The sequence below is a fragment of the Kocuria sp. UCD-OTCP genome, from assembly GCF_000349605.1.
Lineage (GTDB): Bacteria > Actinomycetota > Actinomycetes > Actinomycetales > Micrococcaceae > Kocuria > Kocuria rosea.
The window spans coordinates 1-47,599 of the sequence record NZ_AOSQ01000035.1; the positions used below are offsets into that span (position 1 = coordinate 1).

The following is a 47,599-nucleotide window of genomic DNA, read 5'->3' on the forward strand; positions in this document are numbered from 1 at the left end:
CCCCCGCCGGCTCCGGGGCCGTCACCGGGGGCCCCCGGCGCCGGGGAGGGCGGTCCTGATCGACGTTCGCACAGCAGCGCTCCGTCCGTCCTGCGGTTGACATGTGGACCAGCTCACAGAGATCATGATCACACAGTAGCAGTGACTTCCACAATATGAGAACCAGATCGCGTTGTGGACCGACCCGAAGGACCTCCATGAGCTCAGCAGCGACGACCGCCGGGACCACTGCCCCGCCGCCCTCCGGCCGGACGCCCCGCAAGGCCGCGCTGGCCAGCTGGATCGGCAGCGCCCTCGAGTACTACGACTTCGCGGTCTACGGCACCGCCGCCGCCCTGGTGCTCAACCACCTCTTCTTCCCCGCCGAGACGTCCCCCGGCGTGGCCATGCTCTTCGCCATGGGCACCGTGGGCGTGGCGTACGTCGTCCGCCCGCTGGGGGCCCTCGTCATGGGTCCGCTGGCCGACCGGTTCGGCCGCAAGTTCGTGCTCATGCTGACCCTGTTCATGATCGGCGGGGCGACCTTCGCCGTCGGCTGCCTCCCGACCTACGACCAGGTGGGGATGCTGGCCCCGGTGCTGCTCGTGCTGTGCCGCGTGGTCCAGGGGCTGTCCGCCGCGGGCGAGCAGGCCAGCGCCATCTCCATGTCGCTCGAGCACTCCGACGAGGACCGCCGCGCGTACACCACCAGCTGGACCCTGCAGGGCACCCAGTTCGGGACCCTGCTCGCCACCGCCGTGTTCATCCCGTTCACCCTCCTGCCGGAGGAGGCGCTGTTCAGCTGGGGCTGGCGCGTGCCGTTCTGGCTCTCCGCCGTCGTCGTGGTGGTGGCCTACCTGATCCGCCGCCACCTGGAGGAGCCCCCGGCCTTCCGGGAGGCCCGCGCCGAGACCCCCGCCGAGCAGCCGGAGTCCCCGCTGCGCGTGCTCCTGCGGCACCACCGGGCCGCCGTGGTCCGGATCGCCGCTGCCGCCATGATCAACACCGTCAACGTGGTGTTCACGGTGTGGTCGCTCTCCTTCGCCACCTCCGTGGTCGGCCTCGAGCGCTCCACCATGCTGTGGGTCTCCGTGCTGGCCAACGCCGTCGCCCTGTTCGTGATCCCGGTCGTGGCCGTGCTCGCCGACCGCATCGGCCGCAAGCCCGTCTTCCTCGCGGGGGTCCTCGGCCCCGCCGTGCTGATGTACCCGTACCTCTCGGCGGTCCACGCCGGGAACTGGCCGCTCATCTTCGTGCTCGGCGCCGTCATGTCCGGGTGCTTCTACTCGATGGCCAACAGCATCTGGCCCTCGTTCTACGCCGAGATGCTGCCGCTGCGGGTCCGGGTCACCGGCCTGGCCCTGGGCACCCAGATCGGCTTCGCCGTCTCGGGCGGCTTCGCGCCCGTCCTCGCCTCCGCCGTGGCCGGTCCCGCCGGCGACAACTGGCTGGGCGTGGCCGTGTTCGTCACGGTCGCGTGCCTGATCTCCGGCGGCGCCGCGCTCACCGCGAAGGAGACGGCGCGGAAGTCCCTCGACGAGATCGACGCGCTGCACACCTCGCGCACCGAGGCCGCCGAGCTGCGCGCCCTCGAGGCCCGGGGCCGGGGCGCCGAGAACGAGGGCGCCGCGGAGGAGGGCGCCGCGGAGCCGGCCGCCGCCGGGGCGGCACGCTGATGCGCACCTCGATCGCCACGGTCTGCCTCTCGGGCACCCTCGAGGAGAAGATGCACGCCGCCGCGGCCGCCGGGTTCGACGGGATCGAGGTCTTCGAGCAGGACCTGGTCGTCTCCCCCTCCTCCCCCGAGCAGATCCGGGAGCTCGCCGGGCAGCTGGGCCTGAGCCTGGACCTCTACCAGCCCTTCCGGGACTTCGAGGCCGTGGGCCCCGAGCTGTTGGCCGCCAACCTGCGGCGCGCCGAAGCGAAGTTCCGGCTGATGAACCGGCTGGGCATCACCACCCTGCTCGTGTGCTCCAACGTGGCCACGGCCGAGATCGACGACGACGAGGTCATGGCGGGGCAGCTGCGCCGGCTCGGCGAGCTCGCCGCGCGCCACGGCGTGCGCCTGGCCTACGAGGCGCTGGCCTGGGGGAGGTTCGTCAACGACTTCGAGCGCGCCCAGCGGATCGTGGACCTCGCCGACCACCCGAGCGTGGGGACCTGCCTCGACAGCTTCCACATCCTCTCCCGCGCCTGGGACCCGGCCCCGATCGAGGACATCGCGGCGGAGAAGATCTTCTTCGTGCAGCTGGCCGACGCCCCGCTGCTGAGCCTGGACGTCCTGTCCTGGTCCCGCCACCACCGGGTGTTCCCCGGGGAGGGCGACTTCGACATGGTCGGCTTCATGTCCCACCTGGTCCGCGCCGGCTACGACGGCCCCGTGTCCCTGGAGATCTTCAACGACGCCTTCCGCCAGGCCGACGTCAACCGCACGGCGGTGGACGGGCTGCGCTCCCTGCGCTGGCTCGAGGACCAGACCCGGCGGGCCCTGGCCGGGGAGCGGACCCGGGACACGCTCGAGCTCCAGCCGCTGCCCGCGGTCGAGGAGCCGGCCGGCCACGACTTCGTGGAGATCCGCACCGGGCGGCTCGGCGAGACCACCCGGCTCCTGCACCAGCTCGGCTTCGCCCTGGGCGGGCACCACCAGTCCAAGGAGAACGTGCAGGTGTGGGTGCAGGGACCGGTGCGGGTCGTCGTCAACGACGCGGTCCCGGACGGCTCCCCCACCGAGGTCGCCGCGCTCGGCTTCGACGTCGCCGACCCGGACGCCGCCGTCGACCGGGCCGCCCGGCTCAAGGCCCTGCCCGTGCCCCGCTCCCAGCGCGACGACGAGCAGGTCCTGCGCGGGGTGTTCGCTCCGGACGGCACGGAGATCTTCTTCTGCGAGCGCACGGCGGACGGGGTCCCGGCCTGGCTGGGCGAGTTCGGCGCGGACGACGAGCTGGACACGGGGGCCCTGGTCACCGGGGTGGACCACGTCAACATGGCCCAGCCGTGGCAGCACTACGACGAGGCCGTGCTGTTCTACACCTCGGTGCTGGCGCTGGAGGCGCAGGCCGCCCAGGACGTCCCCGGCCCCTCGGGGCTGGTGCGCAGCCAGGTGATGCGCTCGGCCAACGGGGCGGTGCGGATGCCGCTCAACGTGGCCCCGGCCGCCGCGGAGCAGGGCTCCTTCGTGGGCGCGGCCTACCCCGAGCACGTGGCGCTGTCCTGCACGGACGTCTTCGCCGTGGCCCGGCGCGCCCGCCGGCGCGGGCTGCGGTTCCTGCCCGTGCCGCAGAACTACTACGAGGACCTCGACGCCCGCTTCGACCTCGACGCCGGGTTCCTGGCGTCCCTGCAGGAGCTGCACCTGCTCTACGACCGGGACGCCGAGGGCGAGTTCCTGCACTTCTACACGGAGACCCTGGGCACGGTGTTCTTCGAGGTGGTCGAGCGCCGCAACGGGTACTCCGGCTTCGGCGCGCCCAACGCCCCGGTCCGGCTCGCGGCGCAGTACCGGCGCTCGCAGGCGGCCCACCGGGCGCGCACGGAGGCCTGAGCACCCCGCCGCGGGGCGCGCGGGTCAGCGGAAGACGCGCGGGCCCGCGTGCGGGGCGAGGAGCTCCTGCTGCTCCGCCGAGATGCGCAGCACCGTCCCCGTGGCGGGCACGAAGAACGCCAGCTGGGTCTCGGCCCGCACGCACGCCCGGCGCGAGACCACGTCGGTGATCTCGAAGCCCAGCGTCAGCGCCCCGCCGCGGGCGGAGACGACCCACACCCGGACCTCCACCGGCGTGTTGCGGTACTCGAGGGGGCGGAGGTACCTGATCCGGTTCTCGGTGATCAGCGCCTGGGTGCCCTCCGGCAGCGCGGAGAAGAACGGGATCAGCGGGGGCTCCACCTGGTCGCCGGTGCCCACGGGCACGCCCAGGGCCGCGATCCGCGACTCCTCGAGCAGCCGCACGACCTCCACGTTGTTCACGTGCCCGTACGGGTCCATGTCGCCCCAGCGCATGGGCACCCGGCACAGCACCCCGGTCTCGTCCTCCACCGTCATGCGGTCCGTCCTCCTCGGTCCTCGACCTGCCGTGCGCACGGCACGTCCGCGCGGCACGCCCGCGCGCACCGCACCGGCGTGCTACATCGTAGGCCCGCACCGGCCCGCCCGGGCGGTCTCGGCCCGTCACACGGCGGCCGCGCCCAGCGGCGGGTGCGACAATGTCGGCTGATCCGGACTCCGTCCCCACGACCGGCGAGGAGCGGCCCCGATGCCCCGCAGTGCCCGCACCACCCGCCGCCCCGTCCACTGCTCTGCCCGGGCGACCTGGGTGCTCGTCCCGGTGCTCGCGCTGCTCCTGGTCTGGCTGGTCGCCGGCTGGACGGCGTTCCAGCACCCCCGGACCGACGTCCCGGCGCGCTCGGACGCCCTGCTCGTGCTGGGCCCGCCGGACCGGACCCGCATGGCCGAGGCGCTGCGGCTCATGGACGCCGGGGTGGCGCCCGTGCTGGTCGTGGCGAACCCCGGCACCGGCGACCTCGGCGACGCCTCGGGCCGGGTGTACTACACGCGGGCCGCGCAGACCTGCGCGGGGGGCGGCGAGCAGGACTACGAGGTGATCTGCTTCCGCCCCGACCCCTCGACCACCCAGGGCGAGGCCATGGAGCTGCGCGCACTCAGCGAGCAGCGAGGGTGGGAGCACGTCAGCGCCCTCACCTACCGTCAGCACGTCGCCCGCTCCCGCCTGCTGCTGGAACGCTGCTACGCCGGGGAGCTGGACGTGCTCTCCTTCGACTACCCGGCCGTGCCGCGGGGTCACCTGCGGGAGTTCGTCTACCAGTCCGGCGGCTTCGTGAAGGCCTGGCTCACCCCCGGCTGCGACCAGCAGCTGCCGTGGCGGCCCAAGTCCCTGGACTGAGCGGTCGGCCGGGACCGGTGGCCGTGCTCTGCGGCTCCCGCCTTCCCCCGCCGCGGCGCGAGGGGAAGACTGGGGTCATGACCGACCTGCAGTGCCCGGCCACGGCCGTCCTCCTCGACGACGCCGTCCCTCCCCCGCCGTGGACCGCGCGCCTGCGCGTGGCCGAGCAGTTCACGGCCCGCGGCGCCGAGGAGCTGGTCTCGCTCGTCGAGGACTCGGCCGACCTGTTCCGCGGCGAGACCTTCGTGGTCGCCGCCCCCGCGGGTGACATCGAGGCGGCGCTGCGGCGGCGGAGCGTGCGCGGCCGGGCACCCGTCGTCGTCGAGGTGGACTCCGCGGGGTGGCGGTCCGTGGCAGCCCCCTGACGCCCCGCTCCCCGACGAGGCCCGCTCAGGCAGAGCGCTCGAGCTCGTCGGCCACCCAGCCGTGCACGATGCCCGCGAAGGTGTGCGGGTCGGTGAGCACGCCCATGTGCGCGGTGTCCGTGACGATCCGCGTGACATGGCCCTCCTCCGGGTCGAGCGCGTCGATCGCGGGGTCGTCGTCCCCCTGGATGAGCAGCACCGGCAGCTCGGTGTGCTCGAGCAGCAGGGGTGTGCGGTCCGGCCGGTCCCGCATGGCCTCCAGGGCCCGGACCACGACGTCCTCCGGCCAGTCCCGGGCCTGCCGGAGCGCGGCCTCGACGTCCTCCTCGCGGGCGTCCTCCCGGAACGTCCGGGGCATCTGCCGGTCCGCGTAGGCGGCGACGCCGTGCTCCCGCACGGCGTCGAGCACCTCGCACACCCGGTCCGCGTACGCCTCCAGGTCGGCGGCTCCCTCCGGGAGGTCGCCGCCGCCGACGCCCGGCAGGTCCACCGTGAGCACGTCGTGGAAGGCCTCGAGCAGCGGCCGCGCCCGGTCCCACAGCCGCTGGGTGCACAGCAGGGTGGGCGCCCCCGAACCGGAGCGATCGGATCGGAGCACGGCGCTGTCCTTCCGTCGGCGGAGTCCTGGCCGTCAGCCTACGGACCCGGGGGATCCGGTGTCACCGGGCGCCCGTCGGGCAGTCCCGGCGCTGTGCTGTCCGGCCGGGACCCTAGTGTTTCCGCTGGTGAGGTCGCCCTGACCCCACCGCACCGAAAATCCGAGGAGGACATCACTCTCATGATGGGACCGAGCCATGCGGCCTGCGGGGCGGCCGCATGGGTGGCGCTGACCGCCGACTACCAGCTGCACCTCCAGGACCTCACCGTCCCGATCGGCTGGGGCGTCCTGGACGTCGGCGACGCCGGTGTGCTCACCGGGGCGCTCGTCACCGCCGGGGCGGCCCTGCTGCCGGACCTCGACCACCCGGACGGGACCGTGGCCCGGTCCCTGCGCCCGCTGTCCACCTGGCTGGCCCGCGGGATCTGCCGGCTCTCCGGCGGGCACCGGCGCGGCACCCACTCCGTGCTGGGCGTGGCGGTGTTCACCGGCCTGGCCGCCGCGGCGCAGAAGATCGGGATCCCGGTGGAGGGCCTCGGCTGGGTGTGGCCGCTCGCCGCGGTGATGTCCGTGCTCCTCATCGCCTTCGCGGTGCAGGTGCTCGCCTTCGTGCCGGACCGGGTCGCGAAGCTCAACTGGGTCGTGGGGATCGGGCTGGGCGTCCTGGTGGGGCTGCACCCGCCCGCCCACGAGTGGTGGTTCGCCGCGGCCGTGGCCACGGGGGTGGTCGCCCACCTGGCCGGGGACCTGGTGACCACGCGCGGGATCCACCTGCTCTACCCGCTGCGGATGCCGCTGCCCCTGCCCCGGTCGGTGTACAAGAACCGGTCCTTCCTCACGGTGCCGCTGATCGGCAACGCCGGCTCGGCCGCTGAGATCGCGCTGCTCGCCCCGATCACCCTCTTCGCCCTGACGGGCCTGTGGGGGGCCTTCGCCCTGACCACCGGGCTCGTGGTCGCCTGAGCCTCAGACCACCCGCCCGTCGGCGGCGTGCTCGCGCACCTGCTGCCCGCGCTCCTTCTTGATCAGCTCGAGCGTGCGGATGAGCCGCGGCATCGTGATGATGACGAGCCCGCCCACCATGTTCAGCGGGATGACCCACAGCATCCACACCAGCCACTCCGTGTAGGAGATGTCGGCGCCCGCGTGCATCGCCCCGAAGATCACCGCCGAGTTCAGTGCGCCGTGCAGCATGCCCAGCCCGACGACCAGCAGGCCGTCGATGAGCGCGATGGCGGTGTGCACCACCTCGTTGCTGGATCCCTGGCTCATCCGCGTCCCGAGCGTGATGGTGCTGCCGGCCAGCAGCGCCAGAGCGGCCGACTCCACGGTGAGGCCCCCCTCGAGGTACGTGGCCGCCGACTCCTCCAGGACGTCGTGGAACTGCGGGAACCCCGCCACGATCAACCAGGTGAACAGCCATCCGCCCAGGAGGTTGGTCAGCAGGGTCACCGTCCAGAAGCGCGCCAGCTGCCACCAGGTGCTGTGCCGGGAGACGACGGCGTAGATGGGCACCAGGAAGTTCTCCGTGAACAGCTCCGAGTGGGCGAGCTGGAGCGCGAGCAGCCCGAAGCCGAACGCCGCGCCGGCCAGCAGGTCCGATCCGGTGGCCTCCTTGACCGCCAGGTAGGCGAGGATGCCCACCCCCACGTCGATGCCCCCGAAGAGTCCGGTGATGGTCATCGCCCGCCACGTGCGGGTCAGGCGTTCCGCGCCCTCGGTGACCGTGTTCTCGAACTCCTCGACCAGCTCGTCCTCGAGCGGCTCGTCCGTCCTGCCCAGCTCCTTGCGCTTCTCCTCGAGATTCTCCCTGTCGGGTTCCATCCGTGCCCCCTGTGTGCCCTCGTCGACCCCTGACCGGGGTGCGGCAAGCCTACTGACAGCAGGCCGGAGACCACGATTGGCCAACGGGGGCGACTGTGGGTAGGATTGTCGTCGTTGCCCACAGCGGTCCGCCGCTGTGATCCACGAGCGCGAGTGGCGGAATAGGCAGACGCGCACGGTTCAGGTCCGTGTGCCCGAAAGGGCGTGGGGGTTCAACTCCCCCCTCGCGCACCACACAGGCGAAGCGGGACATCCGAGGGATGTCCCGCTTCGCCTTTTGTGATACCCCCGGACCGGTCGGCGCCTCCGGGCCCGGCGGCCGGGCTCAGCCGACCGGGATCACCCCGGCGTAGTCGGTCTGGTAGCCGGTGACCGGGGCGTGCGGGATCTCGTCCCAGCGCTCCGGGTCCTCCTGCTGGACCTCCCCGGTGGCCAGGCCGAGCAGCAGCTCCTTCACGGCGAGCACGTTCTGCCGCACGCTCTTGCCGCGGGCCTTCTGGCCGAGGCTGCCGTCCGAGGAGTTGCCCGAGGTCTCGAAGAACACCACCGGGTGGGAGTGCCCCTCGGGGTTGAGCCCGCCGTGGTCCAGGCCGAGCATCATCGCCGAGACGACACCGCCCTTGATGTCGATCTCGTAGCTGCCGCCCACCTGGTAGCGGTCGATGTTGATGGAGCCGTACTTCGAGAGCTCGTCGTAGACGTGCACGTTCATCTGCCGGGTGAGCCGGTCGTAGGCGCCGCCCTCGAGCCCCGGCAGGGTCGGTCCGCCGGGAGCGAGGGAGATGCCCAGGGACAGGGTGACGTCGTCGCCGGTCCCGTACTGCGTCTTGAGGCCCTGGTGGTGGATGTCCACGCCCCAGGCCGGGTCGACCGTCGTCCAGTACTCGTAGAAGGCGCGGGACTCGTCGGCCGCGAAGCCCTCGGCCGTCCAGTCGCGGTTGAGGTCGATGCGCTGCGGCGTCCCGCCCTCCGGCGCGCCGGAGACCTGGTCCCACAGGACGGTGTGCCGGATGTTGGCCTCGGCGCCGTCCGGGTTGTACATGGGGATGATGTGGAAGGTGAACCTCGAGCGCAGCAGCTCGTACTCGGACGAGCCGTTGGTGCCGAGCTCCTTGAGCAGGCTCAGCAGGGCGTCGGTGCCGTAGGGCTCGTTGCCGTGGATCCGGCCCTGGAGCCACACGTGCTCCGGCCCCGAGCCGACGGTCGCGACCCACAGGTCCCGGCCCTGCTCGGAGGTGCTCACCTCCATGCCGGCCTCGGCCAGGGTGAAGGCGTCGACACCGTGGCGGCTGGTCCGCTCCAGCTTCTGCAGCTCCCGCTCCACGTCGTCGGGGGTCAGGATGCTCGAGATGCTGGTCCTCCCCTCCGTGGCGGGGAAGTTCGCGTCCGCGGCGGCAGGTGCGGCCGCACCGAGGGGAAGGGCGACGGCGAGCGCGAGCGCCGCCGCGGTCCGGCGCCGGCGGCGCGGGCGGCCCGAGGAGCGTGCGGTCGCGGGGTCTCGGTGCTGAGGGATCATGTGCTGGTCCTCCTGGGGGATGGGGCTGCCGGTGCGGCCCGGGGCCGCGCCTGAGGGGGTGCTCGCGATGCTATTCGCGATGGCACACGTCCGTCACCGGCCGGCCCGCAACAGTGGAAGTACTGCTCGGTAGACCCGCGTCCGCCGGCGGAACGTCCACGGGCTCCGCGCGGGACGGCCCCCCGCGGAGCCCGGTGATCCGGACCACATCGGCCGCGGGGTGACGCCCGGCGTCGCGATCCCCTGCGCCGTAGCCATAGACTGGGCGACTGTGAAAGCACTGCTCCTGGAGAACGTCCACCCCGAGGCCGAACGCATCCTGTCCGAGAAGGGCATCGAGGTCGAGACCCGCAAGGGCGCCCTCGACACCGGAGAGCTCGTCGACGCCCTCGAGGGCGTCGAGCTGCTCGGCATCCGGTCGAAGACCCACGTGACCCGGGAGGTGTTCGAGGCCCACCCGCAGCTGCTGTCCGTGGGCGCCTTCTGCATCGGCACGAACCAGATCGACCTGGCGGCCGCCACCGAGCACGCCGTGACGTGCTTCAACGCCCCCTACTCCAACACCCGGTCCGTGGTGGAGCTCGCGATCGCCGAGATCATCTCGATGGCCCGGCACCTCACGGACAAGAACAAGGGCATGCACGAGGGCGTGTGGGACAAGTCCGCCGAGGGCGCCCACGAGGTCCGCGGCCGCACCCTCGGCATCGTGGGCTACGGCAACATCGGCTCCCAGCTGTCCGTGCTCGCCGAGACCCTCGGCATGCGGGTCTACTACTACGACGTGGTGGACCGCCTGCCCCTGGGCAACGCCCAGCGCTGCGACACGCTGGAGGAGCTGCTGGAACGGGTCGAGACCGTCTCGCTGCACGTGGACGGGCGCACCAGCAACAACAACCTCTTCGGCCGGGAGCAGTTCGAGCGGATGCGCCCCCGGTCCCTGTTCCTGAACCTGTGCCGCGGCATGGTGGTCGACTACAACGCGCTGCGCGACGCCCTGGTCAGCGGGCACATCGCCGGCGCCTCGGTGGACGTCTTCCCCAACGAGCCCAAGGTGGCCGGGGACCCGTTCACCTCGGTGCTGCAGGGCCTGCCCAACGTGATCCTCACCCCGCACATCGGCGGCTCCACGCAGGAGGCGCAGGTGGACATCGGGCGGTTCGTGGCCGGGAAGCTCTCGTCCTTCGCGACCTCGGGCTCCACGACCCTGTCGGTGAACATGCCGCAGGTCCAGCTGGACACCGCCGTCAACGGCACCCGCATCCTGCACCTGCACCGCAACGTCCCGGGCGTGCTGGCGACCGTCAACAGCGTGCTCGGCGACCACGGCATCAACATCGACCGTCAGCAGCTGTCCACCCGCGGGGACACCGGCTACCTCGTCACGGACGCCGGCAACGGCGTGACCCGGGAGGTCATCGAGCAGATCCTGGGGCTGCCCGAGACCATCCGCCTCAGCACCATCAACTGACGCACCGCCCGCCTCCGGCTCCTGACGGAGGCAGGTGGCACAATGACCGCATGAGCGGCGTCCTGGAGCAGCCTGCCGTCCACGGCAGGAGCACCTACGGAGCGGTGGTGCTCGCCCTCGCACCGGCGGGGGCCGCACCGGGCCCCGACGACACCGCCCGCGCCGGCGACGACGCCGCCCCGGTCCCGATACGCCCCGCCGGCGGAGTCCTGCACCCGCGCCACGAGGCGGGGGCCGCCGAGCTCTTCGCCCGCCTGCGCGCCGAGGGCGTGCTCACGGCCCTGGTCACCACCCACCCGGAGCTGGGCGCGGGACCGCCGGCGGACATCGTGGTCGCGGCCGATCCGCCGCGGGACGGCACCGCGGGGCGGGACGGGCCGGACCCGCACCCGCCGGCCGCCTCCCTGCTGCTCGCCTCCCGCCGGCTGGCGGTGGAGCCCGAGCACATCGTGGTGGTCAGCGACAGCGACCGCCTGGTGCGGACCGCCGTGACCCACGGCTTCGGGCTCGTCGTGGGGCTCGACGGCGCGGGCCGGCGGGGCCGGCTGCTCGCCGCCGGCGCCCACCTCGTGGTGGACGACCTCACGGACCTCGACATCCCGGTCGCCACCGCCCCGGGGGACTCCGACTGGGCCGGCGGCTGCGGCGGGGGCAGCCCGTGGAACCTGACCTACGCCGACCTCGACCCGCCGCGCGAGGGGATGCGGGAGTCGCTGTGCACCCTCGGCAACGGGTACATGGCCGTGCGCGGCGCCGCGAGCGAGTCCCGGGCCGACGGCACGCACTACCCCGGCACCTACCTCGCGGGCGTCTACAACCGGCTGCGCTCCGAGGCCGCCGGTCTCGTCCTGGAGCACGAGGACCTCGTGAACGCCCCCAACTGGCTGCTGGTGCAGTACCGCGTCCAGGACGGCTACTGGTTCGAGCCCACCCCGGACAACGTGCTGGAGCACCACCAGGACCTCGACCTGCGCACCGGGGTGCTGACCCGCACCCTGCGCTTCCGGGACGAGGCCGGGCGCACCACCCGCGTGACCACCCGCCGGTTCGTCTCCCAGGACCAGCGCCATCTGGCGGGGCAGGAGACGGTCTTCGAGGCCGAGGACTGGAGCGGGACCCTGACCGTGCGCAGCCTCGTGGACGCCGACGTCCGCAACCGCAACGTCGCGGAGCACGCCGCCCTGGCCGGCCGGCACCTGGCCGACGCCCGGCTCGAGGACCTGGGCCACGGGACCGCACGGGTCGAGGTGGCCACGTCCTGGTCCGGCGTCCGGATCGCCGTGGCCGCCCGCACCCGGGTGCTCCGCAGCGGCACGGAGGACCGGCTGCTCTCCCGGGTCCCGTCCCGGCCCGCGCCCGGCGTGGTGGGCCACGAGCTGCGGCTGCGGATGGACCCGGGGCGGGCCGTGCGGGTCGAGAAGGTCGTCGCCCTCGTGACCTCGCAGGACCGGGCGATCGCCACGCCCGCGCACGCCGCGTCCACGCTGCTGGAGCGGGCGGGCGGCTTCGACGAGCTGCTCTCCGCCCACGTGGTCGCGTGGCAGGCCCTGTGGTCCGCCTTCGCCGTGGCCACCGACGCCGGCGGCCAGCAGGGCCTGGCCGTGAACCTCAACACCTTCCACGTCCTGCAGTCGGTGGCGGCCGCGCACCCGGACCTGGACGCCGGCGTCCCGCCCCGCGGGCTGCACGGCGAGGGCTACCGCGGCCACGTGTTCTGGGACGAGATGTTCGTCTACCCCATGCTCACCCTCCGCCGGCCCGAGTGGACCCGGGCGCTGCTGGCCTACCGGTACCGGCGCCTGCCCGAGGCGCGGGCGGCGGCCCGCGCGGCCGGCCACGAGGGAGCCATGTTCCCGTGGCAGAGCGGCAGCGACGGCCGCGAGGAGACCCCGCGGGCGCTGTTCAACCCCCGCACCGGCCGGTGGATCCCGGACCACTCGCGGCTGCAGCGCCACGTGGGGCTGGCGGTCGCGCACAGCGTGTGGCAGTACTACCAGGCCACGGGCGACACCCGCTTCCTGATCGAGCAGGGCGCCGAGCTCGTGGTGGAGATCGCCCGGTTCTTCTCGAGCCTCGCGGTGCACGACCCCGAGGACGACCGGTACGTGATCACGGGGGTGATGGGCCCGGACGAGTTCCACGACGGCGCCCCGGGCGCGCCGGGCTCGGGGCTGCGCAACAACGCCTACACCAACGTCATGACGGCGTGGCTGCTCGCGCGGGCGGTCGAGATGGTCGAGCGTCTCGGCCAGGACTACGGCGGGCCCCTGTGGCGGCGCCTGGGCCTGCGGGAGGACGAGGTGGCCCGCTGGGAGCGGGTCCGCACCCGGCTGCGGGTGCCGTTCCTGGCCGGCGGCGTCCTCGCCCAGTTCGAGGGCTACGAGGAGCTGCCGGAGCTCGCCTGGGAGGACTACCGGACCCGCTACGGCTACATCGGGCGCCTCGACCTCATCCTCGACGCCGAGGGGCGCTCCACGAACGACTACCGGCTGGCCAAGCAGGCCGACGTCCTGATGCTGCTGTACCTGTTCTCCGCGGAGGAGCTGCGGGAGCTGCTGGGGCAGATGGGCTACGACTTCCCGGCGGAGGCGGTCCGGGCCACCGTCGCCTTCTACTGCGACCGCTCCTCGCACGGGTCCACGCTCTCCAACGTGGTGCACTCCTGGGTCGAGGCCCGCCGGGACCGCCCCAGCTCCTGGTCCTTCCTCACCCGGGCGCTCAACAGCGACCTCGTGGATGCCCAGGGGGACACGGTCCGCGAAGGGGTGCACCTGGGGGCCATGGCCGGCTCCGTGGACATCCTCACCCGCTGCTACACGGGCCTGGAGGTCCGGGACGACATGCTGTGGCTGCACCCGGCGATCCCCCCGCAGCTGCCCAAGGTGTCCTTCTCGATCAGCTACCGGGACCAGCCCATCCAGGTCGAGGTCACCCGCGCCGGGCTGCGGCTCTACCTCGCCCCCGGCCCCGCCGAGCCCGTGCGCGTGAACGTCGACGGCGAGGTCCACGAGCTCGCCGCCGGGCAGATCCGGCACTTCCCCGTGGCGGTGACCGATGCCTGAGCCGTGCACCGCCGGCCACGGGGCCGCGGTCCCCGTGGAGGACCCCACGAGTTCACCGGATGATCACCGGGGGTTCCCCCTCGGTGGCACCGTGGTCGGGCCGCCCGGTCCACCATGGGACGACGACGCCCCCGCACTCCCCCACCCTGGAGCAGTGATGTCCTCAGACACCGTCCTTCTCGACCGTTCCACGACCCCCGGCGTCGCCGATCCCGCGGTGCCGCTCATCGGTCCCGCCACGGGCCGCGCCCTGCACGTGATGAGCTACAACATCCGCTTCCACCACAGCGGCACGCACGCCGGGAACCCGGACCACTGGCCCGACCGCGCGCCCCGGCTGGCGCGGCTGCTGCAGCTCGAGCAGCCCACGCTGCTCGGGGTGCAGGAGGCCCTCCACCACCAGCTGCCGGCGGTGGAGCGGGCGCTGCCCGCCGGCTACCGGATGGTCGGCTACGGGCGCGCCGGGGGCAGCAAGGGCGAGTACTCCGCGATCTTCTACGACGCCCGGCGCCTGGAGCTGGTGGAGTGGGACCAGTTCTGGCTCTCCGGCACCCCGGAGCTCATCGGCTCCACCACCTGGGGCAACGACATCCCGCGCATCGTCACCTGGGGCCGCTTCCTGGACCGTGGCACCGGCACCGACCTCGTGCTCGTCAACACCCACTTCGACCACGACTCCGAGACCGCCCGGGACCGCAGCGCGGAGGCCCTGGTCGAGCTCGTGCACAGCTTCCACCCGCACACCCCCACCCTGGTCACCGGGGACTTCAACGCGGAGGCGGGGGACTCCGGGGCTTACGAGACGCTCGTGGGCTCCGGGGTGCTCGCCGACACCTGGACGGCCGCCGAGGAACGGCTCACCCCCGCGTGGGGCACCTTCCCGGACTACGGCGAGGCCGTGGAGGGCGAGGAGCGGATCGACTGGGTGCTGGCCGGCCCCGGCGTCCGGGTGCGCCGCGCCGCGATCAACACCGCCCGCTTCGCGGGGGGCCACCCCAGCGACCACGCCCCGGTGCAGGCGCTCGTCACCCTCGACCGGGACTGAGCGCTACTCCCCTGCGGGACCGAGGGCGAGCGGGCGCCACGGGCGGGCGCCGTCGGCCTCCGCCCCCATCGACCCCACGGTCCGCGCGGTGCGCGCCAGGGACGCCGCGTCCTCCTCGCGGGAGCGGCAGACGTCCTCGGCCGGCAGCGCGCACCACCGGATCGGGTCCAGGGTGAGGATGTGCGGGGTCCACACCGGGTCCCCGGCCACCCACTCCCCGTCCTCGCGCGCGAAGGACATGCTGACCGTCAGGCCCTCGTTGTTGACCGGCACCCGGGTGGCGTGCTCCGAGACGCTGTTGCCCAGGCCGTGCACGATCCAGGTGTCCCCGCGCTTCTCGATCGGCAGCACCGAGTGCGTGTGGTGGCCGTAGACGAAGTCGAACTCCCCGCTGTCGGCGAGCGCGTGCGTGACCTCGAACTGCTGCCGGTCGGGCGCCGAGGAGTACTCCTCGCCGGCGTGCACCGCGGCCAGCACGATCTCCGCCCCCGCCGCCCGGGCCGCGCGCGCCTTGCGGACCATCTCGGGGACGTCCAGCAGGTCCACGCGCCACGCGGCGTCCGGGACGTTGCCGTTGAGCCCGTAGGTGCCGGTCACCAGGCCCACCCGCACGCCGTCCGCGTCCAGGACCAGCGGCTCCCGCGCGTCCTCGGCGGCGCGGTACGTGCCGGTGGTCGCGATCCCGGCGTCGGCCAGGACGTCGAGGGTCCGTTCGAGGCCCTCCGGGCCGGCGTCCACCGCATGGTTCGAGGCCGTGGTGCACGCGTCGTAGCCGAGGTCCGCCAGCGCCGGGACGATCTGCGGCGGCACCTCGAACGAGGGGTACCCGGAGAAGGGGCCCTCGGCCGCGGCGAGCGGGGTCTCCATGTTGCAGACGGCGAGGCCGGCGTCCTCCGTGAACGGGCGCAGGCCCTCCACGAGCGGGCCGAAGTCCAGCTCCCCGTCCCCGTCCGCCTCGGCCTGCGCCCACAGCCCCGGGTGGAGCAGGACGTCGCCGGTGACCACGACCTCCAGCCGGTCCGGGGCCGCCTCCGGCGTCGCGGGGGCCGACGACGCCGCCCCGGTCCCGTCCGGAGCGCTCGCCGGCGGCCCGGCCGGCTCCGGGGAGCAGCCGGCGAGGACCGTCGCCCCCGCCAGGAGGACCGCGGTCAGGCCCGCCGCGGGGCCGTAGCGCACCGGCGGGAGGACACGACGAGAACTCATGGACCGAGGGTAGGCCACCCCGGCGGGGGCCGCCCACCCGAGGGAGGTCAGGACAGGACCGTCGACCAGAGCCCCTCGTCCTCGGGACGGTGCGGGACCTCGGTGCTGGGCACCACCTCGGCCGGCGCCGGGTGGGCCCTGCCCTTCAGCGCGAGCATCTCCTCCAGGTCCTCCAGCGGGGTGGGCGAGTTGTCGGCCCGCAGGTCGACGTCGAGCAGCACGGGGTACTGGAAGCCCGCGAGCGTGTCGGCCACGAGCACCGCGGCGCTCTGCTGCCCCCGGCTGTCCCCACCCGCGTCCCGGCCCGCGCGCAGGCAGGCCAGGAGCGCGCCGGCCATCTCGGTGCTGGTCGGCCCGGACCCCGTGAGCGCCTCGTCCATCGCGGCGCGCATCGACTCGACGACCTCCGGGCCGGTCAGGTAGTTGCCGATCACCACGAAGTCGGCCCCGGCCACGCCCCCCGCCCAGGGCGTGCACAGGCTGCCGGTGAGGTGGGCGCCGGGCCCCGCCACGGGCAGGACGGCCACCTGGCGCAGCGCCAGGTCCGGGTCGGCGTCGGTCAGGGCCGCGATCGCCTCCTCGGCCGTGCCCCCGTGGTGCAGGGTGCGGAGCATCTCGAAGCGCAGCCGCCGGTTGGTCCACGCCTGGGAGGCGACCACCCCGGCGGTGGGCACGAGGGCCGGCACGGCGTTGCCCACGGCGAGCGAGCAGCTCGCCGTGGCGGCGCCGAGCAGGCGGGAGTCCGCGCTCCGGGCGATCACGGTGTAGGTCACGAGCACCTCCTGGCCGGCACGTCCGTGCCGGCCGGTTCGTTGTCGATGGATGCCCCGCGCGGACCGGGGCGGGACGTCCTCCACCCCGGCACGCCGGGCCCGCGGTGCTGGTGGCGGGCCGTCCCGGGTGCACAGGGTGGGACGACACCCACGACCGGGTGCGCACCGGCAGGGCGGCCGCACGGAGCACCTGCCGGGTGCTCCCGGGCGGACGGCTCATTCCTACCACCGGGAGGCGGCGGATGGCACGCGGAGCACGGATCGCCGCCCTGGGGAGCGCCGCGTGCCGGGCACGGCGGTCCCGGCCTCAGGAGGCGGGGCCGCCGTCGTGCTCGAGCTCGGCCCGCACCGGGAAGTGGTCCGAGGCCCACACCCCGCGCGGACGCTCGGCCAGGACCCGGGCGTCGAGCACGCGGACCGGGCCGCCGTACAGGATCCAGTCCAGGCGCGGCGTCCTGGCCCCGGGCTCCCGGTAGCGGGGGAAGGTCCCCGCGGCGTCCGGGGGCAGGGTGTCCCGCAGCCCGCCGGCGAGCGCGGCGTCCCAGGTGCGGGAGCGGCCGGCAGCCGCGTTCATGTCCCCGAGGAGCACCAGGGGGCCGTCCCACCCGAGGAGGAGGCCCTGGAGCGCGGCCAGCTGGCGCAGCCGCGCCCGCTCCGGCCACGGGTCGAGGTGGGTGGCGCCCACCCGCCAGGCCACTCCCGTGCGCCGGTCCGTGAGGTCGGCCAGCACCAGGGTGCGGGGGAAGAGGTCCCCCGGCACCTTCGACCCCGGGACCTCCGGCAGCGCGGACAGCCACCGCTGCTGCCAGCGCTCGATCCGGAAGCGGGCGGTGTCCACGGCCAGCAGGCACCGCTCGCCGCCGCCGTCGGCGTCCCGGCCCCCGCCCAGGAGGACGTGGTCCGGCCCCAGGGCCTGCCGGACGTGGTGCAGCTGCTCCGGGAGGACCTCCTGGAGGGCGACCAGCTCCGGCCGGTGGGCCCGGAGCACGGCCTGCACGGCGGGGGCCCGGGTGAACCACGCGTCCGGCGCCATCCGGCCGTACTTCGGCAGGGGACGCCGGACGTTGAAGGTCATGGCCGTGAACGCGCCCCGGCCCCGCGGACCACGGGGGTCGGCGGGGCCGGGGCGGGCGTGGGCTGCCACGGTCGCGGGGCGGACTACTGGGCGGCGGACTCCGCCGCGCCCTGCTCCGTGCGGGCGCCGCCGTGCTGGAGGTCGCCGCCGCTGTTCTCGAGGTGGGCGCGCATGAACCACTGGAAGAGCTCGAGCTCCTTGACGTGGCCGATGAGCATGTCCTCCGTGACGGGGTCGAGCTCGCCGACCTTCTGGATCGCGTCGCGGTGGTCCTCGATCACGCCGTTGTAGACGATGTCGAGGGCGGCGAGGTGCTCCACGCCGGTGGCGCGGTGGACCGAGTAGTCGTCCCAGGTGCGGGCCTGGACGAGATCGCTCGGCAGCCCGGAGGGGCCCACGCCCAGGGTGGCCATGCGCTCGGCGAGCTCGTCGACGAAGCCGCGCACGAGCTCGATCTGCGGGTCCAGCATCTCGTGGACCGAGATGAAGTTGGGGCCCACCACGTTCCAGTGGGCGTGCTTGAGCGTGAGCTGGAGGTCGTTGAGGGCGTGCAGGCGCTGCTGGAGCGTCTGGGCGACCTCGTGACCGTTCTCGGTGGACAGGCCGGGCACGGTGTAGGGGGCGGTGCGCTGGTTCGAGGTGGCCATGAGTTCGTCTCCGTGTTTCCGGCCGCCGCGGGGCGGCGGCCTGGCTCGACAACTGCGGGCGGCCCGCGGGACGGGCCTCTGCCCCCACTATGGCACGCCTCCCACCCACTGTCAGCACCCTGTCCATTCGCTTCGCTGTCCGCGATATCCAGGGGATGCGCGCCCGCCGCAGGACGCCTGATCGGGGCCTTGCCAGGACGCGGAGCCACTGATTGGCTGGGGCCCATGGACACGACTCCCGCCTCCGGCGACCAGCTCCCCGACGACCCGCACCTGGCCGACGACGTCGGCGTCCCCGACACCCCGGCGCGCGACCTCGAGACGGCCCCGGACCCCCTGGGCCAGACCAACGCCGGCCAGCGCGTGCCGAGCGCGGGGGACGCCGCGGACCCCGCCGACCCGGACTTCGGCGCGGGGGCAGGCGGCCCCGGCCCCACGGCCGGGGACTGACCCGGCGCGCCGCCGCTGCCCTGGGTCCCATGAGCACCCGCAGCACCAGCACCGCCGGGATCGCGCGGGCCACCGGCGTCCCGTGGGAGACCTGGACGGCCCGGCTCGACGAGCTCGGCGCCCGGACGATGGGCCACGCCGAGCTCGCCCGCCGAGTGGCCGAGCAGCTCGAGGGCGCCGTCGACAACCACGAGTGGTGGGCGCAGGCCGTCGCGGTGGCCTACGAGCAGCACACGGGCGCCCGCCGGCCCGGTCAGGCCGGGGACGGCACCTTCGGGGCGAGCGCGAGCCGCACCGTGACCGGCACCCCGGAGGAGGCGCTCGCCCGGTGGAGCGCGCTCATGGCCGGCCGCACGGAGGTCGGCGGCGTCCCGTTCCAGCAGCCGCCCACCACCGCCGCCACCGCGAAGTGGCGCTACTGGCGGGCTCGCCTCGCCGACGGGTCCAGGGTCTCCGCGAACATCGGCGCCAAGGCCGGTGGCCGCGCCACGGTGGCCCTCGCGCACACCGGCCTGGCCTCCGCGGAGGACGTCGTGCGGTGGCGCGCGGCCTGGAAGGACCTGCTGGCCGCGCTCTGAGCCCGTGCCGCGCTTGTGAGGCGGCTCACTCCTCGCCTACGGTGACCAAGTACCTGAGACGAGGAGTATCAGATGACCGTGCCCTATCCGCGCCTGCTCGCACCCCTGGACCTGGGCTTCACCACCCTGCCCAACCGGGTGCTCATGGGATCGATGCACACCGGTCTCGAGGAGCTGCCCGGAGGGTTCGAGCGGCTCGCGGAGTTCTACGCGGAGCGGGTGCGGGGCGGGGTGGGACTCATCGTCACGGGCGGCGTGGGGCCGAACCCCGAGGGCGCCACCCGGGCCGGGGGTGCTCTCCTGCGCACCCCCGAGGAGGTGGCCCGGCACCGCCTGGTGACCGGCGCCGTGCACGCCGAGGGCGGCAGGATCGCCCTGCAGATCCTGCACTCCGGCCGCTACGCCAAGGCCCCGGCCGCCGTGGCCCCGAGCTCCCTGCGTGCCCCCATCAGCCCCGTGGTGCCGCACGAGCTCACCGCGGAGGAGATCGAGCGGACCATCGAGGACTTCGCCCGCACCGCCGCGCTCGCCCGGGAGGCCGGCTACGACGGCGTGGAGATCATGGGCTCCGAGGGCTACCTCATCAACGAGTTCGTCGCCGCCGAGACCAACCACCGCACCGACGAGTGGGGAGGGTGCTACCCGAACCGGATGCGCCTGCCCGTGGAGATCGTCCGCCGCGTCCGCGAGCGCACCGGCCCGGACTTCGTCCTCATCTACCGGCTCTCCATGCTGGACCTGGTCCCCGGCGGCTCCACGCTCGAGGAGGTCGTGGCACTGGCCCGGGCGGTCGAGGCCGCCGGCGCCACCCTGCTCAACACCGGCATCGGCTGGCACGAGGCGCGCATCCCCACGATCGCCACGGTCGTCCCCCGCGGCGGCTTCTCCTGGGTGACGCGCCGGCTCAAGGGCGAGGTCGGGATCCCGCTGGTCGCCGTGAACCGGATCAACACCCCGGAGACCGCGGAGCGGATCCTGGCGGACGGGGACGCCGACATGGTGTCCCTGGCCCGGCCCCTGCTCGCGGACCCGGACTTCGTGGTCAAGGCCGCGCGCGGCCGGGCGGACACCATCAACACGTGCATCGCGTGCAACCAGGCGTGCCTGGACCACACCTTCGCGGGCCGCACGGCGTCCTGCCTGGTCAACCCGCGGGCCGGGCACGAGACCCTGCTGCGCCTCGGCCCCACCCGCCGGGCCGAGCGGATCGGCGTGGTCGGCGCGGGCCCCGCGGGGCTGGCCTTCGCCGTCGGCGCCGCGGAGGCCGGGCACGCCGTCACCCTCTTCGAGGCGGCGGACCGGATCGGCGGGCAGTTCCTGATGGCGCTGCGCATCCCCGGCAAGGAGGAGTACGCGGAGACGCTGCGCTACTACGGGGTGCGGCTCGCCGAACTGGGGGTGGAGGTGCGGCTCGGGACGGAGGCCGGGCCCGGGCACCTGCGCGGCTTCGACCGGCTCGTGCTCGCCACCGGCGTGGAACCGCGCGTGCCCGCGATCGAGGGGGTGGAGCACCCCTCGGTCGTGGGCTACCGGGACGTCCTGCAGCACGGGGCGCCCGTGGGACGCCGGGTCGCGGTCCTGGGCGCCGGGGGCATCGGCTTCGACGTCGCCGAGTTCCTCCTGCACTCCGCCGGCACGGACTTCTACCGCGCGTGGGGCGTCGACACGACGCTGTCCGCCCGGGGCGGGCTGGTCGAGCCCCGGCCCGGGCGCCCGGCGCGCGAGGTGACGCTGCTGCAGCGCTCCCCCGGCAAGCTCGGGGCCGGCCTGGGCCGCACGACCGGCTGGATCCACCGGACCTCGCTCCGGGCCGGCGGCGTCCGCACCCTGAGCGGGGTCGTGTACCGGCGGATCGACGACGACGGGCTGCACCTCACCGCGCCGGGACCCGACGGCACGGAGCCGGTCGAGCAGGTGCTGCCGGTCGACACCGTGGTGCTGTGCACGGGCCAGGAGCCGCTGCGGCGGCTGCACGACACGCTGCTGGGGACCGGCCACGACACCGGCGCCGTACCGGTGCACCTCATCGGCGGGGCGGACGTGGCGGCCGAGCTGGACGCCAAGCGGGCGATCCGGCAGGCCACGGAGCTCGTCGCCGCCCTGGGCTGACCGCTCCCGGCCCGGGCCCGGCCTGGCGGGGCAGGGCCGGGCCAGGAGCGGGCCGCGCCGTGCGGCGATGTGCGGGACCGGGCCCCGGGTGCCACGATGGGGTCACTCCCGCGGAAAGGATCCCCATGCAGCTCGACCTCCTGCTCGTCAACGCCACGGTCCTGACCATGGACCCGGACCGCCCGACGGCGTCGAGCCTCGGCGTGCACGGCGGGCGGATCGTGGTCCTCGACGACCCGGACGTGCCGGCGGCCGAGACCGTGGACCTCGGCGGGGCCACCGTGCTGCCGGGGTTCGTGGACGCGCACTGCCACACCGCGTGGTTCGGGCTCGGCCTGGCGGAGGTGGACCTCTCCGGCTGCACATCCCTGGACGAGCTGTACGCGGCCCTGGAGCGCGGCATGGCCGCGAAGCCGCGGGACGAGGAGTGGCTCATGGCCACCGGCTTCCTCCCCGCCACCGTGGGCGGGTCGCTGCCCGACATCGACGTCCTCGACCGCATCACGGGCCGCACGCCGCTGTTCGTCCGGCACACGTCCGGCCACGCGGCGGTGGTGAACTCCGAGGCGCTGCGGCGGGCGGAGATCTTCACCCCGGGGACCCCGGACCCGGTGGGCGGGCGGGTGGTGCGGGACGACACCGGCCGCGCCACGGGCCTGGTCGAGGAGACCGCCCAGGCCGTGGTGCAGGAGCTGTTCCGCCCCTACCCGGTGGACCGGATCGTGGCGGCGCTCGACCGCGCCACCGCCCGCTACGCCGCCGAGGGCATCACCACGTTCGCCGAGGCGGGGGTGGGCGCCGGGTGGATCGGGCACAACCCCTCCGAGCTGCAGGCCTACCAGCAGGCCCGGGACGCCGGCGTCCTGCACGCCCGGGCCCAGGTGATGCCCGTGCTGGACGTCCTGCACGGGATCAGCGGCCTCGGGGACGGCTCCGAGCGCGGGCTCGACCTCGGGCTGCGCACCGGCTTCGGCGACGACGAGCTCAGGCTCGGACCGGTCAAGGTGTTCGTGGACGGCTCGCTGCTCGGGGAGACCGCCGCCGTGACCGAGGCGTTCTGCGGAGGCCACTCGACGGGCTACTTCCAGGAGAACCCCGAGCAGATGGCCGAGGCGATCCACGCGGCGTACCGCGCGGGCTGGTCGGTGGCCGCCCACGCGATCGGGGACCGGGCCATCGACTTCGCGATCGATGTGATCACCCGCTGCCAGGACCAGCACGGGCGCCACCGGCTGCCCAACCGGATCGAGCACGCGAGCATCACCCGCCCGGACCAGCTGCCGCGGCTCGCGGCCGCGGGGATCGTGGTGACCCCGCAGATCGGCTTCCTGCGCCCCATGGCCGCCCAGTTCCGCCGGCTCCTGGGCCCCGAGCGCACGGACTGGACCTACCGGGGCCGCAGCTTCCTGGACGCCGGGGTGCGGCTGGCGGGCAGCTCCGACCGGCCGGTCGCCGACGGCGACGTGCTGCGCTCGGTCCAGGCCTGGACCGACCGCCTCGACGGTGACGGACGGCGCTTCGGGCCCGCCGGGGAACGGCTCGACGTGCTGCAGGCCCTCGCCGCCTACACGTCCGAGGCCGCGAAGGCGCTGGGGATGTTCGACCGGATCGGCTCGCTCGCCCCGGGCAAGCTCGCGGACCTGGTGGTGCTGGAGGAGAACCCCCTCGAGGTGCACCGGCGGGGCGGGTCGGTGGAGCACATCGGCGTGCGCGCGACCTACCGCGGCGGCCGGCTCACCCACCGCGCCGGCTGAACGGCGCCGGACGGAGCGGACAGCGCTCAGCCCTCCACGAGGATCCCGTCCTCGTCGGCCCACACCGTCCGGCCCGGGCGGAAGGTCACGCCCTCGATGACGACCGGCACGTCCTGCTCCCCGACGCCGTCCTTGGCGGACTTGCGCGGGTTGGAGCCCAGGGCCTTGACCCCGAGGGGCAGCCCGGCCAGGGCGACCCGGTCCCGCACGGGGCCGTTGATGATGACCCCGGCCCACCCGTTGCGCACCGCGGACTCGGCGATCATGTCCCCCATGAGCGCGGTGCCCATGGAGCCGTGGCCGTCCACGACGAGGACCGCGCCCTCCCCCGGGGAGTTGAGCACGGCCTTCACCAGGCCGTTGTCCTGGAAGCAGCGGACCGTGCGCACCGGCCCGGTGAACGCGGCCGTCCCGCCCAGGTCGAGGAACTGGCGCGGGCAGGACATCAGCTGCTCCCCGCGCTCGTCGTAGAGGTCGGCGGTGGTGAACGGGCGCGGATCGGTCATGAGCTGCTCCTGAGGCATCCGGTGGTGGTTCCGGCACCAGCCTAGCCAGCGGAACCGCCGCGCTCGGCCCCGGCGGGCGCCGCGGCCGGCCCCGGCGCCTCCTCCCGCGCGGCGGGCACGGTCGTGCCCAGCGGGATCTCCTCGATGAGCAGGGACAGCACGAGGCACGCCGCCGCGACCGGGAGACCCCACAGGAAGATCGGCGGCAGCGCCTGGGCGAAGGCCTGCGCGACGGCCTCCTGCACCGGGGCGGGCAGTCCCGCGAGCACCTGGGGGCTCAGGGCGTCGAGGTCGAGGGCGGGCACGGCGCGGCCCCCGAGCGCGTCGTCGAGCCGGGCGACGAAGACGGAGCCGAACACGGCGATCCCGAAGGACGCCCCGATCTGGCGGAAGAAGTTCGACGACGACGTCGCGGCCCCCAGCTCCGCGGGCGGCACCGCGTTCTGCACGATCAGGACGAGGTTCTGCATGAGGCAGCCGATGCCGAGACCGGTGACGGCCATCCCCGCGGCCGTCAGGGCGTACGGGGTGGACTCGTCGATCAGCGAGAGCAGCGCGAGCCCGGCGGCCATCACCGCGGAGCCCAGCACGGGCCAGTGCTTGTAGCGCCCCGTGCGTGCGATGCGGCGGCCGGTGCCGATCGTGCCGACGAGCATCCCGGCCGTCACGGGGATCATCATCAGGCCGGCGGTGGTGGCCGAGGCGCCGTCGACCATCTGCAGGTAGGTGGGCAGGTAGGTGATGGTCGCGAACATGATCACGCCCATGCCGACGGCCGCCGCGGTGGGCACCACGAAGTTGCGCACGCGGAACAGGTGCAGCGGGATGATCGGCTCCGCGGCGCGGCGCTCCACCAGCACGAACAGCACGCCGAGCACCAGGACCGCCCCGGCGAGGCCGAGGATCCGCGGGCTCGACCACGCGTACGCCGTGCCGGCCCACGTGGTGAGGAGCACGAACGCCACGCTGCCCAGCGCCAGCAGCGCCGTGCCCAGCACGTCGAGGCGCACCCGTCCCCGGGGGACGTGCGGCAGGTGCAGGAAGCGGGGGATGAACAGGAGCGTCACCAGGCCCAGCGGCAGGTTGATGTAGAACACCCACCGCCAGCTCACGAGGTCCGTGAGGAACCCGCCGACCAGCGGCCCGCTCACCGAGGCGAGACCGAAGGCCGCCCCGATCACGCCCATGTACCGGCCGCGCTCGCGGGCCGGCACGAGGTCCGCGATGATCGCCTGCGCCCCGATCAGGAGGCCGCCGCCGCCCAGGCCCTGCAGCGCGCGGAGGACGATGAGCTGCGTCATGTCCTGGGCGGCGCCCGAGAGCACGGAGCCGAGCAGGAAGACCACGACGGCCAGCAGGAAGATCCGCTTGCGCCCGTAGAGGTCGCCCAGCTTCCCGTAGACCGGCAGGCCCACGGTGGCGGCGAGCACGTACGCCGTGACCACCCAGGAGATCCGGTCGAGCCCGTCCAGGTCCCCGACGATCGAGGGCAGCGCCGTGGCCACGATCGTCTGGTCGAGGGCGGCCAGCAGGACCGCCATGAGCAGGCCCAGGAACGTCAGCCGCAGCCGGCGGCGCTCCGTGCGGCTGGGGTCCGCGACCACGGGGTCAGCGGTCGATCTTCAGCACGGAGCCGTCCTCGACGTTGACGAACACGTCCACGGAGTTGCCGTCCGGCTCGTCGATCTCGACCTCCCACACGGTCGTGCCGTCCTCCGTCTCGAGCTGCGCCTCGTCGACCGTGCCGTTGACCGTCTCCAGCGCCGTGGCCAGCCCCTCGTCGAGGGGCACCCGGACCTGGGCGAGCTTCTCGCCGTCGTCGCTGTCGAGGCCGCCCTCCTCCTCCTGGCTGATCACGTCCTCGCCGTCCTGCGAGACGTACACCTGGTGCTCGCGGTCGTCGGCGGCGACGGTGATCTCCCAGCTGGCCGGGCTGTCCTCCCGTCCGATCTCGAAGGCCTGGGCGTCACCGCCCACCGCGTCCTCGGCCGCGGCGACCGCGGAGGCCACGACGGCCGCCTCGCCGCCGGACCCGCCGGTGGCGTCGTCGCCGGGGCTCTCCGAGGGCGAGGCCGAGCCGGAGGCCGTGGCGGTGCCGTCGTCGTCGGGGCTCGCGCTGTCGTCGGGGCTCGCGCTGTCGTCCGGGGTGGCGGTGTCGTCCGGGCTCGCGCTGTCGTCGGGGGTGGCGGTGTCGGCCGGGGCGCCGGTCTCCGCCGGGGCGGTGGTGCCGTCCCCTCCGGCGCCGCCGTCACCCCCGTCGCCGCCGCAGCCCGTGAGGAGCAGGGCGGAGAGGGCGAGCGCCGCCAGGGACAGGTGCCTTCGGTCAGTGTGCTTCATACCCGGGATTCTTCTCCCCTGCGGACCCCCTGGCAAGGACGTGACCGGGGCGCTGACCCGCCCGGCGCGGACACCCCACCGGGCTCACAGGCGTCGCGTCTACTATCCTGGAGAACGCCTGACCCGGGACCGGGTGCATGCGCACCGTGATCGACGCCAGGAAGGAGGCGGCATGGGATTCCTCGAGAGCCTCGAGAAGAACATCGAGAAGGCCGTCCGCGCCACCTTCTCCACCGGCTCCCGGAAGCGGGTGGAGGCCGTCGAGATCGCCAGTGCCCTCCGGCGGGAGCTCGACCAGGAGGCGTTCACGATCTCCGCCGGCCGCACCATGGCCCCCAACGTCTTCGTCGTGGAGTTCTCGGACGAGGACTTCCCGCGCGCCCAGGACTGGGGCACGCCGCTCGCGGAGGAGCTGTGCGACGTCGTCATCAAGCACGCCCGCAGCCAGGCCTACACGCTCCAGGGGGCGGTGAAGGTGTCCTTCACCCGCAACCCGGAGGTGGAGGCCGGCGAGTTCCGCGTCCACTCCTCGGCCCAGCGCACCGCCGAGTCCCCCAACACCCCCGCCACCCCGAGCGGGCAGCGGATCGCCCGCGGCCACCGCCGGGAGGAGGACGAGGGGGAGCCGACGCGCTCCGTGCCCGCGCAGCACTGGATCCCGGTGCTCGACGTCGACGGCGCGCGCTACTCCATCAACGCGGACTCGATCGTGCTGGGCCGCTCCGCCGAGGCGGACATCACCGTGGAGGACACCGGCGTGTCCCGCAAGCACCTCGAGATCCGGCGGCAGGGCGAGCACTTCGTGGCCGTGGACCTCGGCTCCACCAACGGTTCCTACGTGGACGGGGAGCGGGTGATCGGCCGCACCGAGCTGGTCAACGGCTCCGTGATCACCATGGGTCGGACCAGGATCACGTTCCGCCTCCTGACCCCGAAGGGGAACCGCTGAATGTCCGAACTCACCGTCACCCTGCTCCGCTTCGGCTTCCTGGCGCTGCTCTGGATCTTCATCTTCAGCATCGTCGCCAGCCAGGGTCGTGACCTGGCGGTCGGCGGGAAGCTCCCGGCGGTGCTCACGAGGTCCCGCGCCGAGCGCCGGGGCGCCGTGGAGGACCCGGTGCCGCCCGCCGCGGGCCCCAGCACCGGGCAGCGCTCCCGCCCTCAGACCCTGGTCGTCCTCGACGGCCCGCTCCGCGGCCGCAGCTACCCGCTGGGCAACGCCCCGGTGCTGCTGGGCCGCTCCCCCGAGGCCACCGTGCCCCTCGGGGACGACTACGCCTCGGGGCGCCACGCCCGGCTGTTCCCGCAGGGCTCCCGCTGGTTCCTCGAGGACCTCGGTTCCACCAACGGCACCTTCGTCGGCCAGCAGCGCCTCTCCCGGGCCGTGCCGCTCGACCCCGGGACCCCGTTCCGGGTGGGCAAGACCGTCCTGGAACTGAGGTCCTGACGCATGGCGATCGCCTTCCGCTACGCGGCGCGCTCCGACGTGGGCCGGGTCCGCTCGAAGAACGACGACTCCGCCTACGCGGGCCGTCACCTCGCCGTGGTCGCCGACGGCATGGGCGGGCACGTGGGCGGGGACGTCGCCTCGGCCTCCGCGGTCATGGACCTCACGAGCCTCGACCGCCCGGACCACCACGGCGACGGCGCCACCGTGCTCACGGACGAGATCCAGAACGCCAACCAGAACCTCGCCAAGCTGGTCCTGGGCAACGCACGCCTGGGCGGCATGGGCACCACCGTCACGGCCCTGCTCGCGGACCAGGACGAGCTCGTCGTGGCCCACATCGGGGACTCCCGCGCGTACCGGCTGCGGGGCGACGAGTTCCGCCAGGTCACCAAGGACCACACCTTCGTCCAGCGGCTCATCGACGAGGGCCGGCTGCGCCCGGACGAGGCCGAGTCCCACCCGCACAAGAACGTCCTCATGCGCGTGCTCGGGGACGTCGACGCCTCCCCCGAGATCGACGTGGAGACCCTCCGCCCGGAGCGCGGCGAGCGCTGGCTGCTGTGCTCCGACGGGCTCAACGCCGTGGTCCGCCCGGAGACCATCCACTCGGTGCTGGGCTCCACCGACGACCTCAACCAGATTGTGGACACGCTCGTGGAGCTGACCCTGGACCGCGGGGCCCCCGACAACGTGACCGTGGTGGTCGTCCAGGTCTTCGAGACCGACGACACCGCCCCCGTGCCGCAGGCCGGCGAGGCCCGCGGCGCCGTCCCGGACCCGGAGTTCGCCCGCACCTCGGACGAGATCACCGGGGACGCCGGGACGCAGGGGACCGCCGAGGCCGAGTCCTCGGCGGCCGCGCTGCGCCGCGACCTCGCCGCGCGCCCGCACCTGCTGGTGGGCGCCGCCGCCAACGCCACCCAGACCGGGCGCATCCCCACCGTGAGCGACAGCGTCCTGGAGCGCCGCGCGACCCTCCTGCAGACCTCCGCCCCGGACACGCTGGCCGATCCGCGGGACGTCGAGTCGGCGCTGCACCGGGCCGACGCCACCGTCCCGTCCCCGCGCCGGCGCCGCCACCGGCGCGCCGTGGCCGTGCTCGCGCTGGCCACGGCAGGGCTGCTGCTCGTGGCCGGGGGCTGGCTGACGAGCGGCTGGATCAGCTCGCAGTACTACGTCGGCGAGCAGCAGGGCAACGTGGCGATCTACAACGGCGTCTCCCAGTCGTTGGGGCCCGTGAGCCTCAGCGACCTCGAGCGCGCCACGGATCTGCGGGTCGAGGACCTCCCGGGCTTCGCCCAGGAACGGGTCCGCAACGCCATCCCCGCCGGCAGCCTCGAGGAGGCGGAGCGGATCGTGGGCGAGCTGCGCGAGTCCGTGCCCGAGGAGACGCCCGGCCCGGAGCCGCGCCCGACGGGCACCGTCCAGCGGGCCACCGCCTCCCCCACCGCCTCGCCCACCCCCTCGCCCGCGGCCTCTCCCGGTGGTGACGGATGAGCGCCCCCGCCGCGACCTCCCCCCGGGAGGAGCAGGCCGAGCCCCGCCAGAAGCCGCGGCGGCTCACCGAGCTGCTCCTGCTCGTGCTCGCCGTGGGCATCGGCGTGGGCGCGAACGTCCTCGTGGACCCCGACCAGGTGGGCTCGGGGGACCCGCACCTCCTCGTCTCCGGGCTGGTCCTGGGCATCGGCGCGCTGGTCCTGCACGTGGTGCTGCGGCTGCGGGCCAAGTACGCGGACCCCTATGTCCTGCCGATCGTGGTGGCCCTCAACGGGCTGGGCATCGCCATGATCCACCGGATCGACCTCACCACGGACCAGACGGCCGCGGGCTCCCAGGTGGTGTGGACGGCCTTCGCCATGACCGCCGCTTGCCTGGTGCTCTGGTTCCTCAAGGACCACCGGGTGCTGCGGCGGATCACCTACATCTGCCTGGTGCTCAGCGGGCTGCTGCTGCTCCTGCCCCTCCTGCCCGGTCTCGGCCTGGAGCTCAACGGCGCCCGGATCTGGATCTCGGTGGGCGGTCGCACCTTCCAGCCCGGGGAGGTCGCCAAGATCACCCTGGCCGTCTTCTTCGCCGGCTACCTCTCGACCAACCGGGACCTCATCCTGCTGGCCGGCAAGAAGATCGGCCCCGTGCGCCTGCCGCGGTTCCGGGACATGGCGCCGATGTTCGCGGCGTGGATCATCGCGATCGGCGTGCTGGTGTTCCAGCGGGACCTCGGCTCCGCGATCCTGTTCTTCGGCCTCTTCCTGGCCATGATCTACCTCGCCACGAGCCGGCTCAGCTGGATCGTCATCGGGCTGCTGCTCGTGGCCGTCGGAGGGTTCTTCGCGAGCCAGACCTTCGGCCACGTGGCGGCACGCCTGGACTCCTGGCTCAACGCGTTCGACCCGGAGGTGTACAACCGGGCCCCGGGCGGCTCCGGGCAGATCGTCCAGGGCCTGTTCGGGCTCTCCTCCGGCGGGCTCTTCGGGCAGGGGCTCGGCCAGGGCCGGCCGGACCTCGTCTCCTACGCCAACTCGGACATGATCATGACCGCGTTCGGCGAGGAGCTGGGGCTCATCGGCCTGAGCGCCGTGCTCGTGCTGTTCTTCCTGTTCGTCACCCGGGGCTTCCGGGCCGCCCTGGGCACCCGTGACTCCTTCGGCAAGCTGCTGGCGGCGGGGCTGTCCGCGGTCATCGTGCTGCAGCTGTTCGTGGTGGTGGGCGGGGTCACCCGGCTCATCCCCCTGACCGGGCTGACCACCCCGTTCATGTCCGCGGGCGGCTCCTCGCTGCTGTCCAACTGGATCATCGCGGCGATCATCCTGGCGATCTCCCACACGGCCCGCCGGCCCGTGGTCACCGGTCCGGCCACCGAGGCCGACCTCGCCGAGATCGCCGCCCACGAGGCCGCGCTGCGCGAGGCGGCGCGGCGCGACGAGGAGGAGCGCGCCGAGCGCCCGGGACGCCGCCGGGACCGCCGCGCCGGGACGGATCCGGACGGGCCCGAGCAGGACGCGGGGCAGGCGGACGGGGTGGACCGCGCCGCCGGAGGGCGGGGCACCGGGGCCGACACGGCCCGCGGCCCGGCGGTGCCCGCCGACACCGCCGCCACCGAGCCGATCGCCGCCGCGGGCCTCGACGGGCACCGGGACGCCGAGGACGCGGACCACCACGGCGGCACCCCCACCGAGGCGATGTCCCGCCTCACCGACAAGGACCGCAGGGGCCCCGGCGGGTCCCGGAGCACCGAGAACGGAGGAGCATCGTGAACCGGGCGATCCGACACACCTGGGTGGCCGGCGTGGCGATCTTCACCGTGCTGCTCCTCGCGCTGACCTACGTGCAGTTCGTCGCGGCGCGCACCCTCGAGGCGCACCCGTGGAACAACCGCAGCCTCTACGACCAGTTCGGCGCGGACCGCGGGGCGATCCTCGTGGACGGGGACCCGAAGGCGTCCTCCGTGCCCTCGGAGGACGACTTCGAGTACCAGCGCGTCTACGCGGACCCGCTGACGTACGGGCACCTCACGGGCTACTTCTCCCTCGTCTACGGCGCCACCGGGCTCGAGGCGGCCCTCGGCGAGGAGCTCTCCGGCGCCTCCGACGAGCAGTTCTACGACCGCGTGGTCTCCATGTTCTCCGGGAACCAGCCCACGGGCGCGTCGGTCGAGCTCACCATCGACCCGGTGCTGCAGCAGACCGCGGCCGAGGTGCTCGAGGGCCGGAAGGGCTCGATCGTAGCCCTCGACCCGGAGACGGGCGCGATCCTCGCCATGGTCTCCACCCCGGGCTACGACCCCAACGAGCTGGCCTCGCACGACTCGGGCTCCGTGATCGCCGCCGCGGAACGGCTCAACGCGGACCCCGACGCGCCCCTCGTCAACCGGGCCGTCGCCGGTGACCTCTACGCCCCCGCCTCGACGTTCAAGATCATCGACACCGTGGCCGCCCTCGAGTCCGGGGACTACACCACGGAGACCCTGATCCCGAACCCCCAGGAGCTGCCCCTGCCCGCCACCGACGTGACCCTGCCCAACTACGTGGGCGGCGGCTGCACCGCCCGTGCGGAGGCGGACCTGGAGTTCGCGCTCGAGCAGTCCTGCAACACGCCGTTCGCCTCGATCGCCCTGGACCTCGGGGAGGACGCGATCCGGGAGACCGCCCGGAACTTCGGCTACGGGGAGCCCCTCTCGGTGCCGCTCAAGGTGACCCCGTCGGTGTTCCCCGAGGAGCTCAACGAGGCCCAGCTCGCGCTGTCCTCGATCGGCCAGTACGACGTGCGCACCACGCCCCTGCAGGTGGCCATGATGAGCGCCACGATCGCCAACAACGGCGTGCAGATGAAGCCCCAGCTCGTGCGCACCGTGCGCTCCGCCGACCTGTCCGTGATCGAGGAGCTCAACCCGGAGCAGCTGCGCCGTTCCACGAGCGCGGACGTCGCCGGGACCGTCTCGGACCTGATGGTGCAGGTCGTCGAGGACGGCATCGCCCGCGGCGCGGCCGTCCCGGGGGTCGAGGTGGCCGGGAAGACGGGCACCGCCGAGATCGGCTCGGACGAAGGCCTCAACGACTCCTGGTTCACGGGCTTCGCGCCGGCCGACGACCCCCAGGTGGCCCTCGCCGTCGTCTTCGAGGACGTGGACGTGGCGACGGGCGCCTCCCTGACCAGTCCCGGTGCCAAGCGACTCTTCGAGGCGGTGTTGAACAAGTGAGACCATCGTCGAGCACCGTCCTGGGCGGGCGCTACGCACTGACCGATCGGATCGCGATCGGCGGCATGGGTGAGGTGTGGAAGGCCAAGGACCGGGTCCTGGGCCGGATCGTGGCCGTGAAGATCCTCAAGGAGGAGTACAACGGGGACCCGAACTTCCTGCAGCGCTTCCGCGCCGAGGCCCGGCACACCGCGCTCCTGAACCACCCCGGGGTGGCCAACGTCTTCGACTACGGCGAGGAGGAGGGCTCCGCCTTCCTCGTGATGGAGCTGGTCCCGGGCGAGCCGCTGTCCAACATCATCGAGCGGCAGAAGACGCTCGCCCCGGACACCGTGCTCAACTACATCGGGCAGACCGCACGGGCGCTGGCGGCCGCGCACGCCCAGGGCCTGGTGCACCGCGACGTGAAGCCCGGCAACCTCATCATCACCCCGGACAACCGGGTGAAGGTCACGGACTTCGGCATCGCCCGCCTGGCGGACCAGGTGCCCCTCACGGCCACCGGGCAGGTCATGGGCACCGCCCAGTACCTCGCGCCCGAGCAGGCCACGGGTCAGACCGCCACGGGGTCCTCGGACATCTACTCGCTGGGCATCATCGGCTACGAGTGCCTGGCCGGGCGCCGCCCGTTCACCGGGGAGTCGCAGATCGCGATCGCCCTCGCGCAGGTCAACGACCCGCCGCCGCCGCTGAAGGACAGCGTGCCCGAGACCGTGCGTGCGCTGCTGATGTCGATGCTGGCGAAGGACCCCAAGGACCGCCCTGCCACGGCCGGCGCCCTGGCCACCGCCGTGGACGCCATCCGCCGCGGGGACGAGGACGCGGCGGTCGCGGCCGTCCCCGGGATGCGCCCCTTCCTCGACCTGCCCGACGACGACGCCACCCAGGCGTTCGAGCCCGTGCGCGACGAGCCGACGCAGGTGCTGGACCGGGACCGCACCGCGGCCGCCGCGGCGACCGGAGCCGCCGCCGCCGGCGGGCCACGGCCCATCACCGCCGAGCTGGACGTCGTCGACGGCCCGGAGGGCCCCGGGGAGGGCCCCGGCACCGGTCCGGCCCGTCCCGAGGAGCGCCGGGAGCGCCGCTCGGTGTGGGCCTGGCTGCTGCCGGTGCTCCTGGTGCTGCTCCTCGTGGCAGGGCTGCTGTGGTTCTTCCTGCTGCGCGAGCCGGCGCCCGTGAGCCAGGAGCCCTCCCCCACGGGCACCGTCTCGACCTCGACGGTGCCCGGCGAGCCGACGCCCCCGGCGGCGGAGCAGCCCGGCGCGGACACCGTGGAGGTCCTCGCCGCCCGCTACGAGGGCCGGCCGGTGGACGAGGTGGTGCAGGAACTCTCCGACCTGGGCTTCCCCGTGGAGCGCGAGGGCCGCACCGCCGCCGAGGAGCAGAACACCGTCCTGTCCCTGAACCCGGTGGGCCAGGTGGCGCGGAGCACCACCATCACGGTGGTCTACTCGACCGGCCCGGACACCGTGGAGCTGCCCTCCGGGATGGTCGGCCGCCCGGCCGACCCGCTGATCGACGAGATCCGGCTCCTGGGCGTGAACATCATCCGCTACGACGAGACCACCGAGGACGCCGAGCCAGGGACCGTGCTGCGCACCCAGCCCCTGGGCGGGTCCACCGTCCGCCCCGGCGACACCATCGAGATGTGGGTCGCCGCCGCGCCCGAGACCACCACCGCCCCCACCACCGGATCGCCCTCGCCCACCGCGACACCGACCGGGCCCGGCCAGGAGGGCTGAGCCGTGCCGGGCCGGAACCCCGTCCCCTCCCTCATCAACGACCGCTACGAGGTGGGCGAGACCATCGGCCGCGGCGGGATGGCCACCGTCCACCTGGGGCGGGACCTGCGGCTGGGCCGGCGGGTGGCCATCAAGGTGCTGCGCCCCGAACTGGCTCGGGACGGCACCTTCCACGAGCGGTTCAAGCGCGAGGCCCAGTCCGTGGCCGCCCTGAACCACCACTCCATCGTCTCGGTCTACGACACGGGCGAGATCCTCGCGACGACCGACGAGGGCGTGGACCGGCCGTTCATCGTGATGGAATACGTGCCCGGCCGGACCCTGCGGGAGCTGATCCACGAGAACGCCGTGACGCCCCAGGAGGCCGTGGACATCACCCTGGGCATCCTCGACGCCCTGGAGTACAGCCACCGGGCCGGCATCGTCCACCGGGACATCAAGCCCGCCAACGTGATTGTCACCCCCGAGCGGCAGATCAAGGTCATGGACTTCGGCATCGCCCGGGCCGTGGAGGACACCTCGCCGGCCCTGACGCAGGCCCAGGCCGTCCTCGGCACCGCGCAGTACCTGTCCCCGGAGCAGGCCCGGGGCGAGTCCGTGGACGCCCGCTCCGACCTCTACTCCGCCGCGTGCGTGCTCTTCGAGATGCTCACGGGCCGGGCGCCGTTCGTGGGCGGGTCCTCGGTGGACATCGCCGCCCAGCACGTCCGGGACCATCCCCCCGCGCCCTCGGAGCTGGACCCGCGGCTCGGCGGGCGCGTCGACGACTTCCTGGCGAAGGCCCTCGCCAAGGACCGCTCCGCCCGCTTCCAGGACGCCGGGCAGATGCGCCGGGCGCTGCGCGAGCTGCGCCCCGCGGTGCCGGGGGACCTGGACGCCACCCAGCCCCTGCACGCGGTGCGGCAGCGGGACGAGGACACCAAGACCCTCCCGCCCGTGCCCGTGCCCGTGCCCGCCGGGGCGGCCGCCCCGCCGACGGCGGCGGGCACGGCGGTCGCCGCGGCGCCGGTGCCGGCGGACGACCCCGGCAGCGGCTCGACCCCTGCGCGGGACCGCCGACGGCGACCGCTGCGCGCGGCGCTGATCGGCCTGCTCGCCCTCGCGGTCCTCGCCGTCCTCGGGGTCGTGGCCCTCCAGTGGGTCCAGGACCAGCGCGGCGGACCCGCGCTCGTCGCCGTCCCCTACGTGGCGGGGATGGACGCGGCGGTGGCCGAGACGGCGCTGCGCAACGCGGAGCTCGTGCCGCAGCGCGAGGAGGTCTTCGACGACGAGGTGCCCGAGGGCGACGCCGTGGGCACCGATCCCACGGCCGACACACAGGTCGAGGAGGGCTCCGCCGTGGTCCTCGCGGTCTCGCGGGGGCCCGCCGAGGTGGAGGTCCCCGACGACCTCGCGGGCCGGTCCGAGGAGGACGTGCGGGACGCCCTGGAGGCCGCCGGGCTCGAGGCCGGGGCGACCCGCACGGCGAACAGCCCGTGGGTGCCCCAGGGGATGCTGGTCGCCACCGACCCGGCCGGCGGGACCACCGTTCCGAGCGGCTCGGAGGTGCAGCTCGTGCTGTCCACGGGGCGGGTGACCGTGCCGCAGCTCGTGGGCCTGAGCCGGCAGGAGGCGGTCGCGGCCCTCGGCGCGGACGCGGTCCGCCTCTCGTCCGAGGTCGTCACCACCCCCCGGGCCGGAGTGCCCGCCGGGCAGGTCGTGGACCAGAGCGTCGACGCCGGACAGTCCGCGCCGCAGGGCTCGACGATCACGCTCACCGTGGCGGTCGCCCCGGAGCCCGAGCCCGCTCCGGAGCCGAGCCCCTCGCCCACCCCGTCGCCGTCCCCGGAGGCGACCGAGGACGAGGAGGAGGCCGAGGAGACCGCCGCACCGGAGGAGGAGGAGTCCGAGCCCGGCAGCACCCCGGACGACTCCGCCGAGACGTCCCCGGAGGACTCCCCCGAGACCGAGGCGCGCGACGACGACGAGCAGGACGGGATCCCCGAGCAGGCGGCCGACCGGGCCCGCGAAGCGCTCGAGCAGGGCGCGGACCGAGGGCCCCGGCGCGACTGACGTCCGGGCCGGCGGCCGAGGGTCAGACGGCGATCAGCGGGGACAGCGACATGGCGGCCCGCGCCGCGCCCTTGAGCCCTACGAGCTCGAGCCAGTTGCCGAGCATGAGGTAGCCGCCCTCGGTGAGGACGGACTCCGGGTGGAACTGCAGCCCGTGCAGCGGGGCGCTCTTGTGGCGCAGCCCCATGATCACCCCGTTCGGGGTGCGGGCGGTGACCTCGAGGACGTCGGGCACGGACTGGTCCACGACGGCGAGCGAGTGGTAGCGGGTCGCGGTGAACGGACTGGGCACGGCGCCGAAGACGCTCGTGCCGTTGTGCTCCACCCGGGAGGTCTTCCCGTGCATGAGCTCCTCGGCGTGGGTGACGGTTCCCCCGTACGCCTCCGCGAGGGCCTGGTGGCCGAGGCAGACGCCGAGCAGCGGCTGCCCCGTCCGCTCGGCGTGGCGGATCAGGGCGGTGCACACGCCGGCGTCGGCGGGAGCGCCCGGGCCGGGCGAGAGGAGGACGCCCTGGTGCTCGTCGGCGAGCGCGCACGCGGCGGTCTCGTCGAGGTCGTCGTTGCGGATGACCGTGGTCTTCGCACCGAGCTGCTCGAGGTAGCCGACGAGGGTGTAGACGAAGCTGTCGTAGTTGTCCACGACGAGGATCTTGACGGTCACAGGATCTCCTGGGAGTGGGGTGCCTCTCGGCGCGTGCGCCCGTCCAGCTTACGCGTCCGCAGGAGGGCGCGCACCGGGCGGCTAGACTGGTGCACCGGACCCCCCGCCGTGAAGACGGCCCGCTTGGTGATCAGGAGGATCAGTGCCCGAGTCCAAGAACCGCCGCAAGAAGCCGGCCCGCCGTCCGGGCGGCTCCGGACGGTCGACGCCGGCCGCCGCCCCGCCCGTCGACGCGGAGCTGGCGCGGCTGGCGGCGGAGGGGCTGCCCGGCGGCTCCACCGCGTTCGACCCGGAGGCCGCCGCGAACGCGGTGGCGCAGGAGCTCACCGAGCGCTCCCGGCACGGCTCCCCGGAGACCCACGCCCCGACGCCCACCTGGTACAAGGCCATCATGCTGGGCCTGCTGGTGGCCGGGCTGCTGTGGCTCATCGTCTACTACCTCTTCCAGGGCACCTATCCCGTGCCCGGGATCGGCACGTGGAACATCGGGGTGGGCCTGGCCCTGATGATGGTGGGGCTGATCATGACCACGAAGTGGCGGTGACCTCGGTGCCCCCTGCCGGCACCGGCCCCGAGGACCCGCACGAGGAGTCGCAGGAGCCCTCCCCCAAGCCGCTCGAGGACGAGATCGCCGAGTCCCGGCCGAAGGACGGGCGGCGGTTCAACGCCGCCACGTTCGAGGTGCGGCTGCGCCGGTGGGCGCTGCTGCTGCTGGTCGCGGGTCCCGCGATCTGGTTCCTGGTGCAGCAGCTCCGCTAGCCGCACCGGCCCGCGGCACCGGTCACGGCGCGCACGGGAGCGGCCCGCACCCCTGCAGGGGTGCGGGCCGCTCCCGTGCGCGCCCGTCGGGGATCAGGCCTGGGCCGAGGCGGCCTCCTGGCCCTCGACGGTCTCCTCGGGGTCGTTCTGCGGCGCGGTGAACGCCACGTCGAGGCTGATGACGACCTTGTCGGAGACGAGGACCCCGCCGGCCTCCATCGCGGCGTTCCAGGTGATGCCGAAGTCCTTGCGGGAGATGGTGGTCTCGGCGGAGAAGCCGGCGCGGGTCACGCCGAAGGCGTCGACGACCACGCCGCTGAAGTCGGTGGCGAGCTCGACGGTGCGGGTCACGTCCTTGATGGTCAGCTCACCGGTGATCGTGCCCTCCTCGCCGTCGAAGGCCACGGCGGTCGAGGTGAAGGTCATCGTGGGGTGCTCCTCGACCGCGAAGAAGTCGGCGCTGCGCACGTGGGCGTCGCGGTCGGCGTTCTTGGTGTCGATGCTCGCCATCTGGACCGTGGCGTTCAGGGTCGAGCTCTCGACCGGGTCGGTGACCTCGAGCTGCGCGTCGACCTCGCCGAAGGTGCCGCGCACCTTGGAGATGCCGGCGTGGCGGACGGTGAAGCCGACCTCGGAGTGGGCGGGGTCGAAGGTCCAGGAACCGGGGACGAGACCGTTGAGCTGGGACATGGTGTTCTCCTTGGGGATCGGTGGCGAGCAGGTTGTTGCTTCGTCAACTACTCTAGGAGCACCTTGGTGATGTGTCAACAACAAAGTCCGAAGTTCTTCCGGGACTTCGGGGCCCGTCTCCGGGTGCTCAGGCCTCGGGGTCCAGGGCGGAGCGGTCGTTGAGCTCGTGGAACCGGCGGCGGTGGTAGACGAGGGGGACGCCCGTGCCCTCGTGGCCGAGGACGTCGACCACGGCGGCGTTGAACACGAGGGCGGGCCCGGCCTTGATCCGGGCCAGCGGGACCGCGCGCAGGACCCGGGCGACGTTGAGCAGCCGGGGCTCCCCCGTCTCCAGGTACTCCCAGGGCATGTCCGCCCCGAAGCGCGGCGCCCCGGAGACGGCGAAGGACCGGGCGAGGTCGAGGTTCTCGGCGTCCAGCAGGTGCACCAGGAAGGAGTCGGCCTCGGCCAGCAGCGCGGCCGAGCCCTGACGGGCCTGCAGGGAGAAGCCGAGGATCGGCGGCACGGCCGACACGGAGGACACCGAGGACGCCGTCAGGCCCACCGGCCCCTCGGGGCCCCGCGCGGTGATGATCGCGACCCCCGCGGGGTGGTGGGCGAAGGCCGCCTTGAACGCCTCGCCCACGTGCTCCAGGTCCTGGAGGTGGTCTGCCGGGACCTCGAGGTCGGCGACCGACGCGGCCGCGCGCTCGGCCGGGGGGCCGGGCCGCGGGACCGCGCTCAGCCGCGGCTCCTCCGCCGTCCGCTCGGGCGTCCGCGCAGGGCTCTGCTCCGGTGCGCCGCCGGCCGGCGCGTCGTCGCCGTGCCCCCGACGAGGCCGGCGTTCGTGGTGCTGGGCCGCCATGAGTGTCCTTCCGTGGAGAGCCGTGGGAACGGTGCCGCCGGGCGGCCCCACCGGTCCACGCTACGTCCGGAACCGGAGCGGAAGTCAATCGATTCCGCCGCTGACGGGGCGGGAGAAACCCGACGTCACAGTCTTGCACGGGGGCCGTCGTCGTGTCCGGCGCCCCCGGGTCACCGGGTCAGGCCCCGGTAGCCGCGGGCGTAGTGCACCAGCGGGTCGTCGGCCTGGGCCTCCGCGACCCCGCGGCCCATCGCGGTCACCTCGCCGACGACGACCCGGTGCGTCGCGGCGGTGTGCACGGCCACGGTGGAGAGCTCGAACCACGCGAGCGCCCCGTCCAGGACGGGCGCCCCCGAGCGCGGCGCGCGCCGGAAGGGCACGCCGTCCAGCAGGCCCTCGACCGGATTGCCGGGGCTCGCGAGCCAGTTGGCGATGCCCTCCTGGTCCCGACGCAGCACGGAGAGCGTCCACGCGCCGGAGGACTCCACCGCGTCGCAGATCCGCCCCTCCTCGAAGAGGCTCACGAGCATGGTGGGCGGGTCGTAGGAGACATCGAGGAACCCGGTCACGGTCGCGGCGACGTCCCGCCGGCGGTGCCGGGCGGCCACGACCGCCACGCCGGAGGCGATGTCCGCGGCGAGCAGACGGTAGGCGCCGACGTCCTCGGCGTCCGGCGCCGCCGGGTCGATCAGGTGGGCCGGTGCGGGATCGGAAAGCTCCATCCCGCCAGTCTGGCACGGGGACTCAGCGCTCCGGCCGGGAACGTCCCGTCATCCGGAGGGTCAGGTTCAGCCGCCCGCCCTTCATGCCCAGCGCGGCCGCCCCCGTGCCGGGGCGGATGCGCGGCACCCCGTGGAACGCGTAGCGGGAGGGTCCGCCGAAGACGAAGAGGTCGCCGCTGCGCAGCTCCACGTCCCGGTACGGCGCCGAGCGGGTCTGCGTGTTCCCGAAGCGGAAGACGCAGGTGTCCCCGAGCGAGAGGGAGACGATCGGCGCGGCGGAGGCCTCGTCCCTGTCCTGGTGCATGCCCATCCGGGCGTCGGCGTCGTAGAAGTTCACCAGGGCGGTGTCCGGCCGGTAGTCCTGCGCGTCCGGGCTGCCGAGGCCGTAGGCCTCCTGGGCGGCCCGGCGGCCCAGCTCGGTCAGCCACGGGGGCATGTCCGGTGCCCGCTTGCGCTCCCCGGTGCGCAGATAGCGGTAGGGCGCCCAGTCCCAGCCCAGTGTCGTGGAGCGCACCGACATCCGGCCGCCGCCCGGGAGCACCATGTGCCGCATGGGCACCGGGCCCACGGCCCACTCCCGGCAGCGGAGCACCAGGTCCCGCTGCTCCTCGGGCCCGAGCCACCCCGGCACGTGGACGGCGCCGGGGGCGATCTCCGCGCGCTCCCGGGGCAGCTCGAACAGCTCGGGCGCCGAGAACGGGGTCGAGGGGTCGATCATGCTGCCGAGCGTAGCCGCGACCGCCGACACCGCGCACCGGCACCGCGGGCGGCGGCACCGCGGGCGGCGGCACCGGTGTGCGCCCCGCCACGGCGGCCCCGGGCGGAGAGGAGTAGCGTGGAGGTTCTCCCGATCACCGTGAAAGGTCCGCCGTGCCGCTGCCCCTGTCCGTCATCGACTTCGCCACCGTCCGCAAGGGCGCGTCCGTGGGCGAGAGCTTCGCCGACTCCGTGCGCCTCGCCCAGCACGCCGAGCGCCTGGGGTACCTGCGGGTCTGGTACTCGGAGCACCACAACATGCCCACGATCGCCTCCTCGGCCCCGGCCGTGCTGATCGCCCACGTCGCCGCGCACACCTCCACCGTCCGCCTGGGCGCGGGCGGCGTCATGCTGCCCAACCACTCCCCCCTCGTGATCGCCGAGCAGTTCGGCACCCTCGCCGAGCTGCACCCCGGACGGATCGACCTGGGCCTGGGCCGGGCCCCCGGCACGGACCTGCGGACGGTGCGGGCCATGCGCCGGGACCCCTCCGCCGCCGAGCAGTTCCCGCAGGACGTCCGCGAGCTGCAGGGCTATCTCAGCGGCCGCTCGCTCGTCCCGGGGGTCAGCGCCGTGCCGGGCGCCGGGACGGACGTGCCCCTCACGATCCTGGGCTCCTCGCTGTTCGGCGCCCAGCTCGCCGCCGCCTACGGGCTGCCCTACGCCTTCGCCTCCCACTTCGCCCCCGACGCGCTCGTGGACGCCGTGGCCGCCTACCGCGCCGGGTTCCGTCCCTCCGAGCAGCTCGCGGAGCCGTACGTCGTCGCGGCCGTCAACGTCATCGCCGCGGACACCGCCGAGGACGCCGCCGAACAGCTCGGGACCGCCCGGCGCGAACGGGTGCGCGCCATGGTGGGCCGCGGCCGCGAGCTGAGCGAGGCCGAGCTGGACATGGTGATGGACAGCCCCGCCGGGCAGCAGATCCTGCACATGCTGCACTGGTCGGCCGCGGGCACGGGCGACGAGGTCCGGTCCGCCCTGGAGGACTTCGCGGTCACGGCGGACGCCGACGAGCTCATGATCGCCCCCGCGTCCCCCACCCAGGAGCAGGTGCTGCGCTCCCTCGAGCTCCTGGCCGGGGCCTGGGGTCAGGACGCCGGGACAGACCTTCCCTCCGCCGCGTCGCGACTGTAAATTCAGGGAGTCACCGGCGTCCGCCGTCACGGCGCCGCCCCCGGGAGGCGCCACCGCCCCCCGAAAGGTCCCCGCCATGTCCTCAGTCACCGCCCGACGCACCGTCACCGCCCTGGCCGCGGCGCTCGCCCTCTCGGGCGCGGCCGCCTCCCCCGCCGCCGCGGCCCCGCGCACCGTCGAGGTCGTCAACCTCGGCGACTCCTACTCCGCGGCCTTCGGCACGGGCGGGCTCCAGGCGGTCGAGGGCGTTCCCGGCTGCGTCCAGGGCACGGGACGGGACCACGTCGACAAGCTGGACGCGCACCCCCGGATCGAGGTGACCCTGGACGCGGCGTGCGCCGGCTACGAGACGCACCATGTGCGGAAGCTCGTCGCCACGGAGCCGGTCGCCGACGCCCTCGACTCGGCCGACCTGGTGACACTGACCCTGGGGGGCAACGACATCGGGTGGGGCGGGTTCATCGAGGCGTGCAGCGCCCCCGCCGAGGCCGCCTACGGTCCGGCGCCGTGCGACGCCAAGCTCGCGGAGGCCCCCGCGCTCATCGCGTCCGCCGCCGCCTCCGCGGGCAAGACCGTCGCGGCCGTCGACGCGGCGTCGGACGCGCGCATCGTGGTGCTGGGCTATCCGCACCTCTTCGACGACCGCGCGGACAGCCCGCTGATCTCCGCCGAACGGGCCGCCCAGCTCAACGACTGGACCGACGAGCTCAACGCGGCTCTCGCGGCCGGCGTGGAGGAGGAGGGCGCCGTCTTCGTGGACGTCACCGACCGCTTCCGCGGCCACGGCGTCGGCTCGGCTGACCCGTGGATCCTCTTCGGCCCCGACGCCAGCAGCCACAACCTGCACCCGACCGAGCGCGGCTACCTGTCCGGCTACTTCCCGGGGCTCCTCGGGCACGCCGCCCGGGCCCGCTGACCGGTCCCCGGGCACGACGAGGCCCCCGGACCGTCGGTCCGGGGGCCTCGTCGTGCCCGGTGCGCCACCGGCTCCCGGCCGGGGTGCGGCCGGGCGCGGGTCAGGCGTTCTTCGTCTCGTCCTTGACGGACTGCGCCGAGTCCTGTGCGGAGGACTTCAGGTGCTGGGCCTCGCCCTGGCCCTGCTGCTTGACCTCCTGGGCGCCCGACTGCGCGGTCTCCTTGACGGACTGCGCGGCCTCCTGGGCCGGCTCCTTCAGGTCCTGGGCGACCTCCTGCGCCGCGCCCTTCGCGGACTCGACCACGTGCTGGGCGTGGGGCTGCACCCGGTCCGCCGCGTCGGCGACGAGCTCCTGCTCCTTCTGCGTGGAGGGCAGCAGCGAGCCGACGAGCCAGCCGGCGCCGAGGGCGATCAGACCGGCGGCCAGCGGGTTGCCCCGGGTCTTCGCCCTGGCCGTGGCCGGGGCGTTCTGCACGGCGCCGCGGGCCTGGTCGGCGCGGTACGCTGCCTCGTCCCTGACGTCACCGGTGGAGTAGCCGCCCACCGTGAACTCGTCGTCGGAAGAACCCATGACTCGCTCCCTCACTCCGTGCACGGTGTCCTGGACCTTGCCGCGGACCTTGTCCTTCTGCCGCTCGACGACGCGCTCGGGCGTCACCTTCTCCGCGACGGCGTCGACGTCGGAGCCGAGCCGAGCGCGGGTGGCCTCGATGTCGGCGCGGATCTGTTCGGGGTTCTGCTGGCTCATCGGTTCTCCTTCTTGGAGGGCTTCACGGTGTCCGGGATCTCGGAGACGGTCTCGCGGGTGAGGGGCAGCGGATCCTGGGTCGCCTCGGTCATCTCCCGCTTGCCCTCGTTGAGGTTCTTCTTGCCCATCGCGGCGAGGATGCCGGCGATGACGGCCCAGAGCACGGCCACGATGACCGAGGACCAGGCCAGGCCCACGAGGTTGCTGAGTCCCCACATGAGCGCGAGGGACAGGAAGAGCAGGACGAAGTGTCCGGCCACGCCGGCCCCGGCGAGCATGCCGGCGCCCTTGCCCGTGTCCTTGGCGGACTGCTTGGCCTCCTGCACCGCCTGCGTCGTCTCGGCCTTGGCGAGCGCGATCTCCTGCTGGATGAGGGTGGAGAGGTTGGTGCTCAGCGACTTGAACATCTCACCGAGCGACTCGTGCTCCGCCCTGTCCTCGGCGTCCGAGGGGGGAATGGGATGGCTCATCGACGGTCGCCCTCCTGATCGGGATAGACGGTGCCGGGCACGCGGTCGGTGTAGGTGCGGGCCGCCTCGCCCTGCTCGTCGGAGCGGTAGGCGTAGGGGTCGGCCGGGGTGTAGCCCGAGGTCTCGGTCGCCGTGAGGTTGCGGTCGTAGCCCTGGTCGTAGACGGCGCCGGTGGCGACGCCCGTCCCGGCCGCGGTGCCCTGGTCCTGCCGGCCGGAGACGCCGAAGTACTCCTTGGCGCCCTGGCGGTCGGTCGCGATCTCGTCGCTGTCCTTGACGCCGCGGGTGGCGCGGCCGGCGAGGAGCCCGATGCCGGCCGCCAGGGCCAGGAAGGTCCCGGGGCGGCGGGCCGCGAACCGGCGGACGTCCTGCAGCAGGTCCTGGGCGTCCTTGTTCTCCAAGGAGGAGGCCATGGAGTCGACGCGCCCGGAGACGCTGCCGAGCAGACCCGTGACGAAGTCCGTCTCGGGCTTCTCACCGCGGGACAGGGCGTTGATCTCGTCGCTGACGGAGCGGACGCTCGAGGCGATGCGCTCCTGCTGGGGGGCCACCTGGTCCCTCAGGTCGCTCCGGAGCTGGCCGAGGAGGTTCTGCGCCTGGGTGGTGGCCTCCTGCTTGACGGCTCCGGCCTGCTCCTTCGCCGTCTCCTTGACGCGCTGGCCGGAGCCGGCGGCCTCGTGCTTCAGCTGGTCCGCCTCGGCCTTGCCCTGCTCCGCCGCGACGTCCTTCTTGGACGAGGTGCCGGTGTCGGCCGCGTGGCTCGAGCCGGCGTCGTAGGGGGTCGGGTCATAGGGGTTGGTGGTCATGATTCCGCCTTTCTGGAACATTTCATAAGTCCACTGATGGTGCGGGCTGGTTCTAGCCTAGGTCGAAGGCTCCACGGAGCCAAGACCTTCGCCGGATCGGCGCGTCCTCACGGCGACGGGCTGCCGCCGTTGACGTTGAGGGTCTCGCCGATGACGTAGCTCGATTCGGAGGAGGCGAGGAACACGTAGGCGGGGGCCAGTTCCGTGGGCTGGCCGGCCCTGCCGAGGGGCGTCGACTGCCCGAACTCGGGCAGTGCGTCCTTCGGCTGCCCGTCCGAGACCTGGAGAGGCGTCCAGAACGGTCCCGGCGCCACCGCGTTGACGCGGATGCCCTTGGGTGCCAGCTGCTGGCCGAGGCCCTTGGTGAAGTTGTTGATCGCCGCCTTGGTCGACGCGTAGTCGAGGAGGTCCGGCGACGGCTGGTACGCCTGGATCGACGTCGTGTTGATGATGGAGGACCCCGCGGGCAGGTGCCGCAGCGCCGCCTTGGTGATCCGGAACATCGCCACGATGTTGACGGTGAAGGTGTCGACCAGCTGCTCGTCGCTCAGGTCCTCGAGGCTCTCGACCGCCACCTGCTTGCCGGCGTTGTTGACGAGGATGTCGAGCCCGCCCAGCCCGTCCACGGCGTTGTCGACCAGGGCCGCGCAGAAGTCCTTGTCGGTCAGGTCCCCGGGGAGGAGGACGGCCGTGCGACCGGCCTTCTCGATGGCGGCCTTGACCACCTGCGCGTCGGGCTCCTCGTCCGGGAGGTAGTTCAGGGCGACGTCGGCGCCCTCCTTGGCGAACGCGATGGCGACGGCCGCGCCGATGCCCGAGTCCGCCCCGGTGATCAGGGCCTTGCGCCCCTCCAGCCGACCGGTCCCCCGGTAGGAGAGCTCCCCGCGGTCGGTCCTGGGCTCGAGCTCGACGTCCAGGCCCGGCTCGGGCTGGTCCTGCTTCGGGGGCGACAGGACGGGGTATCGCGTCACGGGGTTCTGGAACGCGAGCTGGTCCACCGTCTCGCGGTCGGCGTTCTCCGGGTTGCCGCTGTTCGTCTCGGCCATGCTCCACTTCCCCTCGTCGTGCACTGATCTGGACAGCATACTGATGATACGGTCGGCAGGACAACGGCTTCTCTGTGGGAGAACAGACACCCCGCGCCACCGTGACGGAGGGACCGCCGAGGGGCACGGGGTGCAGGAACGTACCGCCGCGGGGTGACCGCGCTCAGGCCTCGAGACGGTGCAGGAAGTTCTCCAGGGCGTCGTCGAACGCGGCCGGCTGCTCGAGGTTGGGGGTGTGCCCGGCGCCGTCGACGACGACGAGCTCCGCCCCGGGGGCCAGCTCGGCCATCCGCTGGCCGGCGCCGCCGTCGAAGGCGTCGTCCGCGCCCACCACGACGAGCACGGGGATCCGGGCGCTGCGGAGCAGCTCGGTGAAGTCCCGGCGCTCGGCGCGCCCGCGCATGGCCGCGGCGGCCCCCTTCGCGGGAGCGTTCTGCAGCATGGCCAGCACTTCGGCCGCCACCCCGGGGCGGGTCTCCACCGTCGACTCGGCGACCATCCTGCCCAGGACGTTGCGGCCGTAGGCCTCCATGCCGCCGGCCAGCATGGCGTCCGCGGCGACGTGGCGGCGCCGCCTGCCGGCGGCGTCCTCCGCCTCGGGGACGGTGTCGTTGACGACCAGCGCCCGGACCCGGCCGGGGTGGCGGTGGAGGAGCTCCATGGCGATCTGGCCGGACATCGAGAACCCGACCACCACCGCCCGGTCGACGGCCAGGTGCTCGAGCAGCGCGGCGACGTCGTCCGCGAACTCCTCGGTGTAGACGATCCCCTCGGTGACCTCGGACCCGCCGAAGCCGCGCAGGTCGGGGGCGATCACGCGCCAGCCGCGGGAGGCGAACACCTCGACCTGACGGGTCCACATGCTGCGGTCGTAGGCGTGACCGTGCAGCAGGAGGAGCACCGGCCCCTCCCCCCGGTCGGTGTAGGTCATGGTGACCCCGTTGATCCGGGCGGTGGCGGGACTGACGTCGGGCATGGTGGGAGACCCCTCTCTCGGGCGTACGGCAGGAACGCTCCCAGGGTAGCGAAGGACGCCGCCGCAGGGCCGGGTCTCACCCGCGGCCGGAACGGCCCGCGGTCATTCGACGACGCCGCAGGCCAGCCGCGAGCCGGCGTCGCCCGTGCCCAGCGTGGCCTCGTCGAGTCCGCCGGGGGCGTAGCGCTCCGGGACGTTGGCGTGGTTGTCGGGGCCCGAGTGGACCATCACGGCGCTGCCGTCGTCGTCGGCCACGAGGTCCTGGACACCGAAGCGGTCGGTGACCGTCGTGAGGAAGCCCGCCCCCTCCTCCGTCACCAGGAGACCGGGGAGGTCGCCCCGGTGGCCGGGGTGCTCGGCGTCCTCGTTCCCGAGGTGGCCACCCGCGGAGAGGAACGCGCCCGTGGTGCCGGGGTCCCCCGGGGCCGTGCTGTCGGGCTCGCAGAGGCCGGTCGCGTGCACGTGCAGTCCGTAGAAGCCGGGCTCGAGTCCCTGCACCTCGGCCACGACCTCCGTGCCGGCGGCGACCTCCGAGAAGCTGACGCTGCCGACCTCCGCGCCCTCGGCGTCCTGGAGGACGGCGCGGGAGCCGGGAGCCGCCTCCGGGGCGGCCGACGTCTCCTCGACCACGGCGCTGTCGTCACCGCCCCCGCCGCAGCCGGCGAGCACCAGAGCAGTCGTTCCGATCACTGTTGCCATCAGCCTGCTCCGTCGCACGGCTCCTCCTCGTCGTCACCGGGTCCTGGTCCTCGACCATAAGCCGTGGTCGGAGGGGATTCAACGAAGACGATGGGTGTTAAATGCGGGGAGCCCCCGCACCGTGTGGTGCGGGGGCTCGACCCTGGTGGTGTGGTTCGGCGGTGTCCTACTCTCCCACACCCTTCCGGGTGCAGTACCATCGGCGCTGCGGGTCTTAGCTTCCGGGTTCGGGATGGGACCGGGCG

Annotated in this window: 44 protein-coding genes, 1 tRNA gene, 1 rRNA gene and 1 pseudogene; 24 read left to right on the forward strand and 23 right to left on the reverse strand. The window is 73.8% G+C overall.

The features are described 5' to 3' along the window. Positions 1–197: 197 nt before the first annotated feature. Positions 198–1,655 (forward strand): MFS transporter, encoded by a 1,458-nt coding sequence (locus H488_RS30830; RefSeq protein ID WP_017834066.1) that lies wholly within the window; start codon positions 198–200, stop codon positions 1,653–1,655. Beyond that, the gene (locus tag H488_RS30835) at positions 1,655–3,520 is read left to right on the forward strand and encodes a bifunctional sugar phosphate isomerase/epimerase/4-hydroxyphenylpyruvate dioxygenase family protein (RefSeq protein ID WP_017834067.1); all 1,866 of its coding nucleotides are present in this window, start codon (positions 1,655–1,657) and stop codon (positions 3,518–3,520) included. The genes H488_RS30830 and H488_RS30835 overlap by 1 nt, the downstream gene beginning before the upstream one ends. A gap of 24 nt (positions 3,521–3,544) precedes the next feature. Here H488_RS30835 and H488_RS30840 read toward each other — a convergent pair whose 3' ends face one another. Continuing rightward, a complete protein-coding gene (locus H488_RS30840; protein WP_017834068.1) occupies positions 3,545–4,018 on the reverse strand; it encodes an acyl-CoA thioesterase in 474 nt (157 codons plus the stop codon). 211 nt (positions 4,019–4,229) lie between these two features. Between H488_RS30840 and H488_RS30845 the strand changes: the two genes are divergently transcribed. Both H488_RS30845 and H488_RS30850 read left to right on the forward strand, forming a co-directional pair. After that, the gene (locus H488_RS30845) at positions 4,230–4,877 is read left to right on the forward strand and encodes a hypothetical protein (RefSeq protein ID WP_017834069.1); all 648 of its coding nucleotides are present in this window, start codon (positions 4,230–4,232) and stop codon (positions 4,875–4,877) included. Positions 4,878–4,954: 77 nt separating this feature from the next. Continuing rightward, positions 4,955–5,242: a hypothetical protein gene (locus H488_RS30850; protein WP_017834070.1), complete on the forward strand. Its 288-nt coding sequence runs from the start codon at positions 4,955–4,957 to the stop codon at positions 5,240–5,242. A gap of 25 nt (positions 5,243–5,267) precedes the next feature. On the opposite strand, the gene H488_RS30855 is transcribed toward H488_RS30850, so the two are convergent. Continuing rightward, entirely contained in the window at positions 5,268–5,840 is a 573-nt protein-coding gene (locus H488_RS30855) for an alpha/beta fold hydrolase (RefSeq protein WP_017834071.1), read from the reverse strand. A gap of 180 nt (positions 5,841–6,020) precedes the next feature. Between H488_RS30855 and H488_RS30860 the strand changes: the two genes are divergently transcribed. Then, the gene (locus tag H488_RS30860) at positions 6,021–6,803 is read left to right on the forward strand and encodes a metal-dependent hydrolase (RefSeq protein WP_017834072.1); all 783 of its coding nucleotides are present in this window, start codon (positions 6,021–6,023) and stop codon (positions 6,801–6,803) included. A gap of 3 nt (positions 6,804–6,806) precedes the next feature. On the opposite strand, the gene H488_RS30865 is transcribed toward H488_RS30860, so the two are convergent. Then, entirely contained in the window at positions 6,807–7,664 is an 858-nt protein-coding gene (locus H488_RS30865; protein ID WP_017834073.1) for a formate/nitrite transporter family protein, read from the reverse strand. Positions 7,665–7,811: 147 nt separating this feature from the next. On the opposite strand from H488_RS30865, the gene H488_RS30870 reads away from it, so the two are divergent. Beyond that, positions 7,812–7,898: transfer RNA gene (locus H488_RS30870), tRNA-Leu, on the forward strand. A gap of 91 nt (positions 7,899–7,989) precedes the next feature. Here the strand turns inward: H488_RS30870 and H488_RS30875 are convergent. Beyond that, entirely contained in the window at positions 7,990–9,180 is a 1,191-nt protein-coding gene (locus H488_RS30875; RefSeq protein ID WP_017834074.1) for a M14 family zinc carboxypeptidase, read from the reverse strand. Between the two features lie 271 nt (positions 9,181–9,451). Between H488_RS30875 and serA the strand changes: the two genes are divergently transcribed. The 3 genes from serA (at position 9,452) to H488_RS30890 (ending at position 14,755) form a co-directional block, all read left to right on the forward strand. Then, a complete protein-coding gene (gene serA, locus H488_RS30880) occupies positions 9,452–10,648 on the forward strand; it encodes a phosphoglycerate dehydrogenase (protein WP_017834075.1) in 1,197 nt (398 codons plus the stop codon). A 50-nt stretch (positions 10,649–10,698) separates the two neighbouring features. Beyond that, positions 10,699–13,710, forward strand: coding sequence for a glycosyl hydrolase family 65 protein (locus tag H488_RS30885; RefSeq protein ID WP_017834076.1), 3,012 nt, complete (start codon positions 10,699–10,701; stop codon positions 13,708–13,710). A 157-nt stretch (positions 13,711–13,867) separates the two neighbouring features. Next, positions 13,868–14,755, forward strand: a complete 888-nt coding sequence (locus H488_RS30890) for an endonuclease/exonuclease/phosphatase family protein (RefSeq protein WP_017834077.1) — start codon at positions 13,868–13,870, stop codon at positions 14,753–14,755. Positions 14,756–14,758: 3 nt separating this feature from the next. On the opposite strand, the gene H488_RS30895 is transcribed toward H488_RS30890, so the two are convergent. The 4 genes from H488_RS30895 to H488_RS30910 all read right to left on the reverse strand — a co-directional run bounded on the left by H488_RS30895 (position 14,759) and on the right by H488_RS30910 (position 18,453). After that, the gene (locus H488_RS30895; protein WP_109222277.1) at positions 14,759–15,958 is read right to left on the reverse strand and encodes a CapA family protein; all 1,200 of its coding nucleotides are present in this window, start codon (positions 15,956–15,958) and stop codon (positions 14,759–14,761) included. 47 nt (positions 15,959–16,005) lie between these two features. Further along, positions 16,006–16,731: a DUF1028 domain-containing protein gene (locus H488_RS30900; RefSeq protein WP_017834079.1), complete on the reverse strand. Its 726-nt coding sequence runs from the start codon at positions 16,729–16,731 to the stop codon at positions 16,006–16,008. Between the two features lie 307 nt (positions 16,732–17,038). Further along, positions 17,039–17,806, reverse strand: a complete 768-nt coding sequence (locus tag H488_RS30905) for an endonuclease/exonuclease/phosphatase family protein (RefSeq protein WP_043739247.1) — start codon at positions 17,804–17,806, stop codon at positions 17,039–17,041. A gap of 83 nt (positions 17,807–17,889) precedes the next feature. After that, positions 17,890–18,453 (reverse strand): Dps family protein, encoded by a 564-nt coding sequence (locus tag H488_RS30910; protein WP_017834081.1) that lies wholly within the window; start codon positions 18,451–18,453, stop codon positions 17,890–17,892. A gap of 225 nt (positions 18,454–18,678) precedes the next feature. On the opposite strand from H488_RS30910, the gene H488_RS30915 reads away from it, so the two are divergent. The 4 genes from H488_RS30915 (at position 18,679) to H488_RS30930 (ending at position 23,344) form a co-directional block, all read left to right on the forward strand. Then, complete coding sequence (locus tag H488_RS30915; protein ID WP_017834082.1) at positions 18,679–18,903, forward strand: hypothetical protein; 225 nt, start codon at positions 18,679–18,681, stop codon at positions 18,901–18,903. Between the two features lie 29 nt (positions 18,904–18,932). Continuing rightward, the gene (locus H488_RS30920; RefSeq protein ID WP_017834083.1) at positions 18,933–19,481 is read left to right on the forward strand and encodes a hypothetical protein; all 549 of its coding nucleotides are present in this window, start codon (positions 18,933–18,935) and stop codon (positions 19,479–19,481) included. Positions 19,482–19,553: 72 nt separating this feature from the next. After that, the gene (locus H488_RS30925) at positions 19,554–21,590 is read left to right on the forward strand and encodes an NADPH-dependent 2,4-dienoyl-CoA reductase (RefSeq protein WP_017834084.1); all 2,037 of its coding nucleotides are present in this window, start codon (positions 19,554–19,556) and stop codon (positions 21,588–21,590) included. A 125-nt stretch (positions 21,591–21,715) separates the two neighbouring features. Continuing rightward, positions 21,716–23,344 (forward strand): amidohydrolase, encoded by a 1,629-nt coding sequence (locus H488_RS30930; protein WP_017834085.1) that lies wholly within the window; start codon positions 21,716–21,718, stop codon positions 23,342–23,344. A 26-nt stretch (positions 23,345–23,370) separates the two neighbouring features. Here H488_RS30930 and rraA read toward each other — a convergent pair whose 3' ends face one another. Genes rraA through H488_RS30945 form a run of 3 tightly spaced genes read right to left on the reverse strand, consistent with a single transcriptional unit; the run spans position 23,371 to position 26,187 of the window. After that, positions 23,371–23,850, reverse strand: coding sequence for a ribonuclease E activity regulator RraA (gene rraA / locus H488_RS30935; RefSeq protein WP_017834086.1), 480 nt, complete (start codon positions 23,848–23,850; stop codon positions 23,371–23,373). Positions 23,851–23,891: 41 nt separating this feature from the next. Then, entirely contained in the window at positions 23,892–25,454 is a 1,563-nt protein-coding gene (locus tag H488_RS30940) for an MDR family MFS transporter (protein ID WP_017834087.1), read from the reverse strand. 4 nt (positions 25,455–25,458) lie between these two features. Next, a complete protein-coding gene (locus H488_RS30945; protein ID WP_017834088.1) occupies positions 25,459–26,187 on the reverse strand; it encodes a PepSY domain-containing protein in 729 nt (242 codons plus the stop codon). A gap of 172 nt (positions 26,188–26,359) precedes the next feature. Here H488_RS30945 and H488_RS30950 point away from each other — a divergent pair, with 172 nt between their 5' ends. The 7 genes and pseudogenes from H488_RS30950 (at position 26,360) to pknB (ending at position 36,127) form a co-directional block, all read left to right on the forward strand. Beyond that, positions 26,360–27,136, forward strand: coding sequence for an FhaA domain-containing protein (locus H488_RS30950; protein ID WP_017834089.1), 777 nt, complete (start codon positions 26,360–26,362; stop codon positions 27,134–27,136). Continuing rightward, a complete protein-coding gene (locus H488_RS30955) occupies positions 27,137–27,634 on the forward strand; it encodes an FHA domain-containing protein FhaB/FipA (RefSeq protein WP_017834090.1) in 498 nt (165 codons plus the stop codon). It abuts the gene before it with no gap. Between the two features lie 3 nt (positions 27,635–27,637). Next, on the forward strand, positions 27,638–29,134 hold the full coding sequence (locus H488_RS30960; protein ID WP_017834091.1) for a PP2C family protein-serine/threonine phosphatase: 1,497 nt from the start codon (positions 27,638–27,640) through the stop codon (positions 29,132–29,134). Beyond that, a pseudogene (locus tag H488_RS30965) lies at positions 29,131–30,489 on the forward strand (FtsW/RodA/SpoVE family cell cycle protein); the annotation flags it as partial. The gene H488_RS30960 and the pseudogene H488_RS30965, both read left to right, overlap by 4 nt. 398 nt (positions 30,490–30,887) lie before the next feature. Beyond that, the gene (locus H488_RS30970) at positions 30,888–32,333 is read left to right on the forward strand and encodes a peptidoglycan D,D-transpeptidase FtsI family protein (RefSeq protein ID WP_017834093.1); all 1,446 of its coding nucleotides are present in this window, start codon (positions 30,888–30,890) and stop codon (positions 32,331–32,333) included. Beyond that, entirely contained in the window at positions 32,330–34,075 is a 1,746-nt protein-coding gene (locus tag H488_RS30975) for a protein kinase domain-containing protein (RefSeq protein ID WP_017834094.1), read from the forward strand. Before H488_RS30970 ends, H488_RS30975 begins: the two co-directional genes overlap by 4 nt. 3 nt (positions 34,076–34,078) lie before the next feature. Further along, positions 34,079–36,127, forward strand: coding sequence for a Stk1 family PASTA domain-containing Ser/Thr kinase (pknB, locus tag H488_RS30980; RefSeq protein ID WP_017834095.1), 2,049 nt, complete (start codon positions 34,079–34,081; stop codon positions 36,125–36,127). A 22-nt stretch (positions 36,128–36,149) separates the two neighbouring features. Here pknB and H488_RS30985 read toward each other — a convergent pair whose 3' ends face one another. Continuing rightward, on the reverse strand, positions 36,150–36,788 hold the full coding sequence (locus H488_RS30985; RefSeq protein WP_017834096.1) for an anthranilate synthase component II: 639 nt from the start codon (positions 36,786–36,788) through the stop codon (positions 36,150–36,152). Between the two features lie 142 nt (positions 36,789–36,930). Between H488_RS30985 and H488_RS38010 the strand changes: the two genes are divergently transcribed. Together H488_RS38010 and H488_RS30990 are read left to right on the forward strand one after the other, a co-directional pair. Beyond that, positions 36,931–37,332 (forward strand): cell division protein CrgA, encoded by a 402-nt coding sequence (locus H488_RS38010; protein WP_017834097.1) that lies wholly within the window; start codon positions 36,931–36,933, stop codon positions 37,330–37,332. Continuing rightward, positions 37,329–37,547, forward strand: coding sequence for a hypothetical protein (locus H488_RS30990; protein ID WP_150110364.1), 219 nt, complete (start codon positions 37,329–37,331; stop codon positions 37,545–37,547). Before H488_RS38010 ends, H488_RS30990 begins: the two co-directional genes overlap by 4 nt. Positions 37,548–37,640: 93 nt before the next feature. Here the strand turns inward: H488_RS30990 and H488_RS30995 are convergent, their stop codons facing one another. From H488_RS30995 to H488_RS31005, 4 genes are all read right to left on the reverse strand, one after another. After that, positions 37,641–38,237, reverse strand: a complete 597-nt coding sequence (locus H488_RS30995) for a YceI family protein (protein ID WP_017834099.1) — start codon at positions 38,235–38,237, stop codon at positions 37,641–37,643. Positions 38,238–38,364: 127 nt separating this feature from the next. Then, positions 38,365–39,081 (reverse strand): flavin reductase family protein, encoded by a 717-nt coding sequence (locus H488_RS0118660; RefSeq protein WP_017834100.1) that lies wholly within the window; start codon positions 39,079–39,081, stop codon positions 38,365–38,367. 170 nt (positions 39,082–39,251) lie between these two features. Continuing rightward, positions 39,252–39,803: a flavin reductase family protein gene (locus H488_RS31000; RefSeq protein ID WP_017834101.1), complete on the reverse strand. Its 552-nt coding sequence runs from the start codon at positions 39,801–39,803 to the stop codon at positions 39,252–39,254. Positions 39,804–39,825: 22 nt separating this feature from the next. Next, positions 39,826–40,521 carry an alpha-ketoglutarate-dependent dioxygenase AlkB family protein gene (locus H488_RS31005; RefSeq protein WP_017834102.1) on the reverse strand — a complete coding sequence of 232 codons (696 nt, stop codon included), beginning with the start codon at positions 40,519–40,521 and terminating at the stop codon, positions 39,826–39,828. A 152-nt stretch (positions 40,522–40,673) separates the two neighbouring features. On the opposite strand from H488_RS31005, the gene H488_RS31010 reads away from it, so the two are divergent. Beyond that, positions 40,674–41,693: an LLM class flavin-dependent oxidoreductase gene (locus H488_RS31010; RefSeq protein WP_017834103.1), complete on the forward strand. Its 1,020-nt coding sequence runs from the start codon at positions 40,674–40,676 to the stop codon at positions 41,691–41,693. A gap of 76 nt (positions 41,694–41,769) precedes the next feature. Continuing rightward, positions 41,770–42,609 carry a GDSL-type esterase/lipase family protein gene (locus H488_RS31015; protein ID WP_017834104.1) on the forward strand — a complete coding sequence of 280 codons (840 nt, stop codon included), beginning with the start codon at positions 41,770–41,772 and terminating at the stop codon, positions 42,607–42,609. 100 nt (positions 42,610–42,709) lie between these two features. Here H488_RS31015 and H488_RS31020 read toward each other — a convergent pair whose 3' ends face one another. The 7 genes from H488_RS31020 to rrf all read right to left on the reverse strand — a co-directional run. Continuing rightward, positions 42,710–43,357, reverse strand: coding sequence for a DUF3618 domain-containing protein (locus tag H488_RS31020; RefSeq protein WP_017834105.1), 648 nt, complete (start codon positions 43,355–43,357; stop codon positions 42,710–42,712). Continuing rightward, positions 43,354–43,827 (reverse strand): phage holin family protein, encoded by a 474-nt coding sequence (locus H488_RS31025; protein ID WP_017834106.1) that lies wholly within the window; start codon positions 43,825–43,827, stop codon positions 43,354–43,356. Before H488_RS31025 ends, H488_RS31020 begins: the two co-directional genes overlap by 4 nt. Further along, positions 43,824–44,633 (reverse strand): hypothetical protein, encoded by an 810-nt coding sequence (locus H488_RS31030; RefSeq protein ID WP_051063798.1) that lies wholly within the window; start codon positions 44,631–44,633, stop codon positions 43,824–43,826. The genes H488_RS31025 and H488_RS31030 overlap by 4 nt, the downstream gene beginning before the upstream one ends. A 107-nt stretch (positions 44,634–44,740) precedes the next feature. Then, positions 44,741–45,679: an SDR family oxidoreductase gene (locus tag H488_RS31035; protein WP_017834107.1), complete on the reverse strand. Its 939-nt coding sequence runs from the start codon at positions 45,677–45,679 to the stop codon at positions 44,741–44,743. A 163-nt stretch (positions 45,680–45,842) separates the two neighbouring features. After that, positions 45,843–46,655: an alpha/beta fold hydrolase gene (locus H488_RS31040; protein WP_017834108.1), complete on the reverse strand. Its 813-nt coding sequence runs from the start codon at positions 46,653–46,655 to the stop codon at positions 45,843–45,845. Positions 46,656–46,757: 102 nt separating this feature from the next. Further along, complete coding sequence (locus H488_RS31045; RefSeq protein WP_081615813.1) at positions 46,758–47,354, reverse strand: superoxide dismutase family protein; 597 nt, start codon at positions 47,352–47,354, stop codon at positions 46,758–46,760. A 153-nt stretch (positions 47,355–47,507) separates the two neighbouring features. Then, positions 47,508–47,599: ribosomal RNA gene (gene rrf / locus H488_RS36160) — 5S ribosomal RNA — on the reverse strand; the annotation flags it as partial.

Coding starts and splice junctions, on each gene's coding strand:
- H488_RS30830 (WP_017834066.1), top strand. CDS start 198: ATGAGCTCAGCAGCGACGACCGCCGGGACCACTGCCCCGCCGCCCTCC.
- H488_RS30835 (WP_017834067.1), top strand. CDS start 1,655: ATGCGCACCTCGATCGCCACGGTCTGCCTCTCGGGCACCCTCGAGGAG.
- H488_RS30840 (WP_017834068.1), bottom strand. CDS start 4,018: ATGACGGTGGAGGACGAGACCGGGGTGCTGTGCCGGGTGCCCATGCGC.
- H488_RS30845 (WP_017834069.1), top strand. CDS start 4,230: ATGCCCCGCAGTGCCCGCACCACCCGCCGCCCCGTCCACTGCTCTGCC.
- H488_RS30850 (WP_017834070.1), top strand. CDS start 4,955: ATGACCGACCTGCAGTGCCCGGCCACGGCCGTCCTCCTCGACGACGCC.
- H488_RS30860 (WP_017834072.1), top strand. CDS start 6,021: ATGATGGGACCGAGCCATGCGGCCTGCGGGGCGGCCGCATGGGTGGCG.
- H488_RS30865 (WP_017834073.1), bottom strand. CDS start 7,664: ATGGAACCCGACAGGGAGAATCTCGAGGAGAAGCGCAAGGAGCTGGGC.
- H488_RS30875 (WP_017834074.1), bottom strand. CDS start 9,180: ATGATCCCTCAGCACCGAGACCCCGCGACCGCACGCTCCTCGGGCCGC.
- H488_RS30885 (WP_017834076.1), top strand. CDS start 10,699: ATGAGCGGCGTCCTGGAGCAGCCTGCCGTCCACGGCAGGAGCACCTAC.
- H488_RS30890 (WP_017834077.1), top strand. CDS start 13,868: ATGTCCTCAGACACCGTCCTTCTCGACCGTTCCACGACCCCCGGCGTC.
- H488_RS30895 (WP_109222277.1), bottom strand. CDS start 15,958: ATGAGTTCTCGTCGTGTCCTCCCGCCGGTGCGCTACGGCCCCGCGGCG.
- H488_RS30905 (WP_043739247.1), bottom strand. CDS start 17,806: ATGACCTTCAACGTCCGGCGTCCCCTGCCGAAGTACGGCCGGATGGCG.
- H488_RS30910 (WP_017834081.1), bottom strand. CDS start 18,453: ATGGCCACCTCGAACCAGCGCACCGCCCCCTACACCGTGCCCGGCCTG.
- H488_RS30915 (WP_017834082.1), top strand. CDS start 18,679: ATGGACACGACTCCCGCCTCCGGCGACCAGCTCCCCGACGACCCGCAC.
- H488_RS30920 (WP_017834083.1), top strand. CDS start 18,933: ATGAGCACCCGCAGCACCAGCACCGCCGGGATCGCGCGGGCCACCGGC.
- H488_RS30925 (WP_017834084.1), top strand. CDS start 19,554: ATGACCGTGCCCTATCCGCGCCTGCTCGCACCCCTGGACCTGGGCTTC.
- H488_RS30930 (WP_017834085.1), top strand. CDS start 21,716: ATGCAGCTCGACCTCCTGCTCGTCAACGCCACGGTCCTGACCATGGAC.
- rraA (WP_017834086.1), bottom strand. CDS start 23,850: ATGACCGATCCGCGCCCGTTCACCACCGCCGACCTCTACGACGAGCGC.
- H488_RS30945 (WP_017834088.1), bottom strand. CDS start 26,187: ATGAAGCACACTGACCGAAGGCACCTGTCCCTGGCGGCGCTCGCCCTC.
- H488_RS30950 (WP_017834089.1), top strand. CDS start 26,360: ATGGGATTCCTCGAGAGCCTCGAGAAGAACATCGAGAAGGCCGTCCGC.
- H488_RS30955 (WP_017834090.1), top strand. CDS start 27,137: ATGTCCGAACTCACCGTCACCCTGCTCCGCTTCGGCTTCCTGGCGCTG.
- H488_RS30960 (WP_017834091.1), top strand. CDS start 27,638: ATGGCGATCGCCTTCCGCTACGCGGCGCGCTCCGACGTGGGCCGGGTC.
- H488_RS30995 (WP_017834099.1), bottom strand. CDS start 38,237: ATGTCCCAGCTCAACGGTCTCGTCCCCGGTTCCTGGACCTTCGACCCC.
- H488_RS0118660 (WP_017834100.1), bottom strand. CDS start 39,081: ATGGCGGCCCAGCACCACGAACGCCGGCCTCGTCGGGGGCACGGCGAC.
- H488_RS31000 (WP_017834101.1), bottom strand. CDS start 39,803: ATGGAGCTTTCCGATCCCGCACCGGCCCACCTGATCGACCCGGCGGCG.
- H488_RS31005 (WP_017834102.1), bottom strand. CDS start 40,521: ATGATCGACCCCTCGACCCCGTTCTCGGCGCCCGAGCTGTTCGAGCTG.
- H488_RS31015 (WP_017834104.1), top strand. CDS start 41,770: ATGTCCTCAGTCACCGCCCGACGCACCGTCACCGCCCTGGCCGCGGCG.
- H488_RS31020 (WP_017834105.1), bottom strand. CDS start 43,357: ATGAGCCAGCAGAACCCCGAACAGATCCGCGCCGACATCGAGGCCACC.
- H488_RS31025 (WP_017834106.1), bottom strand. CDS start 43,827: ATGAGCCATCCCATTCCCCCCTCGGACGCCGAGGACAGGGCGGAGCAC.
- H488_RS31030 (WP_051063798.1), bottom strand. CDS start 44,633: ATGACCACCAACCCCTATGACCCGACCCCCTACGACGCCGGCTCGAGC.
- H488_RS31035 (WP_017834107.1), bottom strand. CDS start 45,679: ATGGCCGAGACGAACAGCGGCAACCCGGAGAACGCCGACCGCGAGACG.
- H488_RS31040 (WP_017834108.1), bottom strand. CDS start 46,655: ATGCCCGACGTCAGTCCCGCCACCGCCCGGATCAACGGGGTCACCATG.
- H488_RS31045 (WP_081615813.1), bottom strand. CDS start 47,354: ATGGCAACAGTGATCGGAACGACTGCTCTGGTGCTCGCCGGCTGCGGC.